Here is a 57,671-nt window from a genome sequence, read left to right as displayed (position 1 = left end):
TAGGCGACGGCGGAGATATCTACGCTGACATTGTCGCGGGTGATGATGCCTTGGGATTGGATCGGCATGGTGACGATGCGCATCGACACCTTCCGCAGTCGATCGATGACCGGGATGATGAATCTCAGTCCGGGTTCTCTGACTGCGATCACGCGTCCGAGGCGGAACAGCACTCCTCTTTCATATTGGATCACCACCCGAATCGAGAGTGACAGCACGATCAGTGCCGTGATGAGCACTGCGAGAGCAATCACGAACGCATTCACGACTTCTCCTTATCGACCCGAATTCGGGTCGGCATCTGAATCGGGGGTGGACGGTGACGCGGATGCCCGGCGACGATCCAGCTCACCACCTTCAGAATGCGGCTCCGCACACCGAGTGCACAGTGCCGAACGGCACCCCCCGCCGGGTACTTCGTCGCCGGGGGGCGCGGGGCAGCCCACCTGTTGTCCGAATCGGGACGTCGTCGGTCACCGTCGGCCCGGCCGCTGGGTGCTCAGCGCCGACGAGGCCATCGAGCCAGGGACCAACGGCACGTGCCCCGGCGACGATCGGGCCTGTTGGCGATGTGGCGCCGTCGACGAGTCTGAGAAGAAGACTCGTCAGGAGGTGTTCGATGTTCGAGGATCGTAGTGACGCGGGCCGCCGGTTGGCGGCGCGGTTACAGCCGCTGCGCGGCGAGGACGTGGTTGTGCTCGGACTGCCCCGCGGTGGTGTGCCGGTCGCGTTCGAGGTCGCGCATGCGCTGAAGGCGCCACTGGATGTGATCGTGGTGCGCAAACTCGGTGTGCCCCACCAATCGGAGCTGGCGTTCGGCGCGATCGGTGAGGACGACGTACGGGTGATCAACGATAGCGTCGTGCGGCGAGCGGGGCTCACCGATGCGGAGATGGCCACGGTGCAACGCCGTCAGCGCGAGGAGCTCACGCGGCGGGTCGAGCGGTTTCGGGGTACTCGGCCGCGGATTTCGCTCACCGGCCGTACGGCGGTGATCGTCGACGACGGCATCGCCACCGGTGCCACCGCCCGCGCCGCCTGCCGGGTCGCGCGGGCGCACGGCGCGGCGCGGGTCGTGCTGGCCGTTCCGGTCGGGGCGCGAGACACGCTCACGGCCTTGGCGAAGGACGCCGATGAGGTGATCTGCCTGGACACGCCGGCGCGGTTCTACGCGGTCGGCCAGTGGTATGAGAATTTCGAGCAGACCACCGACGACGAGGTGGCCGACCTGTTGCGGCGTGCCGCGGACGGGATGACGGTGCAGCGAGGAGCGGCCGATGATCCGCCGCTGCGTGATGACGAGGTACGGGTTGTCGCGGCGGGCGTCGGACTCGCGGGGCATCTCACCATCCCGGAGAATCCGATCGGTGTGGTGGTGTTCGCCCACGGCAGCGGCAGTAGCAGGCACAGCCCCCGCAACCGTTACGTCGCCACGGTCCTGGAGCGAGAAGGATTGGGCACCTTGCTGTTCGATCTACTCACCCCTGAGGAAGAACTGGACCGGGCCATTGTCTTCGACATCGAGCTGTTGTCGCGCAGGCTGGTCGAGGTCACCGGGTGGCTCGCCCGTCAGGACCACGTCGTAGACCTGCGCATCGGATATTTCGGGGCCAGCACCGGCGCCGCGGCGGCCCTTCGGGCCGCGGCCGACCCGCGGGCGCAGATCGCCGCGGTGGTCTCACGCGGCGGCCGACCCGATCTGGCTGGTGACGCTCTGGCACATGTCCGGGCGCCGACACTGCTCATCGTCGGCGGTGACGACCATCTCGTCCTGGAACTCAACCGCCGCGCCGCCGCGGCGCTGTCGTGTGAGACCGCGCTGGCGGTCGTGCCGGGTGCGACGCATCTGTTCGAGGAACCCGGCACGCTGCAGAGAGCGGCCGAACTCGCCCGGGACTGGTTCATCGACCACCTCGCACCCGTGGGGAAGAGAGAAAGGCCGTGACAACGGCAGTCAGCTCAACTGCATCGTGTGTCGGCCGGAATCGATGGCCTGCCGCAGTTCGGTGCGCGACAGTTGATGGTTGCCACACTCGCAGTGGGCCGGCACCGAGTCCTCGGTGAAGCGGTCGGCGTCGAGCAGGTCGAGATAGCGGGTGCCGTGCTTGCTCGCGCGGTGTGGCTCGTCGACGAAATCGCGCTGCCCATGTGCGTGTGGTCCCACCGACGATTCGTAGACCGCGCCGAGAGCGGTATCGAAAACCGTGGCGACATGATGGCTTCGACCGCAGCGCACGCGCAGCACGGCGTGCGCGTCACGGCCGCCGCCGAGGTCCTCCACGGCTCGGCGGGCGGCGTGTTGGCGTTCGGCCGGGCTCAGGTCGGCTGAGTGGCTCATGAATTCCTCCGATGCTGTCGATTCGGCTCGGCTTCAGCGTGGCGCCTCGGCGCTGGCCGTCGGAAGATTCTGGGCGCACACGGCTTCGACGAATTCGCCGACCATCTGTTCGGGCAGGTGACGTGCCAGGTCCGCCTCGGTGATGATGCCGACCAGCCGGCCGCGCTCGGTGACCGGAAGCCGCCGGATCTGGTGCTGTTCCATGAGGGCAAGGGCGTCATCGATGTCGGCGCCGACGTCGACGGTGTGCAACGCGTCGCCCTGGGCGAGTTCACCGGCGGTGGTCGTTTTCGGATTCGCGCCGATGCCGATGACCTTGATGATGATGTCGCGGTCGGTGACGATGCCGACCGGATGATGTTCTCCGTCGCAGATGGGCAATGCGCCGACATCCAGTTGGCGCATGCGCTGCGCTGCGGTATCCATGGTGTCGCGCACTCCGATGCATGCTGCGCTGGGGTGCATGATCTCTTGTGCGTTGGTCATGACGAGCTCCTCGCCGTGGTCGGGTTTCGATTGTCTGACTATCATTCGACGGCGTTCCGTCGTGCCGACAGGGGAAAAGGTCATCGGGGCACGGGGTCCTTCCGCGTGCGCGCTGATCGAAAGGATCCGGCGACGCCGATGGCGCGGGCGGGCTCGGCGGCGGCGACCCGGCCGTACCGTCCTCAATGCCGCATGGATTCGGTTGTGCTGCCGGGTGATCGGTGCTGACGCAGGCGAGCGTCGAGACCATCTATGACACAGCACAGCCCGAAATCGAAGGCCATCGCGCGGGCTACGCCGGGATTCACCTGCGCCGTCGCCCGGAAGTCCGCGATCATCTCGGGATAGTCGCGCGCCACCTCCACCAGATCGTCGAGCAACTCCTCGCGGTCGGGTTCGTCATCGCCGAACGTGTGTGCCCAGGCGAGTTCCGGGATGATCTGGCCGAGGACGAACGAGATCACCACGCTGCTCGCCAGGTAGATATCGGTGCCGGTGAATCCCGCCTCGATGAAGGCGCGGCGCAGGCGCTCGGTGAGCCGCAGGGCATTCGGGCCGATACTAGGCAGTTGACCGATCAGCGAGGCAGCCCACGGGTGGGCGTGCAGGGCCGCGCGGAAGCCGTAGGCGAAGGTCGTGATCACCTCGCGCCAGGACACCTGTCCAGGTTCGGCGCTGTCGAGCGTGCCCCAGAACTCGTCGAGTGCCAATTCCAGCAGTTCGTCCTTATTGGCGACGTACCAGTACAGACTCGTCGCCCCCGCGTCGAGTTTCGTGCCGAGTTTGCGCATGCTGAGCGCGGGCAGGCCATCGGCGTCGAGTATCGCGACCGCGGCGGTGACGATCTGGTCGCGTCTGAGTCCCGACGCCTTCGGCTGTCGGGTTTCACGGGTCCACACCGACGAGAACTGCTTGCTCACGAGCCATATCCTATATTCACTCGCACATCGTTCGAGAATATCGTACGGTGTGCGAGTGGAATCGAACACTGTACGAGACCCCCGTCGCTGGTGGATTCTGGGGGTGCTCTGTCTCTCGCTACTCGTGCTGATGATCGACGGAACCGTCCTCAACCTCGCCATTCCGTCCCTCATTCGGGAACTGGGCGCGACTCCGTCCGACATTCAATGGATCCTCGACGCCTACGTCTTGGTCTTCGCCGGACTCCTGCTCACCGCGGGCAGCCTCTCCGACCGTTTCGGCAGGCGGCGCATGCTGATCACCGGGCTGGCCGTGTTCGGCGTGGCGTCGCTGGCGGCGGTCCTCTCGGCCGAACCCTGGCAGGTCGTCGCGGCCCGGGCCGCGATGGGCGTCGGCGGGGCGTTGCTGATGCCGTCGACGCTGTCCATTCTGATGACGACCTTCGCCGAGGACGAACGGCGTACCGCCATGGCCGCGTGGTCGACGGTATCCATCGTCGGCATCGTCGCGGGGCCGACCCTCGGCGGCACGCTGCTCGAGCATTACTGGTGGGGTTCGGTCTTCCTCCTGAATATTCCGGTGGCGGTGGCGGCGATCGTCGCCGCACTGGTGCTGATGCCCGAGAGCACCGGGGAACAGCGGCCCGTCGACCTGGTCGGCGTGCTGCTGTCCATCGTGGCGTTGGGCGCGATCGTCTACGTGATCATCGAACGCGAGTGGAATATCGCCATGATCGTGCTCGCGATCATCGCGGCGGCCGGTTTCGCGGTGTGGGAGGCGCGTTCGGAACATCCGATGCTTCCCCTCGGCGTCTTCCGTAGCAGGGATTTCACCGGCACCGCCCTGACCCTGCTGCTCATGGTGTTCGGTATGGGCGCGCTCATGCTGATGCTGACGCAATACCTGCAATTCGTACTCGGCTACGGACCGATGAAGGCCGGCCTGGCCTTGTTGCCGTACGCGGTCGCGGCTGCCGTATGCAACGGGCTCGGGGCGACGCTCGGCAAGTCGCTGAGCAATAAGACCCTGATCGTCTCGGGTCTGCTCGTGATGGGCGCCGCCTTCGTCGTTCTCGCCGTCGGCGCGGGCTACCTGTGGGTTCTGATCAGCATGCTCGTCATGGGAGTCGGCGGTGGATTGGCCGGTCCGGCCGCCTACGCCGCCATCATGAACGCTATTCCGCTCGAACACGCGGGCGTCGGCTCGGCCATGAACGACACCCTGCAACAGGTCGGTATGGCGATCAGTATCGCCGTCCTCGGCAGCGTGCTGGCCGGTGTCTTCAGCTCGCGCATGCCGGGCGACGCGCCCGAGGCGGCGCGCGAATCCATCGGCGCCGCATTCGAACTCGGCTATGTCGAACCTGCCAAGGACGCGTTCACCGTGGCCATGTCGGCGGGTGCGTGGATCAGCGCGGGCTTCAGTGTGGCTGCCGCGATCCTCGGGCTCCTGCTGTTGCGCTCACGGCCGGCCACCGATCCGGCGGGCGAGGCGGAGCAGGCGCTGGTGGCCTAGGACGGCCTAGGACCCCTCGCGCCTACGGCGTAGGTGGCGTCGCGGGTCGGCGGACGTCGAGCCGGACGCGCCTACGCGCTGTCCTGGTCGCGCAGCCGCCGTGACGGCGGGCGCCGCCGCTGTATCGATCGATCATCCACGGCACGCAGGTGGGTGGTCTTCGGCTCGGGCCGCTGCGGCGAATCCGCGGAACTACTCGGCCAGTACCGGCTGACAGGGGGATCGGCCGGTCGCGGAGTGTCGGGGATGTCCTCTTCCCACCACGCGATGCGATCGGCGAATGGAGATTCGGAATTCGAGCGTTTCGGCGGTGCCAGACCGACGCCGTCGTGGCGTGTGGTCGGCGCCGGGCGCGCGGGCGGCGAGCCGGCGGTGCGTTCGACGGAGGTCAAGCCGACGCTGACGAACAACAGCATGGTGACGATACTGATCGCGGCGATCAACGGGCCGAGGAGTTGCAGAGCTTCCGCCCCCGTCGGCGCGCCCTGATGACCGGTGTGCTCGGCGTGAATGGAAGCCATGCCGGTGTAGTGCATGCCCGAGACCGCCACGCCCATGATCAGCGCCGCGCCGATGGTGGCGAACGTGCCGTCGATGTGCACCGTGAACCACAGGGCGACTGTCGCCGCCACAACCGCGATCACGATGGACGCGGCGACCAGTCCGGTGTCGTAGCTAATCGCCGCATCGGATTTCATCGCGTACATGCCGAGGTAGTGCATACTCGCGACGCCGAGCCCGGTGATGGCGCCACCTGCCAGTAGTCCCGGCAGCTTCGGCTCCGGTTTGACCACCAGCAACAGCCCGATCCAGACAACCCCGACGGCGGTGACCGCGCTGAGCAGCGTGAACGGCACGTTGTAGCGGATCTGCGCGCTCTGGATCGAGAATCCGAGCATCGCGATGAAATGCATCACCCAGACGCCCGTGCCGCCGATGGCCAACGCGGATAGACCGAGCCATGACGTTCGGTTGCCATGCCTGGCGCGCGCGGCGCACTGCAATCCGAGTAGGCAGCCGATGAACGACATGACGTAGGACAGCAGTGGGGTCAGCCATCCATGACTGAAGTGGTAAATATCTAGCACCGTGAAAAACCCCACTGCCGACCGTCGTGCCGAGCGTACGAAATTGTGTAGAGGCTCAGACGATACGGCAGGTTGCCGGTAGCAAGATGTGGCGTTCGTCACTCTTTGTTTATCCGACGAGATGGGGAGAATGCCGCGACTGCTCCGTGGGGCAATGAGTGGGCTATCTCGGTTTACTGCGACAGGGCGCCAAGGGAGATCGCCGAGCGCGATGCGGGAGAGTGACGCCGACGGTCGCGCACCGTCGAGGTCACCGGTCGTGCCTACAACCCGTGGTTTGCCACGAAGACGGCCCCCGGCGCGACGTCGTCCCGCACGAGGCACAGCCGAGCCCAGTCTTCGCCGTCGTACATCCGGCCGGCGTCGACGCGGTTCTCGGCGAAGGTGTGGATCAGGTTCGGCAGCGACCACGCCGACATGGCGCGAACAACGGCGAAGGCCGCGGCCTTACCCGCCACCGCGGCTTGCGGTGTGGGAGCAACGGCGACGCAGAGCAACGCGTACACGCCCGGGATATGGGACACCGCGCCGCCCGCGTCGACCGGGCGGGCGATGGCGCCGCCCAGATGACGCAATTCGGTGAACATCAGCCCGGTGGCGGTGCCGTCGCCGACCTGGGCGAGTAACGCGGTGACCGCGGCGTCATCGAGGTCGCCCAGGACGCTGTGATCGCCGACGGTCGGTGTCGGTGCGGGCGGGTCCATGTGGACGAAAAGCAGGTTGGCCGAAGGGATCCTGGCGAAGGTATCCAGTTCCGGTCGCAGCGCGCGCAGGGGTTCGAGGATCGCCGCGGCGGTGTCGTCGTCCGCCAGGACGGCCCCGTCGATGACGACGATATCGCGGCCGGACAGGAACGGGGGCAACTCGGGCAGCGGCGGGAAACTCATGATCCGCAGCGATGTCGTCACCGATTCGGGTGCGGTCCTGCTCCACCGCGTCCATGCCGGAACCACCTCGGCGGCGCGGCTGCGGTCCCACAGCAGCATTCCGGCGAAAACATCGGCGTACGGCAGCAATTCGAGTTCGATCGACACCACCACACCCAGGTTCCCGCCGCCGCCGCGCACCGCCCAGAACAGGTCGGGGTTCTGATCGGCGGAGGCGTGGGCGACGGTGCCGTCATACAGCACCACATCCGCCGAGCGCACCGAATTCGCCGCGACGCCGTGCTCGCGGCCGTAGAACGAGAGTCCGCCGCCGAGAATGTAACCCGCCACCGCGACATCGGGTGCGCTGCCGTGCGGCGCGGTCAGGCCGTGCGGCGCCGCGGCGGCGATCACGTCCTGCCACAGCGTGCCGCCGACGACCGTCGCGGTGCGCGCCGCCGGGTCGACGGTGACGCCGGTGAATTCCGACAGACGCAGCAGCACGACGTCATCGAGCGCGCGTTCACCGAGCGGACCCGCCCCGTGTCCTGTGCTCTGCGGGGCGACCCGCAGACCCGCGGCGGTGGCAGCGCGAACGACGGCCGCGACCTCGTCGACACTGCGGGGGATCGCGACCGCGGCGGGACGCTGGTCAACGGCGAGGTTCCACGGCGTGCGTGCTGCGTCGTAGCCGTCGTCACCGGGCAGATGCAGTTCGCAGTGATTCCGCAGTGTTTCCAGAGCCTCGGCGGTGGTCGTTTCGAAAGAAGTCATGTCGGCAACCTTCGGGCCGCGCGCACCGCCGCGCCATCCCGATCAGCAGGGGAGATACGGCCCGGCGGATCTGGTGGTGGCGGGCACCCAGACTTCTGGGATGGTGGGAAGCCGGGTGCGGGCGCACACTGGCTGTCATGGCTCGAGGACTCGCCGCCGCACGTGTGCGACAGGATATGGATGTCGTCGCGCGCGCCGGACTCGACCTCGACACCTTCCTCGAGGAAGCGGTCGCCTCGGTGTCGCGGGCGGTTCCGTGGGTGAGCGCGTGCATCGCCACCCACGACCCGGTCACCCACATGTTGACCAGTGCGAGGAAATACGGTGACCTCCGCGACCGCAACAGCCACGACCAGGAATTCGGGCTGATCGAATACGGCACCGTGGAACCGACCGCGTTCACCGAACTGGCCCGCGCCGAGATCCCCGCCGCGGGCGTGCATCTCATGACAAACGGTGACGTCGAGCGTTCCGGCCGCATGAGCACCTTCATGAAACCGCGTTTCGGTTTCGGCGACGAGGCCCGTCTCGCGTTCCGGGACGGGCACGAGACCTGGGGTGCGATGGCCCTGTTCCGTGGGCCCGGCGACGCGCCGTTCGACAGCGCCGAAATCGATTTTCTCGCCTCGCTCGCGGCGCCCTTCGCGCACGGCGTGCGCACCGGGATGCTGGCGCGGCTCGCCGAAGCCCCACCCTCCACCCCGGTGACCGGCCCCGCGGTGGTGATCGTCGGCCCCGACGATCAGATCGCGCAGATGAGTCTCGGCGCGGAGCAACGGCTCGGCGAAATCGACTGGGGCGTGGCAGGCGGCGATCCGCTCGCCCCGGTCGCGGCGTTGGTCGGCGCGGCCAGGCGATTCGGACGCGGCGAGACATCCGTCCCGCCGCGCTGTCGGCTACGCACCACCGGCGGAATGTGGCTGGTGCTGCACGCGGGTCCGCTCACCGCCCGTGGCGGCAGACAGGGTGATGTGGTGATCACCATCGAAGAGGCTCGTCCGCCGGAGATCGTGGCGATCGTCGTCGCCGCCTACGGGTTGTCGCCACGGGAAAGAGATGTCGTCCAACTGGTGCTGCAAGGTATCGACACCAAGGAGATCGCGGCGACGCTGCATCTGTCGACCTATACCGTCCAAGACCACCTGAAATCGGTCTTCGACAAGGCCGATGTCCGGTCCCGGCGCGAGTTGATCTCGCGGGTGTATTTCGACCAGTATGTGCCGCGAATGGGGGCGGAATTGACGCCGACCGGGTGGTTCGTCGCGCCCGACGCGCAAGAGCGGCAGCCGAGCGCCTGAACCGATGCGCGCTCCTCGGCTACCCTCGCTCGCAGCGGCTCGTCGCATGTCGGTGACGGGCATGATTCGGGATCGGACACGGGGGATCATGTGTCACCGTTCAGGCGGGCAACCAAGCGGGATTACCTTCTGGCACTGGCGGTATCGTTGGTGATGATCGCGGCGGCTACGGGATTCGTGATGCTCGGTGATCGGTACACGCGCTCACATCCGCCGGCGGCGGCCCCGGCCGACCTGTGTTCGGCGATCGGCATCCCGGTGTTCGAGCGCCTCGTGCCTGCCGCAGCCCGCGTCACCGAGGCGACCTATTCCTCGGGCGGGGACGCCGCCTGCTACTACATCACTCGCGATTCCCCACCTGGCAACGATGGCTACGGGCTGTTACATGTTCGCCTGCTGCGCTACGGCGGTTTCTTCTGGCGCTCCGGAACTGCCAGGGCCTCGAATGCTCTCGACCATGTTTGCGACGGCCCCGCGGTCGCCGGACAACTCCACGACGCCACCGGTCTCGGCGACGAGGCGTGCGCCGCCGACAGCGATGAAGGCCCTGGCGGCACCGGCGCGAGTTCGGTGATCCTGCGCCGTGGCGCCGACGTGATCTGGATCGATTACTCCCGCCACCCCGCCACCACCGCGCAGACACAGCAGGCGGTCGTCGACGTCGCCATGGCCGCCCTCGCTGGCGTCCCCTGACCCGACATCGGCCGCCTTCTGGTGTGGCGTGGCATCCGACCCGCGGCGGGTGAGCGATGAGCAAGCGACGCCCCGGCCAGGACCGGGCCCTACGCCTGCGCGCGTAGTGCGTATTCCGCGCCGGGTCGGATGTCATCTCCCGCGCCGCCGCCTACCGTCGTAGCTATGACGTGGCACACCATCGCCGATAGTAAATACGCACTCCTGACCACCTACAAGAGGGACGGCACCCCGGTCGGCACTCCCGTGTGGGTCGCTCCCGACGGTGACCGGATCGTGGTCTGGACCCACCCTGACACCGGCAAGGTCAAGCGCATCCGGCGCAATGCCGATGTCACCCTTCAGGTCTGCGATCCGCGTGGCCGCACCGGTGACGCACCGCCGGTCGCCGGTCGCGCGGAGATACTCGGACCTGACGGCACCGAACGCGTGCGCGAGGTAGTCGGAGGCAAATACCGCTACGCGGGCAGACTTTTCATTCGCGCACACAAAATGTTCAAGGGCGCGGACGGCTCGGTGGGGTTGGCGATCACCCGGCGCTGAAGCCTGGTTCGGGGCCGACTACCTGTCGCGGGCCGACCTCGAGTTCTCTCACGCGGATTCGGCTAGTCCGGCCGAACGCCAGGTATCGGCCAACTCCTGGAGGGGCAGGTCGAGCGCCTGGCTCAGCGCGACCACGGTGCCGAAGGCGGGAGAGGGCAATCGCCCGGTTTCGATTTTGCGCAACGTTTCGGGCGAAATACCCGCCGCGGCGGCGACATCGGTGAGATCACGGTCCGCGCGGGCCGCGCGCAACCGGCTGCCGAGGCGGCGACCGGCCTCGATCTGGGCGGGGGTGAGCGGAAGTCGGACCATGCGACCAGGGTACGAGTGGTATTTAAATACCGCAAGCCGCTATGGTGGTATTAAAATACCGAGTGGAGGTTGTGATGGTGGAGCTCAAGTCGCCCGAGGAAATCGAACGGATGGGGGTGACCGGGCGGTTCGTCGCGGGGGTGCTCGCCGAACTGCGTGCGCGCGCCGCGGTCGGCGTGAATCTGCTGGAGCTGGAAGCGTATGTGCGCGAACGGATCCGGCAGGCCGGTGCGCAATCCTGCTACTGGGATTACGCGCCGTCGTTCGGGCGCGGACCGTTCCGCAATACTGTCTGTCTGTCGGTGAACGACGCTGTCCTGCACGGACTTCCGTTCGACTATGCCCTGCGTGACGGTGACGTGCTGAGTATCGACCTCGCCGTCGGCATCGACGGGTGGGTGGCCGATTCCGCGATCACGGTCATCGTCGGCACGCCGGACCCGCAGGACCGGCGATTGGTCGGCGCGACCGAGGAGGCGCTGGCCGCGGCCATCGCGGTCGCGTTGCCGGGCAATCGGATCGGCGATATCTCGGCCGCCATCGCCGGGGTCGCCCACTCCCACGGATATCCGGTGAACACCGAATTCGGCGGCCACGGTCTCGGCCGGACCATGCACGAGGATCCGCACATCCCCAATGTGGGCAAACCCGGGCGCGGCTACCCGCTGCGACCCGGTTTGACCATTGCCATCGAACCCTGGTTCGCGCGTACGACGAACCGGATCTACACCGACCCCGACGGCTGGACCATCCGTTCCGCCGACGGTTCCCGCACCGCGCATTCGGAACATACCGTCGCCATCACCGAGGACGGCCCCCGAGTTCTCACCGCGGCGGCCTGACGTCGCCATCGAGCCAACGCTCCAGATCGGTGCCCGCGCGCAATTCGGCGGCGACGGCGATCCGGTCCTGTGCGGACAGTTCCAGCGCGCGAATATCGGCGCGATACTTCTCCGCCCGGTCCGGATCGTCCATGGCGACCGCCAATTCGGCCAGCATGGCCATGGCGCGGGCGCGCTCGAGGGGCGTCGCGCTCGCGGCGAACCGCCCGAGACCGACCTCGAGTACGCGTGTGGCGGCCCGGTCGTCATTCTTGAAATCGCGCAGGATTCGGGCGTTGTCGAGAACGCGGGCGAGGTCTTCCAGATCACGTGACCCCCCGTATTCCAGATCCTCGGGTTCGTCGCGCTGGATGAATACGAGGGTGTTGCCGTCGGGGTCCACCAGGCTGAATCGGCTCTGGCCCGGCCGGAATCGGGTGATGCGGGGTTGGCCTTTGGTCGGGATCCTGCCGTAGCGGGCGCGCAGGGCCGCGCTGAATTCGCGGTGCGCGGCTGCCACCTCATCGACCATCACCAGGCAGGCGACATGTTCGATGACCGATTCGACCTTGGCGGGGACCCCGGCGACGTGGATCGGACAGCCGTTGCGTTCGAAGACGAGATAGACGTACGGGCGGGTCTGCTCGTGGGTGACGGTGTATCCGAGCGTTCGATAGAAATCGATGGTCGCGGCCGGCGTCGCGGACCAGAGCACGGGAACCGGGGTGTCGCCCATGGTTGTTCCTCCAGCTGATCTTAGCTAGTCAAATTTGATTACCACAGCTTAGGGGGCGATACGCGGAAGTCAAGCTCGAGTAGCATGAGCGTTCGAACGGATGCGGGGAACTCGGTGGAAGGATGGTCGGCATGTCCACGGTGCGGCTGCTCGTGCTCGGAGTGATCCGCGGCCGGGGGCAGGCCCACGGCTACGCGGTGCGCGGCGAACTGCTGTCATGGCGTGCCGATACGTGGACCAACGTCAAGCCGGGTTCGATCTACCACGCCCTCAAACAGCTCGGCGCGGAGGGAAAATTGCGCGCCTCCGATACCGAGAGCAGCGACAAGGGGCCGGGGCGGACCCTGTTCGCGCTGACCGACGCGGGCGAAGCGGAATTCCTGACGCTGATGGACGCGGCACTGGTCAGCGTCGATATGGAGGAATTGGGCGCGGGTATCGCGTTCATGGACGCCCTGCCCCGCGCGCACGTCATCGAGAAATTGCGCGAACAACGCCGCAACAGCGTCGCCGTGCGCGAGGAACTGCTCGCGATGATCCCCGATTTCCCCGGACGCTACGAACCGCCGCATGCCACCGATCTACTGGAACTGTGGAGCGGTGTGTTCGACAATCTCTCGGCCTGGACCGGCGGTATCCTCGCCCGGCTGGAGGCGGGGGAGTACCGGATGCGGGAATCAGCGCGCGGTGCGTCCGATTCGGGCGATTAGGCTGCGGTCATGACCAATACGCTAGGGGCCATCGGCACCGCGGATTACGTTCTCCTGACCACGTTCCGAAAGGACGGCACGCCGGTCGGGACGCCCCTGTGGGCGGTGGCGGACGGCGACAAACTGTTCGTCTGGACCGTCACCGACAGTTGGAAGGTGAAACGGCTGCGCCGCAATCCCGCGGTCACCGTGCAGCCCTGCGACGTGCGGGGTAAGCCGCGCGGCGAGGTGGTCGAGGGCACCGGCCGGGTCTTGGACGCGGAGGGCACCCAGCGGGTGCGGAAACTGTTGATGCGCAAGTACTTCATCCTGGGTCCGCTGACCATTCTCGGGAGCACGCTGCGCCGCGGGAAATCCGGAACCATCGGGATCGAAATCACCTTGATGCCCCCACCTGCGGTGTAGCGGGAAGCCGGCGGGCAATCCGCAAGTCGGGTAGGGCGATTCGGGGGAGTGTGGGGCGAAGGCCGTACCGGCTCGGATATCCTGGCGCGCGCACCGGGGTAGTTCACTGGCAGACCTCATATTTCGGCCCTGCCCCGGGGGGAGGGAACGTGATGACGGTACCAACGCGACGGCCGAATGCCTCTCGCCCTTACCCGATCGCCGATCATTCGGCGTCCGGGCCGACACCGCAGTCCACCGCGAACGGATGGGTTCCGGTGATCATCGCCGGCGTCGCCGCCGCCTTCGCGATCGCGATCGCGGGCGTGATCGCCGGTCTGATCGTGGTCAGTATCCGGGAGTCGGCGATGCCGGACCCAGCGCCCAGATCCGCGTCCGCGCCCATGGCCAGCGTTCCGGTGGCCGCGCCGCCCGCCGCCGCGGTGCCGACGACGATCGCGGCGCATACCGCCGCCGCGCCCGCGCCCGCGAAACTCGACCCGCTGATCGTGCAGCGCGGCGTGGTGCAGGTCCTGGGCGATTCGTACGGGATGGAGGATGTGCGCGAGGTGAAATGCCCCGCCGAGCAGCCGGTGGAACTGGGCACGGTTTTCGACTGCTCGGCTCGGGTGGACGGGATCAAGAAAAGCGTCACGATCACCGTCACCGATCTCGACGGCACCTACGAGGTCAGCCGTCCGCACTAGCAACGGTGCGGTCAGGTGGCCTGACTCACCGATGACATGTGGAAATCGGGAATCCGCAACGGCGGCATGGCGGTCCGGGTGAACCAGTCCTTCCATTCGCGCGGCAATGTCGTCTCGGTCGCGCCCGCTTCCGTCGCGCGGCGCAGGAGATCCAGCGGACTCTCGTTGAAACGGAAGTTGTTGACCGCACCGACCACGGCGCCGTTCTCGATCAGGTAGACGCCGTCGCGGGTGAGACCGGTGAGCAGCAGGGAGGCCGGATCGACCACGCGGATATACCAGAGCGTGGTGAGGAGCAGTCCGCGTTCGGTCCGCGCGATCATCTCGTCGATGGTGGCCTCCGAGCCGCCCGTCAGCAGCAGGTTGTCCCCCGGCACGGTGGCGGGCGCATCGTATTCGGCGGCAGTGGCACGCGGATAGATCAGCGATTCGATGACGCCGTCGCGCAACCAGTCGACCCGTTCGGCAGACATTCCGTTATCGAAGACCGACACCGCCTCCGAGGACGCGCGGGTGGCGACGAACGGCTGGTATTCGAGCCCGCTCGCGCTCGGATCGGAATACAGGGTGAGCGGAATCTCGCTGAGTCGCTCGCCGATGCGGGTGCCGCCCGCGCGCGCGAACGCGGAATGACCCTCGTGCGCGCCCCGGCCCTCCATGGTCCAGGCCATGTAGATCATCATGTCGGCAACGGTCGACGGCGGCATCAGCGTCTCGTAACGCCCGGCGGGCAAGTCGATCTTGGTACCCGCCCAATCCAGCCTGCGCGACAGATCGGCGAGTAGACCGGGTAGGTCGACGTCGGTGAAGTCGGTGGTCCCGACCCCGACCCAGGCGCTGGCCAGATCCGCGCCGTCGCCGCGTTTCCCATTGATCTCCACCGATCCGGTCGGCTGCGTGAAGCGGCGACGGATTCCGGTGGAGGTGCCGAGCCAGGTGGTGACGACCTTGTGTTCGGCGTAGCCGTAGAGGCGGTCTTCGCCGTCGAAGCCGACGGCGAGATCGCGCGCCAGATCGGTGAAGACTTCGATGCCGGTATGCGCGGTCGGGGCGGTCCAGTCGTCGGCGTCGACCCGCGTTTCCAGCAGCGGCATGGCGTCTTTCGCGGGTTCGGCGCTGCTCGCCGCCGCCTCGCTCGCCCGCACGACCGCCTCGATCTCGTCCGGATCGACACTGGTGGAGCTGATGCTGCCGACCCGCGCCGTCCGCGGTCCGTCGCGGTAGATGGAGACGACCGCCCAGTCCCGAGCGGTCGTCGAGCCGTTGGTCGTCATCGAATTCCCGGCCCAGCGCAGCGTCGCCTCCGAGCTGTCGGAGACGATGACCATCGCTTCGTCCGCCTTCGACAGCGCGAGCGCCCGCTCGACCACCTCGCCCGCGTGCGGCAATTCCGTCACTGCCCTGCCTCCGTCCGGGTGTTGAGAATATTGATGCCGCGCACCAGGATCGACGGACAGCCGTGGCTGACCGCGGCGGTCTGGCCCGGTTGGGCCTTGCCGCAGTTGAACGCGCCGCCCAACTGCCAGGTGGACCGACCGCCCACCGCTTCCATCGCGCCCCAGAAATCCGTGGTCGTCGCCTGATACGCGACGTCGCGCAGTTGCCCGTCGAGTTCGCCGTCGCGGATGCGGAAGAAGCGCTGGCCGGTGAATTGGAAGTTGTAGCGCTGCATATCGATCGACCACGACCGGTCGCCGACGATGTATATCCCGTTCTCGACGCGCGAGATCAGCTCCTCGGTGCTGGTGTCGCGCTCGGTATCCGGTTGCAGCGACACATTGGCCATGCGCTGGATCGGCACGTGGTGCGGAGAATCCGCGTACGAGCAGCCGTTGGAGCGGTCGAGGCCGAGGCGCGGGGCGAAGACGCGATCGAGCTGATAGCCGACCAGGGTGCCGTCGCGGACCAGATCCCAGCGTTGGCCCGCCACGCCCTCGTCGTCGTAGCCGACGCTCGCCAGACCGTGCGGTTCGGTGCGATCGCCGGTGACATGCATGATCGGGGTGCCGTACCGCAGGACGCCCAGCTTGTCGGGGGTGGCGAAGGAGGTGCCCGCGTAGGCGGATTCGTAGCCGATGGCGCGGTCGTATTCGGTGGCGTGGCCGATGGATTCGTGGATGGTCAGCCACAGATTGGTCGGGTCGATGACCAGATCGGTGGGGCCGGGCGTGACGCTCGGTGCCTTCACCTTCTCGGCCAGCCAGGCCGGGATCCGCGCGAGTTCGCCGTCCCAGTCCCAGACCCCGTCGGCGCCGGTGACGTATTCCCAGCCGCGGCCCGCGGGAGCGGCGAGGGTGCGCATGGACTCGAAGACGCCCGCCGCCGAATCCACGGTGACCGCTTCGAATTCGGGGTGCACGCGTACCCGCTGCTGGGTGATCGAGGAGCCCGCGGTATCGGCGTAGTAGGTCTGCTCCTTGACCTGAAGTACCGACGCGGTCACGTGGTCGACGCCGTCGGCGCTGGAGAGCCGTTCCGAATAGTCTTGGAGTAGCGCGACCTTATCGGTCGTCGGCACCGCGAAAGGGTCGAGGTCGTAGGCCGATGACCAGCGCGCGTCGGTGTAGACCGGCTCGTCGGCGAGTTCGACGCGTTCCCGATTGAGCGCGCGCAGCGTCGTCGCGACGGTCACCGCCCGCCGCGCCACCTCGGCGGCGCTGCGCGGGGTGAGGGCGGGATGCGAGGCGAAACCCCAGGTGCCGTCGACGATCACGCGGACGGCGAATCCGAGGTCGGTCGAATTCGTGATCGCCTCGACATGGCCGTCGCGCAGCCGAATCGATTGGGTCACCAGTCGATGGACGCGCAGGTCTGCGTGCGCGGCGCCCGCGGCCTTCGCCGCGGAGAGCGCGGCATCGGCCAGCGCGGCCAGGGGTAGCGCGAGGAATTCGGCGTCGATGGCCGCAGTTCCCGCCGAATCCTCGGAAGTCGCGATGCTCACTCCGAATACGCTACCGGGCGCGCGGCGCGGGGGTGTCTCGGTGCGCGCCCCCGCGTAACCGGACGAATTACCCAGCGGCGCACGACCAACGGCGCGCTCGAAACCCCGTGGTTACCGCGATGACGGCAGTCGATGTCGTACTGTGCCCGCGTGCCGCCATCTGCCCTGCGCGACCGTAAACGGGAACGTACCCGCCGTGCTCTGCTCGAGGCCGCTGTCGAGCTTTTCGAGAACAGAGGCTACGAGGAGACGACGGTGGCCGATATCGCCGCCGCCGCGGAGGTCGGCACCCGTACCTTCTTCAATTACTTTGCCAGCAAGGAAGAACTGCTCTTCCCAGAACCGGACGAGCGGGTGCGTGCCGCGGTCGCCGCCATCGCGGGGCGCAGGCCGGGCGAACGTCCGGTCGAGGTGCTGTTGCGCGCGCTGCGCGCCGCGGGGGACAACCCCGGCGAACATCTGATCGATGATCTGAACGCCAGAATCGCGGCGGTGCGCGCGCAGGTCTCGCGCACCGTCCCCGCGGTGAGCGGCCGCGCGGCGCACGCCCAACTGGTCGCCCAACGTGAGATCGGCAGTCAGTTGCACGCCGCCTTCCCCGACGAATTCGACGAAGTCGGGGCCGCGGCGCTGGTCGGCGCGGTGGTCGGCGCGGTCTCCGGGGCATTGACCGTGCTGTTCCAGCAACCGAATTCCAGTCAGGAAGACGGTGAGCGCCTGCACCGCAGGATCTACGAGACCACCTCGCGGGTGCTGCAGCCGTGGCTCGCCTCGCCTCACCCCACCACCGAGGCCGAACCGGTGGCCTGATCCGAACCAGGCAGCTCGAATCAGCCGAATTGCTGCCAGCCCAACCGGATCACCATCGCGACGACCACGACCAGCAGCACCACGCGCACGAATTCGGCGCCCTTGCGTAAAGCCATCCGTGAACCGGCGATCGCCCCGACGACATTGCCCACCGCCATCGCCGCGCCCAGCGCGAACAGAATATGTCCGGTGACGCCGAAGAAGATCAGCGCGCCCGCATTGGATCCGCAGTTGATCACCTTCGCCATCGCGGCGGCGCGGACGAATTCGGTGCCGAGCAGAGTCGCGAAGGTGATGATCAGGAAGGTGCCGGTACCGGGACCGAGCAGTCCGTCGTAGAGCCCGATCAGTCCGGCGGCCAGCGCGACGACCAGGATCACCTTGCGGCGCGTCGGTCGACGCGTCGCGAGGGTGACGCCGATCGAGGGTCGCAGCGTGACGACGATCGCGACGCCGACCAGCACGACCATCACGATCGGAATGAACAACGCGCGGTCGATCAGCGAGACCGCCGCCGCGCCGACCGCCGCGGCTCCCGCGGCGATCACGGCCGCGGGCAGGAGGATCCGCCACCGCATGGGTACTGTGCGGGCGAAGGTGAGCGCCGAGGCGGACGTGCCTGCCACCGCCGCCATCTTGTTGGTGCCGAGGGCCGTCTGCGGCGAGATGCCCGGCGCCACGAGGAACAGCGTAGGCAGCACGATCAGGCCGCCGCCGCCGACTACCGCGTCGACCCACCCCGCGGCGGTCGCGGCGACGAGCAGGACTGTCCAATCTCCGAAATCCACCCCGCTAGACAACCAGACATCCCATGTATGCGCCGTACGTGGCCGCCGCACCACGCCCGGTCGCGTGCTTCTCACGCTGAGCACGTCGATGCTGAACTACCTGCTCGACGATCGCGCGACCCATCCGGCGCTGCTCGCACTCGGCATCATGCTCTACACCCTGGTCGCCTACGTGGGCAGGCGACAGGGGCTGTTGCTGCTGATCGGTCTCGCGCTGGAGGCCGCCGTTTCCGTGCTTGTGCTGGATCAGGCGGTCCTGTCCACGCTCGCGTTCGTCGCGCTGTTCTACGCACTGTGCTGGACGCTTGCCGAAATCAACGGCGCGCGGCACGCCTATGACGCCGAGGTCGCGGCTCAGCTCGCCGTCGCCGACTACGACAGGGAGCGCAGCACCCACGAGGCGGTCGCGCTGGAACGCTCACACCCGGCTTGTCCGACTGATCTCGAACGCGGCGGTTCCCCGATACCTCAGACGACGAGGATTTCCAGGTCGCGCAGTACTTCGCTGGCGGTGATCGGGTCGAGCGCCGCGAATTTGGTGTCGCCGCAGCGCTGCCACCAGTGCCGCGGCGGGCCCGCGGCGAGTTCGACGGAGGCGAGTACTTGCTCCGGGACCAGGAGCGGATCTCGTGCGTCGATACCGTCGTCGAGCACAATGAGCACTTGCAGATCCGCGCCGACCGGGCGGAACAGATAGTCCTGGAGGCCGCCGTCGGCGGGGGCGCTGCGCCGCCAGCCGGAATCCTCCAGCCGCAACAGGGCGCTCGTGGCGACCATCCGATCCGCGAAGCGGGCCAGTGAGGTGGCTGCCGATTCCTCGGCGGTGAGGTGATGGAGGGTGCGGTCGAGTTGCGGAAATGGCTGTCGGATTCGGTCGTCGGCGAATCGACCGACCCAGTACGGGAGGTGTTCGCGCAGATGCAGCGGATGCGCGATGGCGACGCTCTCGGAGTCGAGATCGAGCCGGCGGTCGTCGCTGTCGCGCAGCTCACCGTCGGCCGCGATGTGGAAGGCGTTCACCGCGTGTCCGTTGTCGTCGAGTACGACCCAGACCAGTTGCCGCGCCAGATGACGCAGCAGCGGATGGTCGAGGAAGACCGCGCGATGTTCGGCGATGCGCCAGGTGCGCCTGCGCACCATCGCGGCTTCGAGTCGCCGAGCCTGCTGCGCGGCGACGGATTCGACCTCGCGCTCCACGGCGGTGAAACGTTCGGCGGTGGGCCGGGCGAGTGTGCCGCGCAGCAGCGAGCCGACGCCTGGCGTCGGCTGGGCGACGAATCCGACCAGGGAGATCCGGGTACCGTCCGCGAGCACGAGGGTGCCGTCGGATTCCAGCCCGCAGGTGGGAACCTGACGGTCGGCCAGTTGATCCGGGGTGAGGCCGAGCCGGTCGGCGACCGCCGTCACGCCGCGCCGCGCCTCGGCGTGCAATTCGTCGGGCGGCAGGACGCGGGTGAGCCGGATGAGCTGGGTGAGAGCGACCTCGGACCCGAGCGCGGACAGCACCCTGATGGCCGCGACGGCCCTGGCATGTCCCGCCGGGCCGTCCCAGGTGACGAGAAGATCCGCGAGGGTGCGCGCGGTCGTGTCGTCGCCGGTCTTGGCCAGCGCGGTCAACACCCAGTCATCGGAGCGGGGATAGCCCGCCGCGCGCCACCGGTCGAAGAGCGCGGAGCCGAACGCGGCGCGATCGGCCGGATCGAGACCGGTGATCAGCGCGTCCACGTAATCGTGTTCGGGCCCGGCGAGCAGCGTGCACAGTCGCATCGCATCGGCCGGTGACAGGGCGGGCAGCGTGGTGAGGTCGAGCCACGGCCGGAAGTCGAGCGGTCCGTCGACCGGTGCGCCGAGCTGATCGGCCAGCAGGCCCGCGCATTCGACGCCGATGTCGCCGCCCCGGTGCGCGGCCGTCGCGAGCAGTCGCCGTGCCCGCTCCGGGAACGCGGTGACCGCGCCGAGCAGAGCCGTCCGTGCGCGGCGATCGGGCAGGAGATCGATCAGCAGGTCGAAGGCCTCGTCGGTGGGGAAGTCGGCCAGGATCTGGACGAGACGGTGGTACATATCGTCGTTGGCGTGGCCGACACACGCGGCGACCAGCGGCGCGGCGGCGGGTCCGAGATGGGCGGCCAGGCTGTAGAGCACCTGGGGATCGTGGGCGGGCACCTCATATCCCGCGACGGCGGCGACGCGCGCCGCCTGCGCCGGGGTGGCGACCGCGCTGTACAGGGCGGCCACCGACCAGTGCGGGTCCGGGCCCGCGCCCAGTTCCCCAACGGCCTCGTCGACCCATTCGACTTCGCTCGGCGCCAGATACGCCAGAAGCCGACGCGCGTAAGTATCGCCGCGCAGCGCGGTGAGCGCCCCGATGGTGCGTGAATACGATTCGCCGGGGGCGACGGCGAGGAATGCGCGCAGTCGCCGCGCCATCGCGCCGGTGGCCGTCGTCGCCGCACCCCGGTTGACCAGGATCGCCGCCCCCGCGAGGCGTTCGGCGGGGGCGGCGGCGCCCCGCGCGGGGGCGGCGTACGAGGTCTCGACGCTCACCCGGCTCACATGGACCAGTGCCTCGGCGGCGAATTCGAGGCCGTACCACTCCACGAGCAGATCGGTCGGATCGCCGCGATCGGGTGGCGGCAACAGAGGCAGCAGCAGTGCGCAGATCGCGCCGGAGCCGATCGGTTCACCGACACCGGAGTTGAGCACGGCGAGCCCGCGGGCGGCGATGGCGGGATCGGAAGCGGGATGGGCGAATACCGCGCGCAGTGCGTCGGCGGAGTCGTGGAGCAGGTCGCGAACCCGTTGCGCAGCCGCGGAATCCACCGCGACTCGACACTGACCGCGCCCGCGCCACGGCTCGGTTCGACGCCACCACCAGGCGGGAACAACCCACGCGCGCTCATCGGAGCGCAGCCGTGCGAGTGATTTCCTATCGGACACCTTTGCCCCCCGGGTTAATGTCTGGTCGAACCGAAAAGGATATCGGGCAGCACCGACAAGAATGAACCCGAAGGGCTGCGCGCACATCGCCGCCGAGATTGTTGCAGCAACCGAGGCATATCCGAAATCGGCCTGCGCGCAACCGAACCGGAGCCGATCGAACTGCCTGCCGCCGAACTGCCTGCCGCGGCGTCGGCGGCCGATGACGCGGTGTCGAACGTCCCGGACGGACAGCGCGGTTTCGATACGGCCGACCACACCTCGCGGTCCCCGCCGTCACGCGGGCATTGTCGTTGGTCGCCCGGACCTTGCCCGCGGCGGGCCGCTCGAATGCCGAGATCGCCCAACAGCTGTATCTGTCGGAGGCCACGGTGAAGACGCATGTCGGTCGGGTGCTGACGAAACTCGGACTGCGTGACAGGGTGCAGGCCGTGGTTCTCGCCTACGAGACCGGACTGGTCCGCCCGGGCGGCTGATGCCCAGGCCCGGGTGATCTCAGCGACCTATCAGGCTCGGTCGGGAGAAAATCGGGGCCATCGGACGTTGGCATGGATAGATCGTCCGAAAGGAACGCCAATGCCCGCCCTGATCTTCGCGCTCTACGTCGTCATCGAGATCGCCGTGTTGTTCGCGGTCGGACACCTGCTCGGTGTCGTGCCCGCGGTTGTGCTGCTGATCGCGACGTCGGCCGCGGGCATGCTGCTGCTCGGTTCGCAGGGCCGCCGCGTCATCGAACAGTTCCGACGCGCGGGCCGGGGCGATATCGATCCAGGTACCGCCGTCGCGGACGGCGCGCTGGTCGCGGCGGGCGCGGTACTGATGTTCGTCCCGGGCCTGGTGACCGGTCTCATCGGCCTGTTGTTCCTGCTTCCGCCCACCCGGTTCCTGGTCCGCCCGGCGGTGACCGCGGTCGCCGCCCGCCGCATCGGGAAATTCGCCGCTGCCCGGACCTATCGCGGGGTCGTCATCGACGGCGACGTCATCGATGCCACCGTCGTGCAGCAGTGGTACGACGACGGACAGGGCAATGCCCGCCGCGCCGTCGGCCCCGCCTGAGTTCGGCCGCTCGGCGCGGTCCGCCCGGAACGGCCGCGACCGGGATGCGGCAGACTGATCACCCGTGAGTACCCAGTTGCTGCTCGGCGGTCGTATCTACAGTTCCAGCGCTCCCGACGCGACCGCGATGGCGGTCACCGACGGGATGGTGGTGTGGCTGGGGGCCGAGAAGCCGGGCCGGGCGCTGCACCCCGACGCCGAGATCATCGACGTGGACGGCGCTTTCGTCGCCCCCGCCTTCGTCGACCCGCACGTGCATGTGACCGCGCTGGGATTGCGGCTGACGGGGCTGGACCTGTCGGGGGCCGAATCCCTCGACGCGTGCCTGAACCTGGTGCGCGCCTACGCGGCACAGCATCGGGACGGGGCGATTCTCGGCGACGGATGGGACGAGACCCGGTGGCCGGAGGGCAGGCCACCGACGATCGCCGAGATCGACGCGGCCGCTGGGCCGGGCAGACAGGTGTACCTGGCGCGGGTCGACGCGCATTCCGCGGTGGTATCCACCGCGTTGCTGGACGCGGTCCCCGAGGTGGGGTCGGCCACCGGATTCACCAGGGGTGAGCCGGTGCGGGCCGCCGCACACCATCTGGTGCGCGCGACGGTGCTGGCGGGATTGGATCGCACGCAACGCGATCGGGCTCGCCGCGCCGCACTGGACGCCGCCGCGGCCAACGGTGTCGCCGCCGTGCACGAATGCGGCGGCCCGGAGATCGCCGGTCGCGCCGATCTCGCCGAACTGCTCGAATTCCAGCACGGCGTCGAGGTGCGGGCGTACTGGGGTGAGGCGGTGCGCACCGCCGACGAGGCGCGGTCGCTCGTCGCCGAACTGGGGGCGCACGGGCTGGCGGGGGATCTGTTCGTCGACGGTTCGCTCGGTTCGCATACCGCCTGGCTGCGGGAACCGTATGCCGACGACGCCTCGTCCGGGCTGGGATACCTCGACGCCGACGCGATCGCCGCTCATGTGCGCGCCTGCACCGAAGCCGGGATACAGGCCGGATTCCACGTCATCGGCGATGCCGCCATGGACGCCGTCGTCACCGGATTCGGGCGGGTGGTCGACGCGCTCGGCGGACCTGCCGTCGCGGCCAGAGGCCATCGCCTCGAACACGCCGAAATGCTCGACGCCGAGCACATCGCCGAACTCGCCGCGTGGGGCGTCATCGCCAGCGTGCAACCCGGATTCGACGCGGCGTGGGGCGGCGACTCGGGGATGTACGCCGCGCGTCTCGGCGCCGAGCGCGCCGCCGCCACGAACCCCTTCGCCGCCATGGCCGCCGCGGGGATGGCCCTCGCGATCGGATCGGACGCGCCGGTCACCGCGCTGAATCCGTGGGCGGCGGTCCGCGCCGCCGCCGACCATCGCACCCCGGGCAGCGCCATCTCACCGCGCGCCGCCTTCTCCGCGGCCACCCGAGGCGCGTGGCGTGCCGGCGGCGTGCGCGACGGTCTCGCGGGCACCCTCGTCCCCGGCGCCCCCGCCTCCTACGCGGTCTGGGAGGCCGACGAACTCGTCGTCGCGGCGGCTGCCGACGGCGTTCAGCGCTGGTCGACCGATCCACGATCCCGCGTGCCCGGCTTGCCGCCGCTCGGCCCGGACGCCGTGCTCCCGCGTTGCCTGCGCACCGTTCATCGCGGAGTCACCATCCATGAAGCCTGATCCCGGCACCGCGGCCCCCCGGTCCGCCGCGGTGTCGTGGTCGCGGCCCGTAGTCGCCGCTGTTTCCGGTCACCCGGTGCTGTCGCGGTCGGTGGCGGCCGTGGCCGCCGGACTGCTGCTGTTCGGGAGTTTCCCGCCGCGACCGTACTGGTTCCTCGCGCCGTTCGGCATCGCCGTGCTCGCACTCGTGGTGCGCGCGCCGGGGCGACTGCGCGGCGGGTTCGGATACGGGATGCTGGCCGGGCTCGGATTCTTCGTGCCCCTGCTGCCGTGGACGGGGATCTACGTCGGACCGCTGCCGTGGTTGGCGCTGTCGAGCGTGTGCGCCGTCTTCCTCGGCGGCTTCGGTGTGTCGGCGCGACTACTCGGCCGCCTGCCGGGGTGGCCGCTGTGGGTCGCGCTGGCCTGGGTCACGGCCGAGTGGGCGCGCTCCAGCTTTCCGTTCGGCGGTTTTCCTTGGGGCCGTGTGGCTTTCGGTCAGGCCGATGGCTGGTATCTACCGCTGGCGATGATTGGCGGCGCGCCGCTGGTCGGCTTCGCTGTCGCGCTGACCGGCACCGGCGCGGCCGCGCTGGCGGAACGGTCGTGGGCGTGGTGGGTTCCGGAGCGGCACGAGATCCCGGCGAGAACCGATGGTTCGCCGGTCGCCGCCGCCGAATCGTCCGGGGTCGTCACGGATCACCCCGCGCGGACCGAATCCGGGTATACGCGCGCGACGCGGCTCGGAATCGTCACCGCGGCGGCGACTGTGGCTCTCATGCCGCTCGCGGGCCTGCTCCTGCGGTCCGCGCTGCCCGGTCCCGATGACGGCGATCGGATGATCACCGTCGCCGCGATCCAGGGCAGCGTGCCTCGGCTCGGCCTCGATTTCAACGCGCAGCGGCGCGCGGTACTGGACAACCACGTCCGGCGGACCGAGGAATTGGCGCGCGAGGTCGCCGCGGGCCGGGCGAAACAACCCGACGTGGTGATCTGGCCGGAGAACTCCTCCGATATCGATCCATTGCGCAACTCCGACGCCTCGGCGCTGATCACCGCGGCGTCGGAGAAGATCGGCGCGCCCATTCTGGTCGGCGCGGTCCTGGTGAACGCGGACCGCACCACCACGAATTCGGTCATGGTGTGGAACGGCGCCGCCGGTCCGGGGGAGCGCCACGACAAGAAGATCATCCAGCCGTTCGGCGAGTATCTGCCGATGCGCGGCTTCTTCCGGCTGTTCTCCGATTACGCCGACCGAGCCGGATATTTCGTGCCGGGGCACGGCGACGGGGTCGTCCACGCGGCCGGGGTCGATATCGGTGTAGCGACCTGCTACGAAGTGGCATTCGACCGTGCCTTCCGCGATTCGATGCGAGCGGGCGCGCAACTGCTGACCGTGCCGACGAACAACGCGACCTTCGGCGACAGCGAGATGACCTATCAGCAGCTGGCGATGTCGCGTGTGCGCGCGGTCGAACACGGCCGGACTCTCGTTGTCGCGGCGACGTCGGGGGTGAGCGCGATCGTCACCGCCGACGGCGTGGTGCGCGCCCAGTCACCCCTTTTCGTCCCCGCCGCGCTGGTCGCCGATCTGCCGTTGCGCGAAGAAACGACAATCGCGACCCGGATCGGACCCGTGCCCGAGCTCCTGTCGGTTATTCTGACGGCTGCCGCGCTGGTGCTCGTGCTCTACCGGCGTCGAAAGCGTGCGTAACCGTTTCGTGTGACGATCGTCCGGCGATCGGGACGCGATTACCCGAACCGCCCGTGATCCGAGAGCGGTAGGGGCTTCTCTCGAATAACCAACAATCAGTATGTTTTACGTCCCGGTCTGCCCCCTCGTCGCCGGTCTCTCACGATCCGTGCTGTTCGCCAGTCTGTTGCTGTGACGTGCAAGATCATCATCGAAAATTGGGCTACTTCCAGTGATCGGCGTGCGGATAATCCGTGACCCGACATGGTTAGCGGAAATGTAGCTGATGAAAATCGCCGTCCGACACCGGCGTTCGATGTGAAACAAATCCAAAACACCGGCCATCCGCCGGATGTCGTGCTCCGAATCAAAGGGCGTGGATCAGGCTCTACGGCTGGCGCATGCGCGCGGGTCGTGGTGGTGCTCGGGGAGTTGCGTCGACTGCGGCAGAACGGAGTGATTGATGAGTTCATTGGCCACCGATCGCGTAGACCAATGCTCTTCCGGCGAATTCTCGCCACAGCCATTCGCACTCTCCCCCGCGCAGACAGCCCTGTGGTACGCCCAGCGCATCCGCCCCGATGTGCCGCTGACGATCGCCCAGTACATCGAGTTCCGCGGTGACCTCGATATCGGCCGCCTCCTGTACGCGGCCGAGCGTTACGGCGCCGAGTCCCAGGCCGGCTATGTCCGGTTGATCGAGATCGACGGTGTTCCGCACCAGTACATCGACCTGAACTGGCGTCCAGGCTGGGGGCGGATGGATCTGCGCGACGAGGACGACCCCAGAGCCGCCGCGCTGCAGTGGATGCACGAACACGCGGGTTCCCCGATCGACGTGGAGCACGACCCGCTCAACACGAATGTGATACTCCGCGTCGGCGACGCGGAGTACTTCTGGTACGCACGCGCCCATCACATCGTCATCGACGGCTACGGGTCGATGACCGCGATGACCCGAGTCGCGGAGATCTACACCGCCCTCGAAGATCGCACCGAACCCACGGTTTCCCGTGCCACCGATCTCGCCGCGATCTACGCGGGCGAATCCGCCTATCGCGCGTCCAAGCGTTTCGTCAGCGACCGCGATTACTGGATGGAGCAACTCGCGGGTGCGGGCGCGCCCAAGAGCCTGTCCAGTGTGAACGCCGCCGCATCGGTACCGGATGCGGGGCGGTGGCTGGCCGGTGGCGTGCTCGACGACCGGGCCGATGCCGCGTTGGCCGCGGTCACCGCGACCCACGGCGCGCACCCGTCGACCATCTTCGTCGCGGCACTCGCCTGCTACGTGCGGTCGGTGACCGGCGATTCCGATGTGGTGCTGAGTCTGCCGGTGTCCGCGCGGACCACCGTCACGCTGCGACGCTCCGCGGGCGTGGTGTCGAATGTGGTGCCGATCCGCATCGGTTTCGACGCCGAGACCACCATCGCCGACGTGGTGCGTCGCGCGGAACTGCAGATCACCGGCGCATTGCGCCATCAGCGCTACCGGCACGACGATATCCGGCGCGACTGCGGCTACTCGCGTGACGCGCGCGGTTTCTTCGGGCCGATGGTCAACATCATGCTGTTCCACAACGAGCTGAAATTCGGCAGCCTGATCGGCTCGCTGCACGTGCTGGCCACCGGACCGGTCGAAGATCTTTCGATCAATCTGTACAACGGCGAGGGTGGCCGCATCCACATCGACTTCGAGGCCAATCCGGGGCTGTACTCGGAATCCGAGGTCACGGGGCATCAGGAGCGCTTCTTCGATTTCCTCGGCCGCTTCCTGGAATCCGGCGCGGATACCAGGGCGCTGAGCCTGGCCGCCATCACCGAGGCCGAGCGCACGCGGGTACTGCACACCTGGAACGCCACCGATCAACCGGTTCGGCAGGGCACCCTGGTGGACCTGTTCGCCGAGCGCGCGGCGTCCTGCCCGGACGCGGTGGCACTGGAATTCGACGGCGAGTCGCTGACCTACCGCGAACTCGACCAGCGGGCCAACCGGCTGGCACGTCGGCTGATCGTGCGCGGGGCAGCACCCGACAAGGTGGTGGCCCTGTTCCTTCGGCGCAGTATCGAACTGGTTGTCGGCCTATACGCGATCGTCAAATCCGGCGCGGCCTATCTGCCGCTCGATCCCGATAATCCGGTCGAGCGGATCGACGGCATTTTGGACCAGGCGAAACCGGTCTGCGTGCTGACTGCCGCGCGCGACGGGCTCACCCTGCCGCACCGCGCGGCCACGATCGCGCTCGACCTCCTCGACCTCCGCGAAATCGACGCGAGGCCCATCACCGATGCCGACCGGCGCGCACCGCTGCACGGTGACGATCTGGCCTACATCATCTTCACCTCCGGCTCCACCGGAAAACCCAAGGGTGTCGGGGTATCCCACGCGGCCATCGTGAATCGGTTGCGCTGGATGCAGCACGAATACCCGCTCGACGCCACCGACGCGGTCTTGCAGAAGACTCCGGCCACCTTCGACGTGTCGGTCTGGGAATTCTTCTGGCCCTTGCAGATCGGCGCGAGATTGGTGATCGCCGAACACGACGGGCACCGCGACCCCGCCTACCTGGCCCGGATCATCGCCGAGAAGAACATCACCACGGCGCATTTCGTGCCGTCGATGCTGTCGTTGTTCGTCGCCGATGCCGACATCCGCCGCTGCACCGGCCTGCGCCGGGTGTTCTGCAGCGGTGAGGCGCTGCCGTCGGCGACCGCCCGCGGTTTCCACGCGGCGCTGCGCGGTACCGAACTGCACAACCTGTACGGCCCCACCGAGGCCGCGGTCGACGTCACGTACTGGCCGTGCCCGCCGAATCCGGCGACCGTGCCGATCGGCTCCCCGGTCTGGAACACCCAGACCTACGTGCTCGACGCTCACCTGCGGCCGGTGCCGCCAGGCGTGGTCGGCGAGCTGTACCTGGCGGGCGTGCAACTGGCCAGGGGGTATGTCGGGCAGCCCCGTCTGACGGCGGACCGGTTCGTGGCCAACCCGTTCACGCCGGGCGCGCGCATGTACCGCACCGGTGACCTGGCGCGCTGGCAGGTCGCGCCGGATGGGGACCGCGGTGTGCTGGATTACCTGGGCCGCACCGACTTCCAGGTCAAGATCCGCGGCCTGCGCATCGAACTGGGGGAGATCGAGTCGGCCCTGCTCGCCCAGCCGGGGGTCGCCAGCGCCGTCTGTGTCGCGCACGCCGGACGCAAGGGTGACGAACTCGTCGCGTACGTCGTCGCGACCCCCGATTCCTCGGGCGATGCCGGAGAATCCGAGGCGTCGGCCGCCTTCTTGGACACCGCCGCCCTGGTCGCCGCCCTACGTCGGACGCTTCCCGGTTACATGGTGCCGTCGGTGGTGATGGAACTCGATGAACTGCCGCTCAGCCCGAACGGCAAGATCGATCGCAAGGCGCTGCCCGCTCCCGCCGCGACCGTCCGCTCCCACCCGGTCGCCGAACAGCCGCATACCGAGGTGGAGCGCGCGCTCGCCGCGATCTTCGCCGAGGTACTCGATCTCGAGGAAGACGAAATCGGCACGGGCGACAGCTTTTTCGATCTAGGGGGCAATTCGCTCGTCGCCGCGCGCGCGGTGTCGCGGATCAACGCGACCCTCGCCACCGGCCTCACCATCCGCGATCTGTTCGAAGCCGCGTCCATCGCGGCGTTGGTCGAACGATTCGCGACGCACACGTTCGACACGGCGTCACCACGCCTACTTCCCATGAGTAGACCCGAGCGAATCCCGTTGTCCCTGGCTCAGCAGCGGATCTGGATCCTCAACCGTTTCGGCGAACACGCGGCCGCCTACAATATGCCGCTGGCGGTGCGGCTGGAAGGGCCCATCGATATCGAGGCGTTGCACGCCGGCCTGACCGACGTGATCGAGCGCCACGAGAGTCTGCGCACCACCTTCCCCGAATCGGCCGAGGGCCCCTACCAGTTCGTGCATCCGACCGCCGAGATCCCGCTGACGCTCGAGCCGATCGACGCGTTCGGCGCGGACCCGGTGGCGCTCGCCACCGAATTCGCCGGTTACGGTTTCGATCTGCGCGGTCAGGCGCCGATCCGGGTCGCGCTGTGGACGACGGGCCCGAATCAGTACGTATTCCTCGTGGTGTTGCACCACATCGCCGGTGACGGCTGGTCGATCGCCCCGCTCGCGCGCGATCTGATGGTCGCGGTCGCGGCACGTGCGCGCGACGCCGCGCCGCAGTGGACTCCGCTTCCCGTGCAGTACGCCGATTTCGCGCTGTGGCAGCGCGAATTGCTCGGCGACGAGACCGATCCGGCCAGCGCGTTGAGCAGGCAGCTGGCCTACTGGCGCGCCGAGTTGGCCGGCCTGCCCGACCAACTCGATCTACCGCTCGACCGCCCGCGCCCGCTCCGCAGGGACACCGCCGGCGGCCGGGTCCAATTCGCCATTTCCGCCGAAACCCGTCGCGCCGCAGGCGAGCTGGCCGCCGCTCGGGGTGTCAGCATGTTCATGGTGCTGCACGCCGCACTGGCGATCCTGCTCTCGCGGCTGTCCTCGTCGACCGATATCGCGATCGGCACCCCGATCGCGGGTCGCTCCGATCCCGCGCTCGACGATCTGGTCGGCATGTTCGTCAACACCCTGGTGCTGCGCACCGAGGTCGAGTCGGCGCGCGGATTCGACCGGATGCTCGACGTGGTCCGCGAAACCGATCTGAACGCGTTCGCCAATGCCGACGTGCCGTTCGATCGGCTGGTCGAGGTGGTGAATCCGGAGCGTTCCACCGCGCGGCATCCGCTGTTCCAGGTGATGCTGTCCTACGACCGGACCCCGGAACTGCCCGTCGACCTACCCGGTGTACGCGCCGAGGTCATCGAACTCGACGCGGCGATCGCCAAATTCGACCTCCAGCTCGACGTGCGCGATGATATCGGCGACGGTCCGCTGCATGCCGAATTCGGTTACGCCACCGATATTTTCGACGAGCGCACGGTCGAGTCGTTCGCGCGCCGATTCGTCGCTGTCCTCGATGCCGTTGTGGCGACGCCGCGCGCCCCCGTCGGCGATATCGACATCCTCGACACGCGCGAGAACGCCAAGTTGGTCCCGATCGCCGGGGCGCCGGGTGAGCCGCCGACCACCCTCGCCCGCATGCTGTCCGAGACGGCCGAGCGGATGCCGGAGCGGGTGGCTGTGCGCTACCGCGGCGACGACACCACCTACGGCCAGTTGGACAAGCTGTCGAACCGCCTGGCGCGGGTGCTGATCGACCACGGCGCCGGACCTGAGATCGTGGTCGCGGTCGCGCTGCCGCGCAGCCTCGATTCGATCATCGCGATCTGGGCGGTCGCCAAGACCGGTGCGGCCTACGTGCCGATCGATCCGAGCTATCCCGCCGAGCGGATCGGGCATATGCTCGCCGACTCCGGCGCCATGCTCGGCCTGACCGTGCCGGATTCCCTGACGGCCATGCCCGCCTGGCCCGACACCCACGGCAAGCACCGCAACATGTCCCTCGACTGGTTGGTGCTCGGTTCGCCCGCCTTGGCCGAGGAACTGGCCGAATACACGACCGCACCGGTCACCGACGCCGAGCGGCATTACCCGCTGCGCATCGGTCATCCCGCCTACCTCATCTACACCTCGGGCTCGACCGGCAAGCCGAAGGCCGTCGTGGTGACCCACGGTGGCCTCGCCTCACTGGCCCGCGAGCAGATGTATCTGTTCGGTGTCACCGAATCTGCTCGTACACTGCACTTCTCGTCGCCGAGCTTCGACGCGTCGGTGCTGGAGATGCTGTTGGGATTCGCCGCGGGCGCGACCATGGTGGTGGTTCCGTTCGGCATCTACGGCGGCGCCGAACTGGCCCGAGTACTGCGCGAGGAGCGCGTCACCCACGCCTTCATCACCCCCGCGGCGCTGGCGACGGTGCCGGAAAGGGATCTCGACGATCTCGAGGTGGTCATCGTCGGCGGTGAGGCATGCTCGGAGGAACTGGTCGAGACCTGGTCCGCGCGCCATCGCATCCACAATATGTACGGGCCTTCCGAGGCGACCGTCGCGGCGACCGCCTCGCGTGCGATGCTGGCGGGGCTGCCGGTCCCGCTCGGCCTGCCGGTGCGCGGTATGCGACTGTTCGTGCTGGACGCCCGGCTGCGTCCGGTGCCGCCGGGTACGCCGGGCGAGCTGTACCTGTCCGGGTCCGGCATCGCCCGGGGGTATCTGGGCCGCAACGGTCTGACCGCGCAACGTTTTCCGGCGAATCCGCTCGGTAGGCGCGGTGAACGCATGTACCGCACCGGTGACCTGGTGGTCATCGACCATGCCGGACATCTGCGCTTCCTCGGCCGCGCCGACGATCAGGTCAAGATCCGCGGTTTCCGCATCGAACTCAGCGAGATCGACCATGTCCTGCGCGCGCATCCCGGTGTGAGCTCCGCGTTGACCATCGTGCACACCGACGAGCACGGTCACCTGCGGTTGGCCGCGTACGTGACCGCCGCCGACGGCGGCCTCGACGCGAACGCGGTCGCCGACACCGCGCGTCGGCGGCTGCCCGGGTACATGGTGCCCGCCTCGATCACCGTGCTGGACGAAATGCCGGTCACCCCCGCGGGCAAACTCGATCGAAGGGCATTGCCGGAGCCGGTCTTCGTGGCGATCGGCAGTTCGCGGGCGCTGGAATCCGAGGCAGAGATGCGCGTGGCCGCCGTCTTCGGCGAGGTGCTCGGCCGTCCGGTGTCGGGCGCGGAGGACAGTTTCTTCGACGTCGGCGGCAACTCGCTGCTCGCCACCCGGCTCGCCGCCGCATTGCACGCGGAATTCGGCGTGGATCTGCCCGTGCGTGAGATCTTCGAGGCCCCGACGGTGGCGGGCGTGGCCGAGCGGATAACGGAAGCGCCCCGGACGCAGCGGATGGCGCTGGCGGTACACACCCCGCGTCCGGGACGCCTTCCACTGTCGCTGCCGCAGCAGCGACTGTGGTTCCTCAATAGATTCTCACCCGAATCGAGCGCCTATAACATCGCTTTCGTCATTCGAATCGAAGGCGACCTGGATGTCCACGCGCTCGGCGCCGCCCTGATCGACGTGGTGGACCGGCACGAAGTCCTGCGGACGGTCTTCCCCGAGGACACCGAGGGGCCCCAGCAGGTGGTACTGCCCATCACCGAGGCGACGCCGGTCCTCACTCCGATCACAACCGACGATGCGGGCGCGCGGCGGGCGCTGGACACCATGGCCCGCAGCGGATTCGATCTCACCCGTTCGACAGCACTGCGGATCTCGTTGCTGCGCACCGGATCCGACCGTCATCTACTCGGCGTCGTCGTCCACCACATCGCCGCCGACGGCTGGTCGCTCGGCCCGCTGACCCGTGATCTGGCGATCGCCTACGCGGCCAGGCACGGGGGCGCCGCTCCGGTCTGGGCGCCACTTCCCGTGCAGTACGCGGATTTCGGACTGTGGCAGCGCGCCTGCCTCGGCGACGAATCGGACCCGACCAGCGTCGCGAGCACCCAGTTGGAATTCTGGCGCACGGCACTGGCCGACGCGCCCGAGGAATTGCCGCTGCCCTACGATCGGCCGCGCCCCGCGCAACCCACGCACGCGGCAGGGACGGTGCGCCTGGCCGTGCCGGAAGCGGTGCGGCATGGGCTGACGCGGCTGGCGGCCGAGCAGGGCGTCAGCCTTTTCATGGTGCTGCGTTCGGCACTGGCGGTGCTGCTGCGTGTTGTCACCGGTGGCCGCGACATCGTGATCGGCACCCCGGTCGCGGGCCGCTCGGACACCCAACTCGACGAGTTGGTCGGCATGTTCGTCAATACGCTGGTGCTGCGGTCCGACGTCGACCCGGACAGCCCCTTCGCGTCGCTGCTGCGCGCCGACCGCGACACCGAACTGGCCGCGTTGGCCCATGCCGAAATTCCCTTCGAGCGCGTCGTCGAGGAATTGGGCAAGCAGCGCGGGGCGGGTAGCCGGCCGCCGCTGTTCCAGGTGGCGCTGACCGTGCGGGAAGGGCAGGTGCCGTCGCTGCGCCTGCCCGGCCTGTCGCTGCGCGCCGAGGAACTGGATATCGCGCTAGCCAAATTCGACCTCGAACTGCGCGTCGCGAGTACCGGCGACGAGAGCGATCCCGCGCTGGGGTTCGAATTCGTCTACGCCGCCGAACTCTTCGACGAGACGACGGTCGAGATACTCGGCGACCGTTTCCTGCGGGTGCTGTCGGCGGTCACCGCCGATCCGCGGGTGCTCGTACGCGATATCGACGCGAGGACCGATCACGAGCGGCGCACGCTCACCCCGGCGGCGGGCGGGCCGACCGTGCCGCCCCGCACACTCGGCGCGTACTTCACGGGAACCGCGCAGCGGTATCCGCAGCGCACCGCCATCGTCTACGCGTCGCCCGATGGCGATTCGCTGACCTACTCCGAACTGGATCGCCGCTCGAACAGCCTGGCGCGGGCGCTGATCGCGCGTGGCCTCGGTGCGGAGGATCGCGTCGCGCTCGGGTTGACCCGCTCGATCGAATCCGTCGTCACGATGCTCGCGGTCGCCAAATCCGGTGCGGCATTCGTCCCGGTCGATCCGAAATATCCGGCCGACCGGATCCGGCACATGCTGACGGATTCCGGATGCCTGGTCGGTATCAGCGACTCCACGTACGCCGATACCCTGCGCGCCGCGGGCCATGAGCCCGGCCGGACGGGCCCGGTCACCGACTGGCTGTTGATCGATGAGCCGGGATTCGCCGCCGAACTCGCCGCGCGGGACGACAGCACCATCGAAGACGCCGAACGCCTGCGGCCCGCCAGGATCACCGATCTCGCGTACGTGGTCTACACCTCCGGTTCCACCGGAAAGCCGAAGGGCGTCGCGGTCAGCCACTGCGGATTGTCCAACCTCGCGGACGAGTTCAGCGAGCGCCTCGACGCCGGTCCGTTCGCGCGCACTCTGCATTTCTCGTCGCCGAGTTTCGACGCGGCGATCCTGGACCTGCTGCTCGCACTCGGCGCCGGAGCGGCGATGGTGATCTGCCCGCCGCATATCTACGGCGGCGACGAACTCGCCGAACTACTCGAACGCGAGCGGATCACCCACACCTTCATGACGCCCGCCGCGCTGGCGACCATCGACCGCGACCGTTGGGAACTGCCGCACCTACGTTCGTTGCTGATCGGCGGCGAAGCGTGCGGCCCGGATCTGGTGGCGCGCTGGGCGCCCGGCCGCAATCTGTTCAACGGATACGGACCGACCGAGACCACGGTGGTCGTGACCATGGGGCAGGTGGGGGTCGGCCTGCCGATCACCATCGGTTCGCTGGTGCGCGGCGCCCGCGCGGTGGTCTTGGACGAGCGGATGCGGCCGGTTCCGGTCGGGGTCCCCGGTGATCTGTACCTCGGCGGACTCGGCGTGGCGCGCGGCTATTTCGAGCGCGGGGCGCTGACGGCGAGCCGGTTCATCGCCGACCCGTACGGTCCCGTGGGCTCGCGGATGTACCGTACCGGCGACGTGGTGCGCTGGGACGCCGCCGGTGACATCGTCTACCTCGGACGCAGCGACCACCAGGTGAAGTTGCGCGGTTTCCGCATCGAACTCGGGGAGATCACCACGGCACTGAGCGGACATCCCTCGGTGCGGTTCGCGCACACCGAGGTGCGTCGAATCGTGGACGCGGATCGGATCGTTTCCTTCGTGTACCCCGCCGACGAGCGGGCCGGGGTGGATATCGACGCGGTGCGCGCGCATATCGCCGAACAGCTTCCCGTGCACATGATTCCGGCCGCGATCACGCTTCTCGACCGGATTCCGCTGACCCCGACCGGCAAGCTGGATATCGCGGCACTGCCGGAGCCGACGTTGAGCGTCGCGCGTTCGGCGCGGATGCCGGAGACCGACGCGGAGCGGCTCGTCGCCCGTGTCATGGGCGAACTGGTCGGCGCGGAAACGGTCAACGCCGACGACAGCTTCTTCGAAATCGGCGGAAACTCGCTGCTGGCAACGCAACTCGTGGCTCGGTTGGCGGCGGCCACCGACACCAGGATCGAGGTGCGCACGGTTTTCACCTCGCCAACGGTGGCCCAGATCGCGGCGTTGCTCGATACCTCAGCGCACACCGCCCCCGAGCCTGTGGACGCGCGTGCCGATGATCGGCCGACACTGGTTCGTCGGGTGCGCCCGGAACGGATTCCGCTCTCGGCGGCTCAGCAGCGGCTGTGGTTCCTCAACCGCTTCAACGATGTCGCGGTAGCGGCGGCGGATTCCGATCATGCCGCGGGCGCGTACAACATTCCGGTCGTGCTGCGGCTGCGCGGCGAACTCGATGTCGAGGCGCTTATCGCGGCACTGCACGCGGTGCAGCGCAAGCACGAGACATTGCGCACGATATTCCCCGAGGTGGCGGGGTCGCCGGTACAGCAGGTGCTCGATCCGGCCGACGCGGCGATCACGCTCTCCCGCACCACCGTGCCCCCGGACCGGGTCGTCGAGGCGATACGGAACTTCGCCGCACCGGGATTCGACCTCGCCGACACCGTGCCGGTGCGGGCCGCGCTGATCACGGTCTCGGAATACGCCGAGACCGGTGCGGGCCAGGCCGCCGCACCGCCGGAATACGCCCTGGTACTCGTCGTCCACCACATCGCCATGGACGGCTGGTCATTGCAGCCACTCGCCGCCGACTTCGTCGAGGCGTACAGCGCCATCGTCCGCGGTGGCGAACCCGCCTGGCTCGCGCCGGAAGTCCAATACGCCGATTACACGCTGTGGCAGCGGGATGTACTCGGCAACGAGGACGACCCCGAATCGGCGATCAGCAAGCAGCTCGCCTACTGGAGCGACGTGCTCGCCGACAGCCCCGAACTGCTGAACGTGCCGGCGGACCGCCCGCGTCCACCGGTGCCCACCTACCGCGGCGGGATCGTGGAATGCCCGATCGACGCGCACACCCACCGGGAACTGCACGCGGTGGCCAACAGCAACGGCGTCAGCATGTTCATGGTGCTGCACGCCGCGCTCGCGGTGCTGTTGCACCGGATGACCGGGGTCGATGACATCACCGTCGGCACCCCGATCGCGGGCCGAGGGCATCCGGCCCTCGACCGGATGATCGGCATGTTCGTCAACACGCTCGTGCTGCGGACCGAGGTGCGACCCGATACGCGCTTCACCGATCTACTGCGCGCCGTGCGCGATATCGACCTCGACGCGTTCGCGCACGCCGATCTGCCGTTCGAGCGCTTGGTCGAGGTTCTCAATCCCGCGCGGTCGCGCTCGCATCATCCGCTGTTCCAGGTGATGCTCTCGGTGCAGAACCAGCAGGTGGGGGCGCTGGAACTGCCTGGGCTGCGTATCGAGGCGGGGGATATCGACACCGGAATCGCCAAATTCGATCTGCAGTTCACACTGACCGAATCGCACAGCGGTGCGGCGGGGCAGCGGCAGCCGAACGGCATCGACCTCGCGGTGAATTACGCGAGTGATCTGTTCGACGAGGCGACCGCGCGGCGGCTCGGCCGACGTCTGGTTCGGTTGCTGAACGCGGTGGCGGCGAGTCCGACCACCCCGGTCGGCGATCTGGAACTGCTCGATCCGGGCGAATGGTCGGGGCTGGCCCCGGTCAGCGGCGCCGAGGCGGACCGGCCCCTCACCCTCCCCGCGGTATTCGCCGCGGCGGCCTCGGTCGACCGCGAGGCGATCGCGTTGCGGTCGCAGGGCACGCAGATCAGCTACGACGCGCTCGACCGCTGGACCAACCGGCTCGCCCGCGTGCTGATCGGTTACGGCGTCGGTCCGGAAACCCTTGTCGCGCTGAGTATCCCGCGTTCGGTGGAATCGGTGGCCTCGGTGCTCGCCGTCGCCAAGGCCGGTGCCGCGTTCGTGCCGGTCGATCCGCACTACCCGGCCGACCGGATCAGCCATATGCTGTCGGATTCCGGTGCGGCGCTCGGCATCACACTCGCCGACCATCGTGACGAGCTGCCCGACGACGCCGAGTGGATCGTGCTCGACGACATCGATTTCCGTGGCAGGGTCATGGCCGCACCGGACGCGCCGATTATGCAAGGGGACCGGATCTCGGAGTTACGGATCGACAATCCGGCCTACGTGATCTACACCTCCGGCTCGACAGGAACCCCGAAGGGCGTCGTGGTCACACACGGCGGACTGTCGAATTTCGCCGCCGAGACCGCGCAGCGCTTCGATGTCCACCCCGGCTCCCGCGTCCTGCATTTCGCGACGCCGAGTTTCGACGCCGCCATGCTCGACCTGTTGCTCGCCCTCGGCGGTGCGGCCTCGCTGGCGATCACCCCGCCCGGCGTGGTCGGCGGCGCGGACCTCGCCCGCGTCTTCATCGAAGAACGCATCACCCACGCGTTCATCACCACCTCCGCGCTCGGCACCGTCGATCCGACCGGTGTCACGGAATTGGCGCACGTGCTGGTCGGCGGGGAGGCGTTGCCACCGGATCTGGTGACCCGCTGGGCGCCGGGACGCAACCTCTACAACGTGTACGGGCCGACCGAGACCACGATCGTCACGGTGATCGGTCAGCCCCAGGTACCCGGCGAGCCGATCACCATCGGCGGTCCGATCCGCGGCGTGAGCGCCATCATCCTCGACGCGCGACTGCACCCGGCCCCGGTAGGAGTCACCGGTGAACTACATCTGGCGGGTAACGCGCTCGCCCGCGGTTACTTGAACAGGCCAGGTCTCACGGCCCAGCGGTTCATCGCCAACCCGTACGGAAAGCCGGGCGAGCGAATGTACCGCACCGGCGACCTGGTGCGCTGGTTCAGCGGCGAGCGGCAGACGCCGATGTCGTCGGCAGGTATGGGAGAGCTCGCGACACTCGGTGCGGCGGTGCCGGAAGCGCGCGAGATCGAATACGTCGGGCGCACCGATCATCAGGTGAAGATCCGCGGCTTCCGTATCGAACTGGGCGAGATCGATCGGGCTCTCGCGCGCCACGACGCCGTGGAATTCGCGACGACCATCGGCCATCGCACACCCGCGGATGTCGTGGCCCTTGTGGCCTACGCGAAAATCCGGCGGGGGAGCGCGGTCACGGTGCGGGAGCTCGTCTCGCACGTGGCGGCGCTCGTCCCGAATTACATGGTGCCGCAGTCGATCATGCTGTTGGACGAGGTGCCGCTGAGCCCGGTCGGCAAACTCGATCGCTCGGCGCTGCCGGAACCCGTCTTCAGCGCGGCCGTCGGCTACCGGGCGCCGAGCACCGCGACCGAGGCGGTGTTGTGCGCGGCCTTCGCCGATGTTCTCGGCGCGGAAACGGTCGGCGTCGACGACGGATTCTTCGAACTCGGCGGCAACTCGCTGCTGGCCACCAAGGTGGTCGCGTACGCGCGTGCCGAAGGGATCGACCTGCCGGTGCAGATGATGTTCGGCGAGGCGACACCAGCGGCCCTCGCGGCGGGGATCGACGGCGACGTCGATCCGGCCGCGGCCATGACGGCGGCGCTGGCTCCGGTGTTACCGATCCGCCCCGCCACCGGGTCGGCCCGGGCGCCGCTGTTCTGCGTGCACCCCGCGATCGGGCTGTCCTGGTGCTATTCGGGACTGCTCGCGCACCTGGCGCCGGACCGTCCGGTGTACGGGTTGCAGTCTCCCCACGTGGCGGGGGAGGAAGGTTTCGCCTCGATCGTCGAAGCAGCCGAACACTATGTGGCACGGATCATGTCGATCCAGCCCGCCGGTCCGTATCACCTGCTCGGCTGGTCGCTCGGCGGCCTGATCGCCCACGAAGTGGCGGTGCAGTTGCAGGAGGCCGGCGAACAGGTCGCGCTGCTGTCGATGATGGACAGCTACCGGCTCTCCGACGAATTGCTGGAAAACGCCATCCCCGGCGTCGCCGAGATCATCGCGGAATTCGGCGATGACATGCGCGAAGACGGCGCCGAACTCGATCCGGCGATGAATCTGCGCGAGGCGGCGGATCTGCTCCGCTCGCGGCCCGGACCGTTCGCGTCGCTCACCGTCGACCACCTGGAACGGCTGTACGAGGGCTATACCAACGGCACCGTCATGGCGCACGGTTTCCGCCCGCGCACCTTCGACGGCGACCTGGTGTTCTTCAGCGCGGCCGACGACGAGATCAACCGGGCTGATCCGGCCCGCCGGGCGACGGCGTGGGAGTCGTTCGTCACCGGTGTCATCCACGATCACCCGCTCCCGTGCCGCCACGCGGCCATGACCACCCCCGAATCGCTGGGCGTCATCGGGCCGGTACTGCACCGGCATCTGGACGGCGCCGCCGGAACCGCAAAGGAGAATGCCGAGTGACTCAGCGCGATGTGGGGGTTGCTTCGTGACCGGCCGCCGGATCGACGAAGGTGAGGTGCGCTCATGAGTTTCGCCGTGGAAGTACAGGGACTGTCCAAGAACTACGGCAAGATTCGAGTGCTCGACAATATCGACCTGCAGATTCCCGCGGGCACCGTCATGGGCCTGCTCGGACCGAATGGTGCGGGCAAGACCACCACGGTCAGGATCGTCACCACACTGCTGCGGCCGTGTGCGGGATCGGTGCACGTGGCGGGCGTCGATGTGTTGCGCGACCCCGCGGCCGCGCGCAGGCGTATCGGGCTCTCGGGCCAGTACGCCGCGGTGGACGAGAATCTGACCGGATACGAGAACCTACGCATGGTTTCGAGGCTGTACGGCATGTCGCCGCGTCAGTCGGCCGCGCGGGCCACCGAACTGCTCGGCGCGTTCGGCCTCGACCATGCCGCGCAACGGCGCGCGGGCACCTACTCCGGCGGTATGGCGCGACGTCTCGATCTGGCGGGAGCGCTGGTCGCGCGGCCCGCGGTCGTCGTCCTCGACGAGCCGACCACCGGTCTCGACCCGCGCGGACGCCTCGATATGTGGCAGGTCATCGGCGATCTCGTCGACGACGGCACCACCGTGCTGCTCACCACCCAGTACCTGGAAGAGGCCGATCTGCTCGCCGATCGGATCACCGTGATCGACCGCGGCAAGGTGATCGCGAGAGGTTCGGCCGACGAATTGAAAACCTCCATCGGCGGTGACCGGCTGACCGTCACCCTGGCCGCCGGTCAGCAGATGGCGCCCGCGCTGCGGGTACTGGCCCAGCTCGGTGTCGGCGAACCGCTGCACGAGCCGGGCACCGACGAGGCGTCGGTGGTGGTGGGCGACGGATCGCGCACCATGGTCGAGGCCCTGCGCAGACTCGACGACGCCGGGGTCTGCGTTCTCGACGCGAACGTCCACCGGCCGAGCCTGGACGACGCCTTTCTTTCCCTCACCGGTACTCCCGCGAGCGACTCGGTCGCGGAGCCGGAAAACGACGACGTACAAGAGGAGATCATGTCGTGAGTGTCGCCGGTACCGTCGTGAAAGACGAAGCGCCGAGTGCGGATTCCACCGACTCGGTGAATAGGCCGGTGAGTCATGAGATCACGCCGCCGCGCCTGCGGATCTTCCGCGACAGCGCGATCGTCGCCTACCGCAATCTGTTGACGATCCTGCGGGTGCCGACGCTACTCGTCACCGCGACCATCCAGCCGCTGATGTTCGTTTTCCTCTTCGCCTACATCTTCGGTGCCTCGCTCGGTGGCAGCCAGTACCGCGAATTCCTGCTCGCGGGCATCTTCGCGCAGACGGTCGCCTTCAACGCGGCGTTCACCACCGTCGGCCTGGCCGGTGATCTCCACAAGGGCATCATCGACCGCATGCGCACACTGCCGATGTCACGGTTGGCGGTGCTGATGGGACGCACGCTCTCGGATCTCGTGGTCAATGTCGTGAGCCTGATGGTCATGGTCGGATGCGGTTACGTGGTCGGGTGGCGCATCAACGGCGGTATCGGGGACGCGGCGCTCGCGTTCGCCATCATCTTGCTGTTCGCCTTCGCGATGTCCTGGGTCGGCGCGTTGACCGGTCTCATGTCGCCCACCGTGGAGGTGGCCCAGAGCGCCGGTCTGATCTGGCTGTTCCCGTTGTCGTTCATCTCCTCGGCGTTCATCTCCGCCGAAACGCTGCCGGGTCCGTTGCGCACCATCGCCGAATGGAATCCGATCACCGCCGTCTCGGCGGCGGGACGCACGCTGTTCGACAACGGTGCGCCGCCCACGTTCACCCCGGCGAGCGGATGGGCGGCCGATCACTGCATCGAATACGCCATCGGATGCTCGATCGCGATCCTTGCCGTCGCCGTGCCGCTCGCGCTGTTGCGGTACCGCAAGGTCGCCAGCCACTAGATTCCGAAGCGCACGTGTCGCGCGTGCGGTGATACACCGCTACAAACGCCGTACCACGACGCCCGACTCGCGAAAAAGGCCGCTTCCCCGAAACGGGAAGCGGCCTTGCCGATTGTGCTGGACTCGGTACCTCTAGACCCTGCGACGAGTCTTCAGCAGGTCGAGGCGCTCTTTGAGCAACTCCTCCAACTCGTCCTTGCTGCGACGCTCGAGCAGCATGTCCCAGTGTGTGCGCGGAGGCTTGACCTTCTTGGTCTCCTGGGTGGTGCCCTCGAGGAGGATGCCCTCCTGGCCGTTGCGGCACAGCCAGGTCGGGGGGATCTCCGCATCGTCGGCGAAGGGAACGTCGAATTCCTCGCCGTTATCGGTGCGGTACCGGGCAATCCGACGCGGCGCCAAGTCGTGGTCGCGATCGGTCTCGTAGCTCACCGCTCCGAGCCGACTGCCCCGGAGTACGCGATCTGCCATGGTGTGCCTCTCCCTGTGTGCTCGAGTCTGTGTTGCGCTGCGACCGTGTTCGGACGAGCACGTCGCGCGCTCACCGGACCTTCGGTACAACGAACGGGCCTGCCTGAATAGTTCCCGCCCCGGCGACGGTGAACCGTGCAATTGTAGTGGTCGTCCGTCCTCCACCTGACCGCGACCCCGGATCTGTCCTGGATTGCCAAGCCCCGCAACGGCAATTGGCGCCGCCTCGGCGCGCAGGGCTATCGTGTGCGACGTGCCTCATACGCCCAGGTCAGGCAATGCCGCCGCCCAACGTCAGCTGTCCTGCCTGTGGTGCGGGCGCGAAATCGTCGAGTCTGAGTCCGGGCGCCGTCGCAGGTACTGCCGACAGTCGTGCCGTCAGCGCGCCTACGAGAATCGTAACAGTCTCAAAGGAACCGGCATTCCCGACGATTCGGTCGTGCTCAGCGCTCAAGAAGCCGCTGACCTGGCCGATCGCTGGTTCGCGGCGCGCTGCGCGGCCGAGGACGTCGCGATAGCGATCGAGGAGGGCGCCGACACCGGCGAACTCATGGCACTGAGCAAAACCCTGCTCGAGCTCACCCGAGAGGCAGAACGACTGCGCTGAGCGCGGGCGTGTCGCGGGACTCCCGCCGCACCAGATCGCGTCCTCGCAGGTAGACCAGGACCGTCAGTCCCGCGACCAGCGCCACCAGACCGGCGAAGACGCCGATGGTCGTGTCGTCCGGGTGCACGAGCGACTGGGCTCGCATCGCCTGCCAGAAGACCAGAGCGAACACGCCGGTGTAGCCGAGGGCGAGCACGCCGATCAATGCGGCGCGGGTACATTCGGCCCGCAGCCAGGGGTAGCGCGTCGCCAGCCACGCCGAGACGATCGCGGCGAGTAACAACACCTGGATGGCGTGCAATCCGACGAAGTGCGCGATCCTGAGGTCGCCGCCGGTCGTGCTCCAGTGCGTGATCGGCATTCCGTCCACGTCGCGGGCCGCCTCGGTGCGGGATGCGGCGTCGATCACGGTATGCCCGGCGACCAATTCCACGACGTCGCCGTCGGCATCGAGTACCCGCTGCTTACCGGTGAACCCCATCAGATAGGCCTGCGCCATCCCGAGTACGGCCAGCGCCAGTCCGGCGTGGATCGCCCGCGCGGTCGGCCGGTCGACCAGTCGCTGCCACGAAAGGATCAGCACGATAACCAGATTCGCCAGGAACAGTCCCGGTACACCGGAGGTGAAGATCTGCTGTCCGATGACGTTCACCGGGTCGGGATCGGAATTGTTGAAATGACTGAAGGTGCCGCGGGCCGCCTGGACGGCGATGAATCCGACATCGACGACGCCGGTGGTCGCGAAGACGGCGCCGAGCCACCAGGTGGCGCGATGACCCCGGTGCGGCAGGGAGAGCAGCCAGGCCAGCGTCAGCCCGTAGAGGGCGAAGGCGAAGCCGAACTTCAATGGTTTCAGCCACACCGACTCGCCGAGCAGCATGCGTTCGTCGAGTAGCAAGCCGCCGATCGAGACGATCACCAATGCCGTCATCAAGGCGACCATGGCGAGCAGCGGGCGATGCAGACGCCCGCCCTGCGGTACCGGCGCCGGAGCGCGGCCACGCCGTCCCGGCTCGGAATCCGTTATCGCGGAATCGATATCGTTCTCGGGCATATACCGAAAATAGGAATCGCGCGCGCTGGGCGTCGTCCCGCCGCGGGACCATTCGACGGTAGTACCGGAGTACCGGATCGGGCCGCGACGTACACCGGGGTAGGGGATCGGCATACGACGCGCGGGCGGCCACGAAACTCAGGCCGGGGATCGGAAGACGTCGATGCCGCGCCCGACGAGCCACGGCAGCGGATCGATTTTGCCTGCCTCGGGATGGTGGACCTCGTAGTGCAGGTGCGGTCCGGTGGAGTAGCCACGATTGCCGACCGTCGCGATGACATCACCGGCGTGGACCTCTTGGCCGACGGAGGACAGGATGTCGTTGACATGTCCGTAGACGCCGATGGTGCCGTCGTCCTGTTGCACTCGCACCCACAGGCCGAAGCCGGAGGCCGGTCCCGCTTCGACCACGACACCGTCGGTGACGGCCGTGATGGGCGTGCCGAGCGGTTCGCCGAAGTCGATTCCGGCGTGCATGGCGCCCCAGCGCATCCCGAAGTTGGATGTCAGGATGCCGTCGACCGGGCGGACGGTACGGGGCCGTGCGGCCTCGGTGGCGATGCGGTGCTGTTCCATGAGCACGGACTCGGGGATGATCTGGGGCACCTGGGCTTCGGGTGGGGTGAACGCGGTGAAGGCGGCGTTCTGGACATGGGCTGCTTCGGCGGTGAATGGGCCCGCGCTCGGGTCGGTGGTCTCGGAGGCGGTGAGCCGCGCACAGTACCTGTCGGCCCCGCACTTGTCGGCACCGCACTTGTCGGCACCGTGCATGTCGGCGCCGATGAACACACCCAGCGAGGCGGTGACGACGGCGGACACGGCTACCGCGCGAGTCGCGACTCGATGACGACGAGGGTGGTTCGCGACGGGCCGACGAGAAGATAACGGATCGGTCACGGGCATTCCCCGAAGGTACGGGTCCTAACCGGGGCTTCAGCCATCCTGTGGCAACCATCACGGGTTGGTAAAATCGCCGTAGATATGTCACGACAGGGTAACGAAACCGGGCGCAAGACGAATCTGCCTGGGATTTTGCGTGACCGTCACGAATTGACCGCAACCTCGCCCGGTGGCCACACTGATTAAGTGCTGACTAATGGAGTGCGTGCCCTACAGGCCCTCGGCGATCCGACGCGCCGCGCCATCTTCGAGGCGCTGCCGCAGGCTCCCCGGTCGGTCGGCGAACTTGCCGCACTCGTCGACGTGACCAGCTCCGCGGTCTCCCAACACCTGCGCGTGCTCAGGGACGCCCGCCTGGTCATGGTGCGCGCCGACGGCACCCGCCGCCTGTATTCGCTCGACCCGCGAGGTCTCAGCGACGCCCGCGACTACCTCGAACAGTTCTGGCCGAGCGCCCTCGCCGCCTACGCCGCGGCCCTCGGTGACGCGAGAGCGGACGCGCGGCCCGTGACCGAAGATTGACGCGCGCCCTCAGCCGACGCGGCGATAGGAAGCGCGGCGGCGCTCGGTTCCCGGCCAGGTGCGACGGGCGAGTTGTTTGTCGACCGCGTCCACGACCTCGTCGACACCGATGCGCAGTAGTCCGGGGTCGGGGGTCTGAGCGTCCGGATCGCCGATCTGGCCGGCCCACAGCACAGCGTGCCTGGCGAGCAGGTGCGCGGGCGGGCCGCTCCATCGGGGTGGGGTCGGGCCGAAGATCAGCACCGTGCGGGTGCCGAACGCGGTGGCGAGATGGGCGACTCCCGTATCGCCGGAGACGACGAGCGATGCCTCCGCGACGGTGGCGGCGAGTTCGATCAGATTCTGCTCGCCGGCGAGTACCCGGCTGACCGGAAGTCCGGCGCGCGCGGCGATACTCAGCGCGAGATCGCGTTCGAATTCGTCACCGGTGAGCACCACATCGCGGCCGACCACGAGCAGATGCCGCACGACGGCGGCGAATCGCTCCGGCGGCCAGCGGCGCGCCGGAGCGCCCGCACCGATATGGACGACGACGCAGTCGCGGTGGCTGATGGTCGACACCGGCGGCACGAGACCCAGGTTGCGTCGGTCGGCGGCGATGCCGCCGCATTCGAGCAGATGGCACCAGCGCTCCACCTCGTGCATATCCGTCTGCCAGACCGGGCCGTTCACATCGGGGACCGCCGGATCGCGGTAGCTCAGGATGCGCTTCGGGTCGGTTCTGCTCAGCGCCGCGATGCCATCGGCCCCTGGGCCGTGCAGATTCACCGCGAGTTCGGGCGGCGGGCCGTCCCATCGCAGTGCGGCCGGATCCGCGGTCGGCACCACGGTGTCCACGGGCGCGATGAGGTCGATGATCGGCTTGAGTCGCTGGGGAGCGGCGAGCGCGATGTGGTCGCGCGGCTCGGCCCGACGCAGCGCGCGAAGCGCTGGGACCGCGGTGAGCAACTCGCCCAGTCCGCGTGCCTGTAGCACGAGTACTACCGCCACCCTCTACTCCTAGCCACCAGAAACCCGTCGACCACCGCGCCTCGTCGCACCTGGGAGGCGAACACGACAAGAGTCACTAGGGATGACTTCCCACGGCGCGCCGGCGGTAAACGTCGAGAACGTGCCGCGTCATCGATCCCGTGGAGGGCGCGCGGCGGTAATCTCGCTGGTAACGGCATCTACAGCGAGGAGCATCCCATGGTCTCCAGGCTCAATCCGTACATCTCCTTCAGCGACAACGCGCGCGCGGCGCTCGAGTTCTATCGCGATGTATTCGGTGGCACGCTGACCGTCAGCACCTTCGGCGAATTCGGCGACAAGGAGGCCGCCGGCGCCGATCTGGTCATGCACGGCATGCTCGAATCGCCCAGCGGATTCACGCTGATGGCCGCGGACACCCCGCCCGGCATGGAATACGCACCGGGCAGCAGTATTTCGGTCAGCCTCAGCGGAGACGACGCGGACGAATTGCGCGGGTATTGGGAGAAATTGACCGCAGGCGGCGTCGTCACCGTTCCGCTGGAGAAACAGATGTGGGGCGACGAATTCGGAATGTGCCTGGACAGGTTCGGCGTCGCGTGGATGGTCAACATCACCGCCGCGGCCGGACAATAGGGCCGGTCAGAGTGGCAATCCGGGGTGGGAGTCCCACCCCGGTGCGTTAATGGCAAATTGCCAGCGAACTAATGCTGCAAGGCTTAGCATCGAGGTCATGACCACAAATAGCGCGCTAGAGGGCCCTCTCGAGTCGCTTGCGAAGAGTGCCTGGCAATCGGTGATGGTCATCGGCCTCCTGTCGGTGGTCATCGGCATCATGATGTTGGTGTGGCCCGGGCCCACCCTGGTGGTCGCCGGCATCCTTTTCGGCATCTACCTGGTCGTCACCGGTGTCCTGCAATTGGTCGCGGCGTTCGGCACCAGCGTCAGCGCCGGTATGCGGGTGCTGTTGTTCATCACGGGCGTGCTGTGCATCATCATCGGGATCTTCTGCTTCCGGGATGAGCTGGCCTCGATCATGCTGCTGGGCCTGTGGATCGGGATCGGCTGGCTGTTCCGTGGTATCGCGATTCTGATGGGCGCGATCTCCGAACCCGTGCCGGGCCGGGGGTGGCAGATCTTCTTCGGTGTCCTCACCGCCATCGCCGGTGTGGTGCTGATCGTGTGGCCGATCTCCTCCACGACGACACTGGTGCTCGTCGCGGGTATCTGGCTGATCGTGCTCGGGGTCATGGAGGTGATCACCTCCTTCGGTATCAGGAAGGACGCGAAGGCAATTCCGGCCGGTATCTGATCATCGGGCGCACCGGGTGCGGGCACCCGGTCGCGCGAGTGGCATCTATTGCATATGTCCAGGTAGTAATGTCTTTTGGCGAGTTCTCTGGCTAATTGCCAGCAAAATGTGTTCTGCTCCCTGTGTGAACCAAGTCCACTTGGGGCACGTATTCCACCTCGCCGGACGTCCCACCGTCCAGGACGCGGCGGATGCGCTGGTCTCCCTTCCGAATGGTGCTCTGGTCGTGGCCGGCGACGGTCGAATCGTCTACTGCGGTGATCGTGACGAGATACCCCCCGAATTCGGAGGCGGGGAGATCATCGACCACCGCCCCGGATTCCTGCTTCCCGGCTTCGTCGACACCCACATCCATTTTCCCCAGACCTTCGCCGGTGACGCATACGGCGGCGGCCAACTGCTCGAATGGCTCGAACTGTGCATCTACCCGGCCGAATCCCGGTTCGCCGATCCCGAGTACGCGCGGCAGGCAGCCGCCGAATTCTGTGCGCGGCGTATCGCGGCGGGCACGACGGCCGCGATGGTGTTCGGATCGGCCTTCCGGCACGCGCAGGACGCGCTGTTCGCCGAGACGCACCGTCGCGGCCTGCGCGTCGTCAGCGGTCGGGGTATCCAGACGACAGGCGAGGCGTCGGTGGCCTCGCTGCTCATCCCCGAGCACGATGTGGTCCGGCTGACCCGCGCGGAGATCGATGCCTGGCATGCCGCCGACACCGGCGATGTCGACACCGCCCTGCTGCACGTGGCGGTCATCCCCCGATTCTCGCTCTCGGTGACGCGCGAGACGCTGTTCAACCTCGGTGAGCTCTACGACTCCGTCCGTGAGCGCGGCGTCTATTTCCACAGCCACCTCAATGAGAACAATCGTCCAGGCACCGGCGAAGTCGACACCACCAAGCAGGTGTACGGGGTGAACTCCTACCTCGATACCTACGACGGGAAATTCCTGCCGGGATCGGCGGTGGGCGGACAGAGCATGCTCGGTCGGCGCAGCATTCTCGCCCACTGCGTGCACTGCCAGGACGTCGAACTGGAGCGGATGGCCTCGACCGGCACGTCGATCGCGCACTGCCCGGTATCGCAGCAATTCCTCGGATCGGGCACGATGCCGTGGAAACGGACGATCGCCTCGGGTGTGAACGTGGCCGCTGGCACCGATTTCGGCGGCGGCGACGAATGGTCGATCCCCCGGGTGCTGTCCGCGGCGTTCAAAGTCCATATCTCCGAATCCGGCGCGGCCGCGGTGTCGATGCATCCGGCGCAGATGCTGTTCACCGGAACGCTGGCCGGTGCGCGTGCTCTCGATATGGAGCGCCGGTTCGGGAATTTCGATCTCGGCAAGGAAGCCGACTTTCTCGTCGTCGACCCGGCGGGAACCCCGGCGCTGGCGGGCAGGCTGACACACGGTGTCCGCTCCGAAGATCCGGCTCTCGCACGCGACCAGACGTTGTTCACGCTGCTGACGGGAATGGACGAGACCACGATCGCCGAGGTCTACGTGCAGGGTCGTCGTATCGACGACCATTAGCCCGCGCCGATGAACGCCACCGCGATCACCGTATTCCACCGCCCGGCCGACGCCGCGTCCTTCCGTGCGTGGCTGGCGCGAATGGTCGAAATCGCCACGGCCACGGAGGGTTTCGTCGAGTCGTCTCGTGCGGCCGACGCGGAACCGCCGTTGGAATCGGGATTGAGCGTCACCTTCGGTTCGGAGCGGTCGGCGAACGAATTCCTGGATTCCCCGGCCAGGTCCCGCGTGCTGGCCGAGGGGGAGGCACTCGGATTCCACCGCAGAAGTTCGGACCTGATCGTCGTCGAGGGCGAACTGCCACCGCCCGGCGTCGGCGTATTCCACCACACAGTCTCCCCGGGCAGAGAATCCGACTTCGTCGCGACCGAAGCGCGATTGGTGACGTTGAGTGCCACCTTCCCCGGATTCGACGGCGCCGCGCTGTTCCGCGCGGGCGATTCGGGACGCTGGATCTCGGTGCTGCGCTTTCGCACGGCCGAGCACCTGTCGGTGTGGATGCGTTCCGAACAACGCGCCGCCGCTCTGCCCGCGCTGCGTTCCGAACTCGACGAGGACTTCTCGGCCGTGGCGCACACGACCCCGTTCGGATCGACCCTGCGCACCGTCGACGGGGAGACCCGCGTCACTCCGACGTGGAAGATCGCCATGCTGGTCCTGCTCGTGCTCTATCCGACGGTCATGACGCTCTCACGATTCTTCGGCCCGGTACTCGACGCGATGGGCGCACCGCCCTGGCTGGCCATGTGGCTCAGCCAGATCGTGAGCGTCGCCCTGATGAGCTGGATCCTGTCCCCGGCGGTCGCCGTCTGCTTCCGCCGCTGGCTGGACCCGGTCGACGGTGCGGGCAGAGGTGTCAGTGCGATCGGCGCGGCCGTCGTTGTCGTCGTCTACGCGCTGACCCTGCTGGTGTTCGCCTCGGTGAAATGGCTCCAGTACTGGGATTACGACTGATGTATCGAGCGCTCCGTGAACGCGCCGGAGTTTCCGGCCGACCCGCGGTCGACGTTCCGGAGAGCACCCGCCCGCCCGGCACCGCCCGGAAATTCGTAGCGAACCGAGGAGCAGCATCTCCGGTGCGGAACCGGTCATCGGCGAGTATCCGGCGTCGACCGGGTGCGCGCAGACCGATTGCCTCCGCTATTTCAACTGTGGCACAACCGAATCCGCATCTCGTATGCTGAGAGGGAACCGAGGGTGGGAGTCGGCCGGTGAAGCGTTTTCTGTTCCTGATGATGGCGGTCGTCGTGGCCGCGTCGACCTTCGACTATGTCGGATCACCCGGCTATTACGGCCCGGTTGTGCTCGGCGGAATCGTCGCCGCCTTCCTGCTGTTCGAGAAGTCTCTCGGATAGTCGACGGGGGGCGACGCACGACGTCGCCCGTGTCGGTGCGCATGACGGGGAGGATCGTCGGGCGGTGACGATCCCGGTCCGGCGCACCGGGATCACACGTTGGCGGGGGTATCCGAATCGCGGTTCGATGCCGCGTTCGGCCTGGCGAATCGGCCGACGGCGTCGAGATGGGCGAGCGCCTGGGCATAGGAGTCGAACAGGCCGGTCTGGAGGTAGGGGATATCGCGTTCGGCACAGAACTGTTCCACGATCGGCTGGGCTCGGCGCAGGTTCGGGCGCGGCATGGACGGGAAGAGATGATGTTCGATCTGGTAGTTCAGACCGCCCATGGCCGTGTCGATGACGGGCCCGCCGATGACGTTGCGGGATGTGAGCACCTGGCGGCGCAGGAAATCCACCGAATCGCCCTCGTGCAGTACTTCCATGCCTTTGTGGTTGGGGGCGAAGGTACAGCCCATGTAGAACCCGAACAGTCCCTGCTGCACGAGGAGGAAGGCCACCGCCTTGGCCGGTGACAGCACCAGGAAGACCATGGCGAGATAGCCGGCGAAATGCGCCGCGAGCAGCATGCCCTCCCAGAACCGGTTCGGTATCGCCCAGCGCAGAACCGCCCTGACGCTCGAGAAATGCAGACTGCCCGCCTCGAGCAGCAGCATCGGGAAGAACAACCAGGCCTGGTAGCGGAAGATGAATCGCCGGAAGCTTGTCTCGGTCCGAGCGCGGTCGCTGGAATATGCCAGCACGCCCATCACGTCCGGGTCGGCGCCCTCGGTATTGGGGTGGGCGTGGTGGCGGTTGTGGTTGGCTACCCACCAGCCGATGCTCAATCCGATCGCGAGATTGCCCACGATCGCCCCGAACAGGTAATTGGCCTTGCGGCTTCCGAATATCTGCTTATGCCCGGCGTCGTGACCGAGGAAGGCGAGTTGGGCGAAGACCGCCGCAAGGAACGCCGCGACACCCAGTTGCCACCACGATTCGCCGAGCAGGACGAAGGCAGCCCATCCGCCGACGAACGCCACCGCGGTGAGCGCGATTCTCCAGTAGTAGTACCGCGATCGCCGATCCAGCAACCCCGCGTCCCGCACGCGGCGCAACAGCACCGAGAACTCGCTACCACGCGTCTTCGCGTCCGGTTCGGTCCGTGACCGTCCGCTCGCTTCGTCGCGGTCGGCCGCGACCAGTGCGCTCGTCGCGGCGCCGGAAGTCGGCGTCACCCGATCGGCAGTGCTGTCAATTACCACGGGTGGCCTGCACATCCCTATGCGTCATTGTCGGTTCGGGCCGCGACTTTCATCCATCGAGCCTGCGCAGACCCTAGCGGGCTGTCCGAAATTCGTAAATCGCGGCCCGCGCCTCTCGTCAGAAGTATCGCGCGTCCACATCACCACCGGGTGAACCGACAGGTCGATCGACGCCACATTCGGGTGACGTTCGCGTGTCGCCGACGATGCTCGCGCGCGGGTACAGCCGATGCTCACAGCGGTCTCGTCGGTTCACCGCGCATCGGCAATGCCAACTCAGCGACCCGGATCAGCCCCTTTCCCTCTTGTGCCGTCTCCAGGGTGAATCGCGCGGACCTGCCGGTGATATCGAGACAGCCGATGGAATTGCCGAAATACGGCCCGCTCACCTTCTCCCACCGGACCGGGTCGGGCGAGATCCCGCGCCGGTCGGCCAGCCAGCGCAGCGCCGCGGCGAGCGGTTTCGCCCAGGACAGGGCGAACGCCGGGCGCATGTACTTGGGCGGATCGTTGTGGACCGGCGAGCACACCAGTTGCAGCACTTCCGATTTCGTCGGATTCGGGTATGTGGCGCGCGCGGCGTAGCTGTGGTGCACATCCCCGGACAGCACGCAGATCGTGCTCGGCGCCTCGGGCGCGTCGCCGATGCGGTGGATCAGGGCCGCCAACTGTTCGAAGGACGCACGGAACGCGGGCCAGTGTTCGAGATCGGCTGCCTGCCTGACCTTCTCGCCGAGTCTGCCGCGCCACCCCGGCAGCGCCGCCGCCCGTTCGTTGAGCGACTGGAGGTGACTCAGGGAGGGCGGCATCAGCCAGGGCAACGATGATCCGATCAGCAGATGGTCGATATCACCCGCGGCGTTCTCCTCGATCCAGGCGAATTCCTCGGACCCGACCATGAGCCGCTGACCGTCGAGAATGCGGCCGCTGCGGGTGTCGATCACCAGCAGGCGGATCCGGCCGAAGTCGCGGCGATAGCTCCACCGGGTGGGTTTGCGGCCGTCGAGCTCTTTGTCCGCCTTCTCGGCGAAATCCTCCAGCAGCTCCCGCACATCACCGGTCGCCGCACTGATCTCGCGGAAGAGTTCGTCGCCCGCCAACTCCCGCGGCCCGAAGTTGCCGAGGTGCTGGTACACCCAGTACGAGGCGAGCCCGGCGCGAATACGCCTGTTCCACCACGGTTTCGCCGCCATCTGCTCGCGCCATATCCGCGAGGTGTTCCAGTCGTCGCGCACGTCGTGGTCATCGAAGATCATCGAGGTGGGCACCGTCGACATCAGCCAGCGGATCTCCGGATCCGACCACGACTCGTGGTAGAGCTCGGCGTATTCCCGGAACGACACCACCTCGCCGCGCGGTTGCTCGTCGCCGCGTCGGCGCACGAGCCACTGCCGCATCCGTGGCGTCGGTTCGTCGGCGTAGACCTGATCGCCCAGCAGCAGGAGTGCGTCCGGCCATTGCTGTTCGGGCCGGTCCTTCATGCGCAACGCATAGGCGTCGAGCGCGTCGGGGCCGAGCCGGTCCGCTCCGAGGGCGTCCGGCGCGGTCTTGGCCGCCCGGCACGATCCGAACAGAATGGTCCGGACTGTTCCCGTGCGGATCCGGCTCGGCGGAAAATCGGACCCTGGCTCGGGCCAGGCGGTAACCCCGTCGATGGCGACCTCGTAGGGGATCGAGGCGTCGGATTCCAGATCGTCGATGACGACCAACGCGAAATGCTGTTCCCCGACCTGGAACGTCCTGGCGCGCCGTCCCAGGATCGCTACTTCGCACGAGCCGTTCGTTTCCACCCAGACGGTCGCCGAGGACGCGTCGACGTGCCGCAACACCGGGCCGAGCACCAACTCCGCCATACGACGACGTTACTGCGCCCGGGCGTGACGAGCTCGGAAATGTCGAGGGCGAGGCGAATGATGACAGAAGTATGACGCGCCCCGCGCCGGGGACTTTCCACGCGGGGGAGCGGGTTGTACGGGGAGCTGATATGAGGAGGTCATATGGCACAGGAATACAACCGGAATCCCGCGGCGGCCGCCCTGTCGCCCGAGCAGTACCACGTCACCCAGGAAAACGGCACCGAACGCCCGTTCACCGGCGAGTACTGGGACAATCACGAGCCGGGTATCTACGTGGACGTGGTATCCGGCGAGCCGTTGTTCGCCTCGGTCGACAAATTCGACAGCGGATCCGGCTGGCCGAGTTTCACCAGGCCGATCGATGCGGGCAATGTGGTCGAGAAGCGCGATCTCAGTCATCTGATGGTCCGCACCGAGGTGCGTTCGACCCACGGGGACAGTCATCTCGGGCATGTGTTCACCGATGGTCCTCGCGCGGCGGGCGGGCTGCGATACTGCATCAACTCGGCGGCCCTGCGTTTCATCCACCTCGATGACCTCGAGGCGGAAGGTTATGGGCAGTACAGAACGATCTTCACGAAGGAGGACGCGTGAGCCAGACGCGCAAGGCGATACTCGCCGGTGGATGTTTCTGGGGTATGCAGGACCTGATCCGTAAGCGGCCGGGAGTGCTGTCGACGCGGGTGGGCTACACCGGCGGCCGGAACGACCACCCCACCTACCGCAACCACCCGGGCCACGCGGAGGCCGTGGAGATCGTCTACGACCCCGCGCAGACCGACTACCGGGCGCTGCTGGAATTCCTGTTCCAGATCCACGATCCGACCACGAAGGATCGCCAGGGCAACGACATCGGCTCCAGCTACCGGTCGGCGATCTTCTACCTGGACGACGATCAGAAGAGCGTCGCCCTCGACACCATCGCCGATGTGGACGCGTCCGGCCTGTGGCCGGGCAAGGTGGTCACCGAGGTGACCCCGGCGGGCGAGTTCTGGGAGGCCGAGCCCGAGCACCAGGATTACCTGGAGAAGTACCCGAACGGCTACACCTGCCATTACCCGCGGCCGGATTGGAAGCTGCCGAAGCGGCAGACGACGGCCTCGTAAGGGGGCGGGTCGCCCGGGTAGGGCGCTCGAACGCAACCGACCGCACCACCCTCGTGGGTGGTGCGGTCGTGTGGTCTCCGCCGCGCGATAACGGCGCCGCCCGATCAGGTCGATCGTGCGATGTCCTCGCCATTCGGCGACCGGGTGAGCAGCAGGTAGGCGTAGTTCCGGTCGAGGTCGTTGCGCGGCACCAGTGAGACCACTTCGGGGGTGAACCCGTGTGCGGTCGCGATCTGCCAGAACGTGTCGATCGGAAAGATGGTCTGCGACGCGAGATTTCGGGCGTAGTTGCGTTTGTGCGGCGAACGGTCGGCATTGTCGCGGTATTTGATCTGCACGAACATCACCCCGGACGGCCCGAGCAACTCCCGTGCGATATCGAGAACGCGTCGAGCGTAATCCCGAGAGGGCAGTAGTTCGATCACGTAGAGGCAGAGAAACACATCGCAGGTACCGCGGCCGATGTGCTCGACGGCCTGCTCCGGGTGCTCGACCTCGATCAAAACCGGCTGGAACGGCGTATCGCACACCGCCCGTGTCCGGCGTTCACATTCCTCGAGGCTGGCTCGTGCGACATCGACGGCGACGAACCGATCGGCGCCGGGGGCGAACGCGACCGCGTTGGCCCCGCCGCCCGACCCCCATTCCACGACGGTCCCCATCGACGGTGCGCGGTCGAGAACCCGCGCCAGCTTGCCGAACAGGGCGAGGTGGTCATCTCCCACGCGCTCCCACTGACCGGGGATTCCGTCGCGCCAATGGGAGTTGCCCCGCCAGGCATGCGCCGCCGGGGTCGACCAGTACTGCGCGGCTTCGGCGATCACCCGTTGTTCGGAGTGTCTCGGCCCGACGCGATCCACTACGTCTCGCACCTGTCCGCGCCACCGCCGAACCATCTGCCCTGCTCGGTGCTTCACCGGTGCTCTCCGTTCGCTACCTCGATCGCCGTCGACCTGCCCCGGAAAATAGGGGTGGTTCCGACATGGCGCCTCCAAGGTAACGACAGCGACGGCTGTCGGACCACTTCGGCTGGCCGCCGATGGGTCCGTCCGCGTGGTCAGAGGGCCGTCGCGCGCTCGCCGACCGCCGAATCGCCCTCGCCCGACCGCGCGGAAGGCCGGAGGAAGAGCGCGGCGGCACCGAACAGCACCACGGTCAGCCAGATATAGGCGTTGCGGAAGAAGATCTGGAGGAAACCGCCGATATCGAGGACGGTGTCCGCCGTGGGACCGAAGTAGTGCAGGAGACCACCGGAGACCACCACCACCGCCAGGACCTGGACAAGCGGCGCGACCACACCGCGATGACGTATCGCCACCTCGGTCAGGCAGATCAGCAGGGGCGCGAGCCATACCCAGTGATGCACCCAGCTGTACGGGGACACCGCGGTGGTGGTGATACCGCACAGCACGACGGCGTGGAGTTCATATCCCCGCAGCGACAGCCGTCGCGCGAGATACAGGCAGGTCGCGGCGACGGCGACCGCGCCTGCCAGCCAGAGCATTTGGTGACCGCCGTCGACCCCCACCGCCCGTGCGAGCATGCCGCGCAGCGATTCGTTCGACAGATTCTCGGGAACCCCGACGCGGGCCGGGTCGGCGAACGCGCCGCTCCAGAACGTCAGCGAATCCTTCGGCAGCGCGACGAACCCGAGGACGACGGTCGCGGTGAACGCGCCGCCCGCGGTGGCCGCGGCGCGGTAGCGCCCGGTGAACAGCAGGTAGAGCACGAAGAACGCGGGGGTCAGTTTGATCCCGGCGGCGATGCCGGTGAGGACGCCCTTGCATCGCGCGGAGTCGGGAAGTGCCATATCCGCGAGCACTAGCAGCAGCAGGAGGATATTGATCTGTCCGAAGGCCATGGTCTGTCGCACCGGTTCGCACCACAGCAGAAGTCCGGCGAGCGCGACTCCCGTGATCGCCAGGCGCGGGTCGCGCCGGTAGCCGAGGATCGATAGCGCGGCCGAGGCCGATGCCGCCAGCATCGCGAAATTGCCGACCGCGCCGACCGCCGTGTACAGATCGCCGCTCAATCCGCCCAGCGGGACGAACAGCAGCGCGGCGAACGGGGTGTAGACGAATTCCCAGACGCCGCGGGTATTGCCGAGCAGCGGGGTGTCGTAGACGGAATCGCCGTCGGCCACCCGATTTCCGGCGATCTGGTACACGCTCAGGTCTTTGAGATGCATCCGCACCTGCGGCAGGTCGAGTACCTGCTTCAGATACCACGCGCCTGCCGCCGTGCCGAGTAAGAGGATCACCCAGAACACGACGGGCCCGACGGGGCGTCGTCGCGGCGAATGCGGGACCGAGGCGCGCGTGCCCACCTCGGCGATCAACGACAACGACACGCTCACTCCCAGCGTTCGGGTTCGGATTCGCGTTCCCACGCTAGGTTCTGTCTCCCAATCGTCTGATTAGTCAGCTTGGAGTGGCCGGTGGTGCATCATGTCCGCTGTGGCGAGGTCGGCGGGTGATCGGTTTCA

The 57,671-nt window shown here is 67.7% G+C and carries 46 protein-coding genes and 1 pseudogene (1 of these 47 running past the window's edge); 26 read left to right on the top strand and 21 right to left on the bottom strand.

Annotation, left to right across the window (positions count from 1 at the left end; all coding sequences use genetic code 11):
- Positions 1-266, bottom strand: partial view of a slipin family protein gene (locus ABZS43_RS20375; RefSeq protein WP_355037479.1) — the 5' end (the start) only. 613 nt of this gene lie to the left of the window's left edge; 266 of the gene's 879 nt are visible here — the first part of the coding sequence; its start codon is at positions 264-266; its stop codon lies beyond the left edge, outside the window.
- A gap of 353 nt (positions 267-619) precedes the next feature.
- Between ABZS43_RS20375 and ABZS43_RS20370 the strand changes: the two genes are divergently transcribed.
- Positions 620-1,945, top strand: coding sequence for a phosphoribosyltransferase family protein (locus ABZS43_RS20370; RefSeq protein ID WP_355037478.1), 1,326 nt, complete (start codon positions 620-622; stop codon positions 1,943-1,945).
- Positions 1,946-1,954: 9 nt separating this feature from the next.
- Here the strand turns inward: ABZS43_RS20370 and ABZS43_RS20365 are convergent, their stop codons facing one another.
- The 3 genes from ABZS43_RS20365 to ABZS43_RS20355 all read right to left on the bottom strand — a co-directional run bounded on the left by ABZS43_RS20365 (position 1,955) and on the right by ABZS43_RS20355 (position 3,744).
- A complete protein-coding gene (locus ABZS43_RS20365) occupies positions 1,955-2,338 on the bottom strand; it encodes a hypothetical protein (RefSeq protein WP_355037477.1) in 384 nt (127 codons plus the stop codon).
- A gap of 33 nt (positions 2,339-2,371) precedes the next feature.
- Positions 2,372-2,824, bottom strand: a complete 453-nt coding sequence (locus tag ABZS43_RS20360; RefSeq protein ID WP_355037476.1) for a CBS domain-containing protein — start codon at positions 2,822-2,824, stop codon at positions 2,372-2,374.
- Positions 2,825-3,006: 182 nt separating this feature from the next.
- The gene (locus ABZS43_RS20355; protein WP_355037475.1) at positions 3,007-3,744 is read right to left on the bottom strand and encodes a TetR/AcrR family transcriptional regulator; all 738 of its coding nucleotides are present in this window, start codon (positions 3,742-3,744) and stop codon (positions 3,007-3,009) included.
- A 55-nt stretch (positions 3,745-3,799) separates the two neighbouring features.
- On the opposite strand from ABZS43_RS20355, the gene ABZS43_RS20350 reads away from it, so the two are divergent.
- On the top strand, positions 3,800-5,260 hold the full coding sequence (locus ABZS43_RS20350; protein ID WP_355037474.1) for an MFS transporter: 1,461 nt from the start codon (positions 3,800-3,802) through the stop codon (positions 5,258-5,260).
- Between the two features lie 71 nt (positions 5,261-5,331).
- On the opposite strand, the gene ABZS43_RS20345 is transcribed toward ABZS43_RS20350, so the two are convergent.
- Together ABZS43_RS20345 and ABZS43_RS20340 are read right to left on the bottom strand one after the other, a co-directional pair.
- Positions 5,332-6,348, bottom strand: a complete 1,017-nt coding sequence (locus tag ABZS43_RS20345; protein ID WP_355037473.1) for an MHYT domain-containing protein — start codon at positions 6,346-6,348, stop codon at positions 5,332-5,334.
- A gap of 263 nt (positions 6,349-6,611) precedes the next feature.
- Entirely contained in the window at positions 6,612-7,988 is a 1,377-nt protein-coding gene (locus ABZS43_RS20340; protein ID WP_355037472.1) for an FAD-dependent oxidoreductase, read from the bottom strand.
- Positions 7,989-8,125: 137 nt separating this feature from the next.
- Here ABZS43_RS20340 and ABZS43_RS20335 point away from each other — a divergent pair, with 137 nt between their 5' ends.
- The 3 genes from ABZS43_RS20335 to ABZS43_RS20325 all read left to right on the top strand — a co-directional run bounded on the left by ABZS43_RS20335 (position 8,126) and on the right by ABZS43_RS20325 (position 10,522).
- The gene (locus ABZS43_RS20335; protein ID WP_355037471.1) at positions 8,126-9,286 is read left to right on the top strand and encodes a helix-turn-helix transcriptional regulator; all 1,161 of its coding nucleotides are present in this window, start codon (positions 8,126-8,128) and stop codon (positions 9,284-9,286) included.
- A 90-nt stretch (positions 9,287-9,376) separates the two neighbouring features.
- Entirely contained in the window at positions 9,377-9,979 is a 603-nt protein-coding gene (locus ABZS43_RS20330) for a hypothetical protein (protein ID WP_355037470.1), read from the top strand.
- A gap of 165 nt (positions 9,980-10,144) precedes the next feature.
- On the top strand, positions 10,145-10,522 hold the full coding sequence (locus tag ABZS43_RS20325; protein ID WP_355037469.1) for a PPOX class F420-dependent oxidoreductase: 378 nt from the start codon (positions 10,145-10,147) through the stop codon (positions 10,520-10,522).
- Between the two features lie 48 nt (positions 10,523-10,570).
- On the opposite strand, the gene ABZS43_RS20320 is transcribed toward ABZS43_RS20325, so the two are convergent.
- Positions 10,571-10,834, bottom strand: a complete 264-nt coding sequence (locus tag ABZS43_RS20320) for a helix-turn-helix transcriptional regulator (protein WP_355037468.1) — start codon at positions 10,832-10,834, stop codon at positions 10,571-10,573.
- Between the two features lie 74 nt (positions 10,835-10,908).
- On the opposite strand from ABZS43_RS20320, the gene map reads away from it, so the two are divergent.
- Positions 10,909-11,676, top strand: coding sequence for a type I methionyl aminopeptidase (gene map / locus ABZS43_RS20315; RefSeq protein ID WP_355037467.1), 768 nt, complete (start codon positions 10,909-10,911; stop codon positions 11,674-11,676).
- On the opposite strand, the gene ABZS43_RS20310 is transcribed toward map, so the two are convergent.
- On the bottom strand, positions 11,660-12,391 hold the full coding sequence (locus ABZS43_RS20310) for a glyoxalase (protein WP_355037466.1): 732 nt from the start codon (positions 12,389-12,391) through the stop codon (positions 11,660-11,662). The two genes, map and ABZS43_RS20310, sit on opposite strands and share 17 nt — an antisense overlap.
- 131 nt (positions 12,392-12,522) lie before the next feature.
- Here ABZS43_RS20310 and ABZS43_RS20305 point away from each other — a divergent pair, with 131 nt between their 5' ends.
- From ABZS43_RS20305 to ABZS43_RS20295, 3 genes are all read left to right on the top strand, one after another.
- Complete coding sequence (locus ABZS43_RS20305) at positions 12,523-13,101, top strand: helix-turn-helix transcriptional regulator (RefSeq protein ID WP_355037465.1); 579 nt, start codon at positions 12,523-12,525, stop codon at positions 13,099-13,101.
- A 9-nt stretch (positions 13,102-13,110) separates the two neighbouring features.
- Complete coding sequence (locus ABZS43_RS20300) at positions 13,111-13,506, top strand: PPOX class F420-dependent oxidoreductase (protein WP_355037464.1); 396 nt, start codon at positions 13,111-13,113, stop codon at positions 13,504-13,506.
- 152 nt (positions 13,507-13,658) lie between these two features.
- Positions 13,659-14,192 (top strand): DUF4333 domain-containing protein, encoded by a 534-nt coding sequence (locus tag ABZS43_RS20295; protein WP_355037463.1) that lies wholly within the window; start codon positions 13,659-13,661, stop codon positions 14,190-14,192.
- Between the two features lie 11 nt (positions 14,193-14,203).
- Here ABZS43_RS20295 and ABZS43_RS20290 read toward each other — a convergent pair whose 3' ends face one another.
- Both ABZS43_RS20290 and ABZS43_RS20285 read right to left on the bottom strand, forming a co-directional pair.
- Positions 14,204-15,580: a metallopeptidase TldD-related protein gene (locus ABZS43_RS20290; RefSeq protein WP_355037570.1), complete on the bottom strand. Its 1,377-nt coding sequence runs from the start codon at positions 15,578-15,580 to the stop codon at positions 14,204-14,206.
- Positions 15,581-15,585: 5 nt separating this feature from the next.
- Complete coding sequence (locus ABZS43_RS20285) at positions 15,586-17,133, bottom strand: TldD/PmbA family protein (protein ID WP_355037462.1); 1,548 nt, start codon at positions 17,131-17,133, stop codon at positions 15,586-15,588.
- Between the two features lie 150 nt (positions 17,134-17,283).
- Here ABZS43_RS20285 and ABZS43_RS20280 point away from each other — a divergent pair, with 150 nt between their 5' ends.
- Entirely contained in the window at positions 17,284-17,943 is a 660-nt protein-coding gene (locus ABZS43_RS20280) for a helix-turn-helix domain-containing protein (RefSeq protein WP_355037461.1), read from the top strand.
- 20 nt (positions 17,944-17,963) lie between these two features.
- On the opposite strand, the gene ABZS43_RS20275 is transcribed toward ABZS43_RS20280, so the two are convergent.
- The 3 genes from ABZS43_RS20275 to ABZS43_RS20265 all read right to left on the bottom strand — a co-directional run bounded on the left by ABZS43_RS20275 (position 17,964) and on the right by ABZS43_RS20265 (position 21,551).
- Entirely contained in the window at positions 17,964-18,731 is a 768-nt protein-coding gene (locus tag ABZS43_RS20275) for a TSUP family transporter (RefSeq protein ID WP_355037460.1), read from the bottom strand.
- Between the two features lie 4 nt (positions 18,732-18,735).
- On the bottom strand, positions 18,736-19,128 hold the full coding sequence (locus ABZS43_RS20270; protein ID WP_355037459.1) for a hypothetical protein: 393 nt from the start codon (positions 19,126-19,128) through the stop codon (positions 18,736-18,738).
- A gap of 71 nt (positions 19,129-19,199) precedes the next feature.
- Complete coding sequence (locus ABZS43_RS20265; protein ID WP_355037458.1) at positions 19,200-21,551, bottom strand: DUF4132 domain-containing protein; 2,352 nt, start codon at positions 21,549-21,551, stop codon at positions 19,200-19,202.
- 437 nt (positions 21,552-21,988) lie between these two features.
- Between ABZS43_RS20265 and ABZS43_RS20260 the strand changes: the two are divergent.
- From ABZS43_RS20260 to ABZS43_RS20230, 7 genes and pseudogenes are all read left to right on the top strand, one after another.
- Positions 21,989-22,144, top strand: a pseudogene (locus tag ABZS43_RS20260) (LuxR C-terminal-related transcriptional regulator); the annotation flags it as partial.
- Positions 22,145-22,244: 100 nt separating this feature from the next.
- Positions 22,245-22,724, top strand: coding sequence for an FxsA family protein (locus ABZS43_RS20255; RefSeq protein ID WP_355037457.1), 480 nt, complete (start codon positions 22,245-22,247; stop codon positions 22,722-22,724).
- Positions 22,725-22,788: 64 nt separating this feature from the next.
- Complete coding sequence (locus tag ABZS43_RS20250; protein ID WP_355037456.1) at positions 22,789-24,387, top strand: amidohydrolase family protein; 1,599 nt, start codon at positions 22,789-22,791, stop codon at positions 24,385-24,387.
- Positions 24,377-26,080 carry an apolipoprotein N-acyltransferase gene (gene lnt, locus ABZS43_RS20245; protein ID WP_355037455.1) on the top strand — a complete coding sequence of 568 codons (1,704 nt, stop codon included), beginning with the start codon at positions 24,377-24,379 and terminating at the stop codon, positions 26,078-26,080. The genes ABZS43_RS20250 and lnt overlap by 11 nt, the downstream gene beginning before the upstream one ends.
- Positions 26,081-26,522: 442 nt before the next feature.
- Positions 26,523-40,325 (top strand): amino acid adenylation domain-containing protein, encoded by a 13,803-nt coding sequence (locus ABZS43_RS20240; RefSeq protein ID WP_355037454.1) that lies wholly within the window; start codon positions 26,523-26,525, stop codon positions 40,323-40,325.
- Positions 40,326-40,388: 63 nt separating this feature from the next.
- Complete coding sequence (locus ABZS43_RS20235) at positions 40,389-41,381, top strand: ATP-binding cassette domain-containing protein (protein WP_355037453.1); 993 nt, start codon at positions 40,389-40,391, stop codon at positions 41,379-41,381.
- Between the two features lie 101 nt (positions 41,382-41,482).
- Positions 41,483-42,265: an ABC transporter permease gene (locus ABZS43_RS20230; protein ID WP_355037569.1), complete on the top strand. Its 783-nt coding sequence runs from the start codon at positions 41,483-41,485 to the stop codon at positions 42,263-42,265.
- Between the two features lie 132 nt (positions 42,266-42,397).
- Here ABZS43_RS20230 and ABZS43_RS20225 read toward each other — a convergent pair whose 3' ends face one another.
- A complete protein-coding gene (locus tag ABZS43_RS20225; protein ID WP_355037452.1) occupies positions 42,398-42,733 on the bottom strand; it encodes an RNA polymerase-binding protein RbpA in 336 nt (111 codons plus the stop codon).
- Positions 42,734-42,986: 253 nt separating this feature from the next.
- Here ABZS43_RS20225 and ABZS43_RS20220 point away from each other — a divergent pair, with 253 nt between their 5' ends.
- Positions 42,987-43,340, top strand: a complete 354-nt coding sequence (locus tag ABZS43_RS20220) for a hypothetical protein (RefSeq protein WP_355037451.1) — start codon at positions 42,987-42,989, stop codon at positions 43,338-43,340.
- Here the strand turns inward: ABZS43_RS20220 and ABZS43_RS20215 are convergent.
- Together ABZS43_RS20215 and ABZS43_RS20210 are read right to left on the bottom strand one after the other, a co-directional pair.
- Complete coding sequence (locus ABZS43_RS20215; protein WP_355037450.1) at positions 43,312-44,394, bottom strand: hypothetical protein; 1,083 nt, start codon at positions 44,392-44,394, stop codon at positions 43,312-43,314. The genes ABZS43_RS20220 and ABZS43_RS20215 overlap by 29 nt on opposite strands.
- Before the next feature lie 138 nt (positions 44,395-44,532).
- Positions 44,533-45,213 carry a M23 family metallopeptidase gene (locus ABZS43_RS20210; protein ID WP_355037449.1) on the bottom strand — a complete coding sequence of 227 codons (681 nt, stop codon included), beginning with the start codon at positions 45,211-45,213 and terminating at the stop codon, positions 44,533-44,535.
- Between the two features lie 267 nt (positions 45,214-45,480).
- Here ABZS43_RS20210 and ABZS43_RS20205 point away from each other — a divergent pair, with 267 nt between their 5' ends.
- Positions 45,481-45,816, top strand: coding sequence for a metalloregulator ArsR/SmtB family transcription factor (locus tag ABZS43_RS20205; protein ID WP_355037448.1), 336 nt, complete (start codon positions 45,481-45,483; stop codon positions 45,814-45,816).
- Between the two features lie 9 nt (positions 45,817-45,825).
- Here the strand turns inward: ABZS43_RS20205 and ABZS43_RS20200 are convergent, their stop codons facing one another.
- Positions 45,826-46,806: a glycosyltransferase family 9 protein gene (locus ABZS43_RS20200; protein ID WP_355037447.1), complete on the bottom strand. Its 981-nt coding sequence runs from the start codon at positions 46,804-46,806 to the stop codon at positions 45,826-45,828.
- A 198-nt stretch (positions 46,807-47,004) separates the two neighbouring features.
- On the opposite strand from ABZS43_RS20200, the gene ABZS43_RS20195 reads away from it, so the two are divergent.
- The 5 genes from ABZS43_RS20195 to ABZS43_RS20175 all read left to right on the top strand — a co-directional run bounded on the left by ABZS43_RS20195 (position 47,005) and on the right by ABZS43_RS20175 (position 50,980).
- Positions 47,005-47,421 (top strand): VOC family protein, encoded by a 417-nt coding sequence (locus tag ABZS43_RS20195; protein WP_355037446.1) that lies wholly within the window; start codon positions 47,005-47,007, stop codon positions 47,419-47,421.
- Positions 47,422-47,518: 97 nt separating this feature from the next.
- Positions 47,519-48,097, top strand: coding sequence for an HdeD family acid-resistance protein (locus tag ABZS43_RS20190; protein WP_355037445.1), 579 nt, complete (start codon positions 47,519-47,521; stop codon positions 48,095-48,097).
- Positions 48,098-48,221: 124 nt separating this feature from the next.
- Positions 48,222-49,625, top strand: a complete 1,404-nt coding sequence (locus ABZS43_RS20185; RefSeq protein ID WP_355037444.1) for an amidohydrolase family protein — start codon at positions 48,222-48,224, stop codon at positions 49,623-49,625.
- A gap of 9 nt (positions 49,626-49,634) precedes the next feature.
- Positions 49,635-50,579, top strand: coding sequence for an antibiotic biosynthesis monooxygenase (locus tag ABZS43_RS20180; protein WP_355037443.1), 945 nt, complete (start codon positions 49,635-49,637; stop codon positions 50,577-50,579).
- Between the two features lie 257 nt (positions 50,580-50,836).
- Positions 50,837-50,980, top strand: a complete 144-nt coding sequence (locus tag ABZS43_RS20175) for a hypothetical protein (protein WP_355037442.1) — start codon at positions 50,837-50,839, stop codon at positions 50,978-50,980.
- 92 nt (positions 50,981-51,072) lie between these two features.
- Here the strand turns inward: ABZS43_RS20175 and ABZS43_RS20170 are convergent, their stop codons facing one another.
- A complete protein-coding gene (locus ABZS43_RS20170; protein WP_355037441.1) occupies positions 51,073-52,224 on the bottom strand; it encodes an acyl-CoA desaturase in 1,152 nt (383 codons plus the stop codon).
- Between the two features lie 233 nt (positions 52,225-52,457).
- Positions 52,458-54,077: an alkaline phosphatase D family protein gene (locus ABZS43_RS20165; RefSeq protein ID WP_355037440.1), complete on the bottom strand. Its 1,620-nt coding sequence runs from the start codon at positions 54,075-54,077 to the stop codon at positions 52,458-52,460.
- 144 nt (positions 54,078-54,221) lie between these two features.
- On the opposite strand from ABZS43_RS20165, the gene msrB reads away from it, so the two are divergent.
- Together msrB and msrA are read left to right on the top strand one after the other, a co-directional pair.
- The gene (msrB, locus tag ABZS43_RS20160; RefSeq protein ID WP_355037439.1) at positions 54,222-54,674 is read left to right on the top strand and encodes a peptide-methionine (R)-S-oxide reductase MsrB; all 453 of its coding nucleotides are present in this window, start codon (positions 54,222-54,224) and stop codon (positions 54,672-54,674) included.
- Positions 54,671-55,186, top strand: a complete 516-nt coding sequence (msrA, locus tag ABZS43_RS20155; RefSeq protein ID WP_355037438.1) for a peptide-methionine (S)-S-oxide reductase MsrA — start codon at positions 54,671-54,673, stop codon at positions 55,184-55,186. The genes msrB and msrA overlap by 4 nt, the downstream gene beginning before the upstream one ends.
- Positions 55,187-55,290: 104 nt before the next feature.
- On the opposite strand, the gene ABZS43_RS20150 is transcribed toward msrA, so the two are convergent.
- A complete protein-coding gene (locus ABZS43_RS20150; protein WP_355037437.1) occupies positions 55,291-56,103 on the bottom strand; it encodes a methyltransferase in 813 nt (270 codons plus the stop codon).
- Positions 56,104-56,243: 140 nt separating this feature from the next.
- A complete protein-coding gene (locus ABZS43_RS20145; RefSeq protein ID WP_355037436.1) occupies positions 56,244-57,536 on the bottom strand; it encodes a glycosyltransferase 87 family protein in 1,293 nt (430 codons plus the stop codon).
- Positions 57,537-57,671 lie beyond the last annotated feature (135 nt).

Source organism: Nocardia sp. NPDC005366 (assembly GCF_040606855.1).
Taxonomy (GTDB): Bacteria; Actinomycetota; Actinomycetes; order Mycobacteriales; family Mycobacteriaceae; genus Nocardia.
This window is presented reverse-complemented; position numbering and strand designations above follow the sequence as displayed.

Bases quoted from the DNA above. Each gene is read 5' to 3' on its own strand.
- ABZS43_RS20335 (WP_355037471.1), top strand. From the start codon at position 8,126: ATGGCTCGAGGACTCGCCGCCGCACGTGTGCGACAGGATATGGATGTC.
- ABZS43_RS20370 (WP_355037478.1), top strand. From the start codon at position 620: ATGTTCGAGGATCGTAGTGACGCGGGCCGCCGGTTGGCGGCGCGGTTA.
- ABZS43_RS20340 (WP_355037472.1), bottom strand. From the start codon at position 7,988: ATGACTTCTTTCGAAACGACCACCGCCGAGGCTCTGGAAACACTGCGG.
- ABZS43_RS20300 (WP_355037464.1), top strand. From the start codon at position 13,111: ATGACCAATACGCTAGGGGCCATCGGCACCGCGGATTACGTTCTCCTG.
- ABZS43_RS20215 (WP_355037450.1), bottom strand. From the start codon at position 44,394: ATGCCCGAGAACGATATCGATTCCGCGATAACGGATTCCGAGCCGGGA.
- ABZS43_RS20225 (WP_355037452.1), bottom strand. From the start codon at position 42,733: ATGGCAGATCGCGTACTCCGGGGCAGTCGGCTCGGAGCGGTGAGCTAC.
- ABZS43_RS20365 (WP_355037477.1), bottom strand. From the start codon at position 2,338: ATGAGCCACTCAGCCGACCTGAGCCCGGCCGAACGCCAACACGCCGCC.
- ABZS43_RS20195 (WP_355037446.1), top strand. From the start codon at position 47,005: ATGGTCTCCAGGCTCAATCCGTACATCTCCTTCAGCGACAACGCGCGC.
- ABZS43_RS20235 (WP_355037453.1), top strand. From the start codon at position 40,389: ATGAGTTTCGCCGTGGAAGTACAGGGACTGTCCAAGAACTACGGCAAG.
- ABZS43_RS20295 (WP_355037463.1), top strand. From the start codon at position 13,659: ATGACGGTACCAACGCGACGGCCGAATGCCTCTCGCCCTTACCCGATC.
- ABZS43_RS20190 (WP_355037445.1), top strand. From the start codon at position 47,519: ATGACCACAAATAGCGCGCTAGAGGGCCCTCTCGAGTCGCTTGCGAAG.
- map (WP_355037467.1), top strand. From the start codon at position 10,909: ATGGTGGAGCTCAAGTCGCCCGAGGAAATCGAACGGATGGGGGTGACC.
- ABZS43_RS20305 (WP_355037465.1), top strand. From the start codon at position 12,523: ATGTCCACGGTGCGGCTGCTCGTGCTCGGAGTGATCCGCGGCCGGGGG.
- ABZS43_RS20165 (WP_355037440.1), bottom strand. From the start codon at position 54,077: ATGGCGGAGTTGGTGCTCGGCCCGGTGTTGCGGCACGTCGACGCGTCC.
- ABZS43_RS20255 (WP_355037457.1), top strand. From the start codon at position 22,245: ATGCCCGCCCTGATCTTCGCGCTCTACGTCGTCATCGAGATCGCCGTG.
- ABZS43_RS20360 (WP_355037476.1), bottom strand. From the start codon at position 2,824: ATGACCAACGCACAAGAGATCATGCACCCCAGCGCAGCATGCATCGGA.
- ABZS43_RS20325 (WP_355037469.1), top strand. From the start codon at position 10,145: ATGACGTGGCACACCATCGCCGATAGTAAATACGCACTCCTGACCACC.
- ABZS43_RS20180 (WP_355037443.1), top strand. From the start codon at position 49,635: ATGAACGCCACCGCGATCACCGTATTCCACCGCCCGGCCGACGCCGCG.
- ABZS43_RS20310 (WP_355037466.1), bottom strand. From the start codon at position 12,391: ATGGGCGACACCCCGGTTCCCGTGCTCTGGTCCGCGACGCCGGCCGCG.
- ABZS43_RS20240 (WP_355037454.1), top strand. From the start codon at position 26,523: ATGAGTTCATTGGCCACCGATCGCGTAGACCAATGCTCTTCCGGCGAA.
- msrB (WP_355037439.1), top strand. From the start codon at position 54,222: ATGGCACAGGAATACAACCGGAATCCCGCGGCGGCCGCCCTGTCGCCC.
- lnt (WP_355037455.1), top strand. From the start codon at position 24,377: ATGAAGCCTGATCCCGGCACCGCGGCCCCCCGGTCCGCCGCGGTGTCG.
- ABZS43_RS20320 (WP_355037468.1), bottom strand. From the start codon at position 10,834: ATGGTCCGACTTCCGCTCACCCCCGCCCAGATCGAGGCCGGTCGCCGC.